This is a genomic window from Serratia sp. EWG9 (assembly GCF_019913725.1).
GTDB lineage: Bacteria > Pseudomonadota > Gammaproteobacteria > Enterobacterales > Enterobacteriaceae > Serratia > Serratia ureilytica.
In genome coordinates, this window is the sequence record NZ_JADNRO010000002.1 from 57,672 (window position 1) to 112,959 (window position 55,288).

At 60.2% G+C, this 55,288-nt stretch carries 56 protein-coding genes, 3 tRNA genes and 2 pseudogenes (1 of these 61 running past the window's edge); 42 read left to right on the forward strand and 19 right to left on the reverse strand.

From position 1 onward, the window contains the following. Nucleotides 1–30: 30 nt before the first annotated feature. The 5 genes from ITX55_RS05685 (at nt 31) to ITX55_RS05705 (ending at nt 5,192) form a co-directional block, all read left to right on the forward strand. Nucleotides 31–519: an FxsA family protein gene (locus tag ITX55_RS05685; protein WP_004929660.1), complete on the forward strand. Its 489-nt coding sequence runs from the start codon at nt 31–33 to the stop codon at nt 517–519. A gap of 189 nt (nt 520–708) precedes the next feature. After that, nucleotides 709–1,002 (forward strand): co-chaperone GroES, encoded by a 294-nt coding sequence (locus ITX55_RS05690; protein ID WP_004929661.1) that lies wholly within the window; start codon nt 709–711, stop codon nt 1,000–1,002. Nucleotides 1,003–1,046: 44 nt separating this feature from the next. After that, complete coding sequence (gene groL / locus ITX55_RS05695) at nt 1,047–2,693, forward strand: chaperonin GroEL (RefSeq protein ID WP_004929662.1); 1,647 nt, start codon at nt 1,047–1,049, stop codon at nt 2,691–2,693. Between the two features lie 225 nt (nt 2,694–2,918). Then, nucleotides 2,919–4,544 carry a methyl-accepting chemotaxis protein gene (locus ITX55_RS05700; RefSeq protein ID WP_060660045.1) on the forward strand — a complete coding sequence of 542 codons (1,626 nt, stop codon included), beginning with the start codon at nt 2,919–2,921 and terminating at the stop codon, nt 4,542–4,544. 303 nt (nt 4,545–4,847) lie between these two features. Further along, nucleotides 4,848–5,192: a DUF4156 domain-containing protein gene (locus tag ITX55_RS05705; protein ID WP_025305007.1), complete on the forward strand. Its 345-nt coding sequence runs from the start codon at nt 4,848–4,850 to the stop codon at nt 5,190–5,192. Nucleotides 5,193–5,280: 88 nt separating this feature from the next. Here the strand turns inward: ITX55_RS05705 and epmB are convergent, their stop codons facing one another. Then, complete coding sequence (epmB, locus tag ITX55_RS05710; RefSeq protein ID WP_164095951.1) at nt 5,281–6,309, reverse strand: EF-P beta-lysylation protein EpmB; 1,029 nt, start codon at nt 6,307–6,309, stop codon at nt 5,281–5,283. 42 nt (nt 6,310–6,351) lie between these two features. Here epmB and efp point away from each other — a divergent pair, with 42 nt between their 5' ends. The 4 genes from efp (at nt 6,352) to sugE (ending at nt 7,882) form a co-directional block, all read left to right on the forward strand. After that, nucleotides 6,352–6,918: an elongation factor P gene (gene efp / locus ITX55_RS05715; protein ID WP_004929666.1), complete on the forward strand. Its 567-nt coding sequence runs from the start codon at nt 6,352–6,354 to the stop codon at nt 6,916–6,918. Nucleotides 6,919–6,988: 70 nt separating this feature from the next. After that, on the forward strand, nt 6,989–7,120 hold the full coding sequence (locus tag ITX55_RS05720) for an entericidin A/B family lipoprotein (RefSeq protein WP_004929667.1): 132 nt from the start codon (nt 6,989–6,991) through the stop codon (nt 7,118–7,120). Nucleotides 7,121–7,240: 120 nt separating this feature from the next. Beyond that, complete coding sequence (locus tag ITX55_RS05725) at nt 7,241–7,372, forward strand: entericidin A/B family lipoprotein (protein WP_004929668.1); 132 nt, start codon at nt 7,241–7,243, stop codon at nt 7,370–7,372. 192 nt (nt 7,373–7,564) lie between these two features. Beyond that, nucleotides 7,565–7,882, forward strand: coding sequence for a quaternary ammonium compound efflux SMR transporter SugE (sugE, locus tag ITX55_RS05730; RefSeq protein ID WP_033641610.1), 318 nt, complete (start codon nt 7,565–7,567; stop codon nt 7,880–7,882). Here sugE and blc read toward each other — a convergent pair. The 5 genes from blc to frdA form a co-directional block, all read right to left on the reverse strand. Next, the gene (gene blc / locus ITX55_RS05735) at nt 7,876–8,409 is read right to left on the reverse strand and encodes an outer membrane lipoprotein Blc (RefSeq protein ID WP_197756077.1); all 534 of its coding nucleotides are present in this window, start codon (nt 8,407–8,409) and stop codon (nt 7,876–7,878) included. The genes sugE and blc overlap by 7 nt on opposite strands. A gap of 84 nt (nt 8,410–8,493) precedes the next feature. Then, nucleotides 8,494–8,853, reverse strand: coding sequence for a fumarate reductase subunit FrdD (gene frdD / locus ITX55_RS05740; protein WP_004929672.1), 360 nt, complete (start codon nt 8,851–8,853; stop codon nt 8,494–8,496). A gap of 12 nt (nt 8,854–8,865) precedes the next feature. Next, entirely contained in the window at nt 8,866–9,258 is a 393-nt protein-coding gene (frdC, locus tag ITX55_RS05745) for a fumarate reductase subunit FrdC (protein ID WP_025305010.1), read from the reverse strand. Between the two features lie 14 nt (nt 9,259–9,272). Beyond that, on the reverse strand, nt 9,273–10,007 hold the full coding sequence (locus tag ITX55_RS05750; RefSeq protein WP_004929676.1) for a succinate dehydrogenase/fumarate reductase iron-sulfur subunit: 735 nt from the start codon (nt 10,005–10,007) through the stop codon (nt 9,273–9,275). Further along, entirely contained in the window at nt 10,000–11,796 is a 1,797-nt protein-coding gene (frdA, locus tag ITX55_RS05755) for a fumarate reductase (quinol) flavoprotein subunit (RefSeq protein WP_042783510.1), read from the reverse strand. The genes ITX55_RS05750 and frdA overlap by 8 nt, the downstream gene beginning before the upstream one ends. A 385-nt stretch (nt 11,797–12,181) precedes the next feature. On the opposite strand from frdA, the gene epmA reads away from it, so the two are divergent. Beyond that, the gene (gene epmA / locus ITX55_RS05760) at nt 12,182–13,159 is read left to right on the forward strand and encodes an elongation factor P--(R)-beta-lysine ligase (protein WP_004929681.1); all 978 of its coding nucleotides are present in this window, start codon (nt 12,182–12,184) and stop codon (nt 13,157–13,159) included. A 67-nt stretch (nt 13,160–13,226) separates the two neighbouring features. On the opposite strand, the pseudogene mscM reads toward epmA, so the two are convergent. The 3 genes and pseudogenes from mscM to rsgA all read right to left on the reverse strand — a co-directional run bounded on the left by mscM (nt 13,227) and on the right by rsgA (nt 18,606). Then, nucleotides 13,227–16,573, reverse strand: a pseudogene (mscM, locus tag ITX55_RS05765) (miniconductance mechanosensitive channel MscM). A 13-nt stretch (nt 16,574–16,586) separates the two neighbouring features. Then, complete coding sequence (gene asd, locus ITX55_RS05770) at nt 16,587–17,480, reverse strand: archaetidylserine decarboxylase (protein WP_223084885.1); 894 nt, start codon at nt 17,478–17,480, stop codon at nt 16,587–16,589. 76 nt (nt 17,481–17,556) lie between these two features. Next, entirely contained in the window at nt 17,557–18,606 is a 1,050-nt protein-coding gene (gene rsgA / locus ITX55_RS05775; protein ID WP_033641617.1) for a small ribosomal subunit biogenesis GTPase RsgA, read from the reverse strand. Between the two features lie 245 nt (nt 18,607–18,851). On the opposite strand from rsgA, the gene orn reads away from it, so the two are divergent. From orn to ITX55_RS05795, 4 genes are all read left to right on the forward strand, one after another. Beyond that, complete coding sequence (gene orn, locus ITX55_RS05780; protein ID WP_033641618.1) at nt 18,852–19,397, forward strand: oligoribonuclease; 546 nt, start codon at nt 18,852–18,854, stop codon at nt 19,395–19,397. A gap of 192 nt (nt 19,398–19,589) precedes the next feature. Then, nucleotides 19,590–19,665: transfer RNA gene (locus ITX55_RS05785), tRNA-Gly, on the forward strand. A 66-nt stretch (nt 19,666–19,731) separates the two neighbouring features. Then, a tRNA-Gly gene (locus ITX55_RS05790) sits at nt 19,732–19,807 on the forward strand. A gap of 54 nt (nt 19,808–19,861) precedes the next feature. Further along, nucleotides 19,862–19,937 (forward strand) — tRNA-Gly (locus tag ITX55_RS05795). Nucleotides 19,938–20,248: 311 nt separating this feature from the next. On the opposite strand, the gene queG is transcribed toward ITX55_RS05795, so the two are convergent. Then, complete coding sequence (queG, locus tag ITX55_RS05800) at nt 20,249–21,388, reverse strand: tRNA epoxyqueuosine(34) reductase QueG (protein ID WP_033651499.1); 1,140 nt, start codon at nt 21,386–21,388, stop codon at nt 20,249–20,251. Between queG and nnr the strand changes: the two genes are divergently transcribed. The 16 genes from nnr to ITX55_RS05880 all read left to right on the forward strand — a co-directional run bounded on the left by nnr (nt 21,387) and on the right by ITX55_RS05880 (nt 40,011). After that, nucleotides 21,387–22,901: a bifunctional ADP-dependent NAD(P)H-hydrate dehydratase/NAD(P)H-hydrate epimerase gene (nnr, locus tag ITX55_RS05805; protein ID WP_223084887.1), complete on the forward strand. Its 1,515-nt coding sequence runs from the start codon at nt 21,387–21,389 to the stop codon at nt 22,899–22,901. The genes queG and nnr overlap by 2 nt on opposite strands. A 10-nt stretch (nt 22,902–22,911) precedes the next feature. After that, nucleotides 22,912–23,382, forward strand: coding sequence for a tRNA (adenosine(37)-N6)-threonylcarbamoyltransferase complex ATPase subunit type 1 TsaE (tsaE, locus tag ITX55_RS05810; protein WP_025305017.1), 471 nt, complete (start codon nt 22,912–22,914; stop codon nt 23,380–23,382). Nucleotides 23,383–23,389: 7 nt separating this feature from the next. Then, on the forward strand, nt 23,390–25,186 hold the full coding sequence (amiB, locus tag ITX55_RS05815) for an N-acetylmuramoyl-L-alanine amidase AmiB (RefSeq protein ID WP_108680081.1): 1,797 nt from the start codon (nt 23,390–23,392) through the stop codon (nt 25,184–25,186). A gap of 22 nt (nt 25,187–25,208) precedes the next feature. Beyond that, nucleotides 25,209–27,092 carry a DNA mismatch repair endonuclease MutL gene (gene mutL, locus ITX55_RS05820; protein ID WP_108680082.1) on the forward strand — a complete coding sequence of 628 codons (1,884 nt, stop codon included), beginning with the start codon at nt 25,209–25,211 and terminating at the stop codon, nt 27,090–27,092. Continuing rightward, complete coding sequence (gene miaA / locus ITX55_RS05825) at nt 27,085–28,026, forward strand: tRNA (adenosine(37)-N6)-dimethylallyltransferase MiaA (RefSeq protein ID WP_108680083.1); 942 nt, start codon at nt 27,085–27,087, stop codon at nt 28,024–28,026. The genes mutL and miaA overlap by 8 nt, the downstream gene beginning before the upstream one ends. 114 nt (nt 28,027–28,140) lie before the next feature. Next, nucleotides 28,141–28,449 (forward strand): RNA chaperone Hfq, encoded by a 309-nt coding sequence (gene hfq / locus ITX55_RS05830; protein ID WP_223084890.1) that lies wholly within the window; start codon nt 28,141–28,143, stop codon nt 28,447–28,449. Nucleotides 28,450–28,547: 98 nt separating this feature from the next. Beyond that, the gene (gene hflX / locus ITX55_RS05835; protein WP_033641625.1) at nt 28,548–29,828 is read left to right on the forward strand and encodes a ribosome rescue GTPase HflX; all 1,281 of its coding nucleotides are present in this window, start codon (nt 28,548–28,550) and stop codon (nt 29,826–29,828) included. A 68-nt stretch (nt 29,829–29,896) separates the two neighbouring features. After that, nucleotides 29,897–31,147: an FtsH protease activity modulator HflK gene (gene hflK, locus ITX55_RS05840; protein ID WP_033641626.1), complete on the forward strand. Its 1,251-nt coding sequence runs from the start codon at nt 29,897–29,899 to the stop codon at nt 31,145–31,147. A gap of 3 nt (nt 31,148–31,150) precedes the next feature. Further along, the gene (hflC, locus tag ITX55_RS05845) at nt 31,151–32,155 is read left to right on the forward strand and encodes a protease modulator HflC (protein ID WP_004933669.1); all 1,005 of its coding nucleotides are present in this window, start codon (nt 31,151–31,153) and stop codon (nt 32,153–32,155) included. Between the two features lie 62 nt (nt 32,156–32,217). Continuing rightward, nucleotides 32,218–32,418 (forward strand): DUF2065 domain-containing protein, encoded by a 201-nt coding sequence (locus ITX55_RS05850; protein WP_004933666.1) that lies wholly within the window; start codon nt 32,218–32,220, stop codon nt 32,416–32,418. A gap of 98 nt (nt 32,419–32,516) precedes the next feature. Beyond that, nucleotides 32,517–33,815 carry an adenylosuccinate synthase gene (locus ITX55_RS05855; RefSeq protein ID WP_025159583.1) on the forward strand — a complete coding sequence of 433 codons (1,299 nt, stop codon included), beginning with the start codon at nt 32,517–32,519 and terminating at the stop codon, nt 33,813–33,815. A 233-nt stretch (nt 33,816–34,048) separates the two neighbouring features. Next, entirely contained in the window at nt 34,049–34,474 is a 426-nt protein-coding gene (nsrR, locus tag ITX55_RS05860; RefSeq protein ID WP_015376391.1) for a nitric oxide-sensing transcriptional repressor NsrR, read from the forward strand. Between the two features lie 59 nt (nt 34,475–34,533). Then, nucleotides 34,534–37,008, forward strand: coding sequence for a ribonuclease R (rnr, locus tag ITX55_RS05865; protein ID WP_187048546.1), 2,475 nt, complete (start codon nt 34,534–34,536; stop codon nt 37,006–37,008). Between the two features lie 61 nt (nt 37,009–37,069). After that, nucleotides 37,070–37,801 carry a 23S rRNA (guanosine(2251)-2'-O)-methyltransferase RlmB gene (rlmB, locus tag ITX55_RS05870; RefSeq protein WP_004933653.1) on the forward strand — a complete coding sequence of 244 codons (732 nt, stop codon included), beginning with the start codon at nt 37,070–37,072 and terminating at the stop codon, nt 37,799–37,801. 116 nt (nt 37,802–37,917) lie between these two features. Further along, nucleotides 37,918–39,546, forward strand: a complete 1,629-nt coding sequence (locus ITX55_RS05875; protein ID WP_047025082.1) for an isovaleryl-CoA dehydrogenase — start codon at nt 37,918–37,920, stop codon at nt 39,544–39,546. Between the two features lie 66 nt (nt 39,547–39,612). Next, the gene (locus tag ITX55_RS05880; protein WP_015376394.1) at nt 39,613–40,011 is read left to right on the forward strand and encodes a DUF350 domain-containing protein; all 399 of its coding nucleotides are present in this window, start codon (nt 39,613–39,615) and stop codon (nt 40,009–40,011) included. On the opposite strand, the gene ITX55_RS05885 is transcribed toward ITX55_RS05880, so the two are convergent. Further along, the gene (locus ITX55_RS05885) at nt 40,008–40,283 is read right to left on the reverse strand and encodes a DUF1471 domain-containing protein (protein ID WP_223084891.1); all 276 of its coding nucleotides are present in this window, start codon (nt 40,281–40,283) and stop codon (nt 40,008–40,010) included. The genes ITX55_RS05880 and ITX55_RS05885 overlap by 4 nt on opposite strands. 123 nt (nt 40,284–40,406) lie before the next feature. Next, entirely contained in the window at nt 40,407–40,715 is a 309-nt protein-coding gene (gene bsmA / locus ITX55_RS05890; protein ID WP_223084893.1) for a biofilm peroxide resistance protein BsmA, read from the reverse strand. Nucleotides 40,716–40,842: 127 nt separating this feature from the next. On the opposite strand from bsmA, the gene yjfP reads away from it, so the two are divergent. Continuing rightward, nucleotides 40,843–41,595, forward strand: a complete 753-nt coding sequence (yjfP, locus tag ITX55_RS05895; protein ID WP_223084895.1) for an esterase — start codon at nt 40,843–40,845, stop codon at nt 41,593–41,595. Between the two features lie 124 nt (nt 41,596–41,719). Beyond that, nucleotides 41,720–42,094 (forward strand): hypothetical protein, encoded by a 375-nt coding sequence (locus tag ITX55_RS05900; protein ID WP_072626596.1) that lies wholly within the window; start codon nt 41,720–41,722, stop codon nt 42,092–42,094. A gap of 99 nt (nt 42,095–42,193) precedes the next feature. Here the strand turns inward: ITX55_RS05900 and ITX55_RS05905 are convergent, their stop codons facing one another. Beyond that, the gene (locus ITX55_RS05905; protein WP_033638913.1) at nt 42,194–42,460 is read right to left on the reverse strand and encodes a DUF1471 domain-containing protein; all 267 of its coding nucleotides are present in this window, start codon (nt 42,458–42,460) and stop codon (nt 42,194–42,196) included. Between the two features lie 10 nt (nt 42,461–42,470). Beyond that, nucleotides 42,471–42,677: a hypothetical protein gene (locus ITX55_RS05910; protein WP_143557062.1), complete on the reverse strand. Its 207-nt coding sequence runs from the start codon at nt 42,675–42,677 to the stop codon at nt 42,471–42,473. A gap of 236 nt (nt 42,678–42,913) precedes the next feature. Between ITX55_RS05910 and rpsF the strand changes: the two genes are divergently transcribed. From rpsF to ITX55_RS05935, 5 genes are all read left to right on the forward strand, one after another. Continuing rightward, on the forward strand, nt 42,914–43,312 hold the full coding sequence (gene rpsF, locus ITX55_RS05915) for a 30S ribosomal protein S6 (RefSeq protein WP_004933634.1): 399 nt from the start codon (nt 42,914–42,916) through the stop codon (nt 43,310–43,312). Nucleotides 43,313–43,320: 8 nt separating this feature from the next. Then, complete coding sequence (gene priB, locus ITX55_RS05920) at nt 43,321–43,638, forward strand: primosomal replication protein N (protein WP_049233092.1); 318 nt, start codon at nt 43,321–43,323, stop codon at nt 43,636–43,638. 3 nt (nt 43,639–43,641) lie between these two features. After that, nucleotides 43,642–43,869 carry a 30S ribosomal protein S18 gene (gene rpsR, locus ITX55_RS05925; protein WP_000135199.1) on the forward strand — a complete coding sequence of 76 codons (228 nt, stop codon included), beginning with the start codon at nt 43,642–43,644 and terminating at the stop codon, nt 43,867–43,869. Between the two features lie 39 nt (nt 43,870–43,908). Next, entirely contained in the window at nt 43,909–44,361 is a 453-nt protein-coding gene (gene rplI, locus ITX55_RS05930; RefSeq protein ID WP_004933629.1) for a 50S ribosomal protein L9, read from the forward strand. A gap of 112 nt (nt 44,362–44,473) precedes the next feature. Then, nucleotides 44,474–44,827 carry a DUF488 domain-containing protein gene (locus tag ITX55_RS05935; protein ID WP_033641634.1) on the forward strand — a complete coding sequence of 118 codons (354 nt, stop codon included), beginning with the start codon at nt 44,474–44,476 and terminating at the stop codon, nt 44,825–44,827. A 3-nt stretch (nt 44,828–44,830) separates the two neighbouring features. Here ITX55_RS05935 and ITX55_RS05940 read toward each other — a convergent pair whose 3' ends face one another. Further along, complete coding sequence (locus ITX55_RS05940) at nt 44,831–45,505, reverse strand: OapA family protein (RefSeq protein ID WP_108680086.1); 675 nt, start codon at nt 45,503–45,505, stop codon at nt 44,831–44,833. A gap of 267 nt (nt 45,506–45,772) precedes the next feature. Here ITX55_RS05940 and fklB point away from each other — a divergent pair, with 267 nt between their 5' ends. Further along, nucleotides 45,773–46,393, forward strand: a complete 621-nt coding sequence (gene fklB / locus ITX55_RS05945; RefSeq protein ID WP_004933618.1) for an FKBP-type peptidyl-prolyl cis-trans isomerase — start codon at nt 45,773–45,775, stop codon at nt 46,391–46,393. Nucleotides 46,394–46,493: 100 nt separating this feature from the next. On the opposite strand, the gene ITX55_RS05950 is transcribed toward fklB, so the two are convergent. Then, nucleotides 46,494–48,446, reverse strand: coding sequence for a bifunctional 2',3'-cyclic-nucleotide 2'-phosphodiesterase/3'-nucleotidase (locus ITX55_RS05950; protein ID WP_033651488.1), 1,953 nt, complete (start codon nt 48,444–48,446; stop codon nt 46,494–46,496). A 251-nt stretch (nt 48,447–48,697) separates the two neighbouring features. Here ITX55_RS05950 and cysQ point away from each other — a divergent pair, with 251 nt between their 5' ends. Next, nucleotides 48,698–49,438, forward strand: a complete 741-nt coding sequence (gene cysQ, locus ITX55_RS05955; RefSeq protein WP_033644177.1) for a 3'(2'),5'-bisphosphate nucleotidase CysQ — start codon at nt 48,698–48,700, stop codon at nt 49,436–49,438. 1 nt (nt 49,439) lies between these two features. Here cysQ and ITX55_RS05960 read toward each other — a convergent pair whose 3' ends face one another. Continuing rightward, nucleotides 49,440–49,997 (reverse strand): YtfJ family protein, encoded by a 558-nt coding sequence (locus ITX55_RS05960; RefSeq protein ID WP_025159587.1) that lies wholly within the window; start codon nt 49,995–49,997, stop codon nt 49,440–49,442. 330 nt (nt 49,998–50,327) lie between these two features. Between ITX55_RS05960 and ITX55_RS05965 the strand changes: the two genes are divergently transcribed. Beyond that, nucleotides 50,328–50,534: a DUF1107 domain-containing protein gene (locus tag ITX55_RS05965; protein ID WP_033641639.1), complete on the forward strand. Its 207-nt coding sequence runs from the start codon at nt 50,328–50,330 to the stop codon at nt 50,532–50,534. Between the two features lie 69 nt (nt 50,535–50,603). Here the strand turns inward: ITX55_RS05965 and ITX55_RS05970 are convergent, their stop codons facing one another. Both ITX55_RS05970 and msrA read right to left on the reverse strand, forming a co-directional pair. Beyond that, nucleotides 50,604–51,935: a hemolysin family protein gene (locus tag ITX55_RS05970; RefSeq protein ID WP_042783527.1), complete on the reverse strand. Its 1,332-nt coding sequence runs from the start codon at nt 51,933–51,935 to the stop codon at nt 50,604–50,606. 180 nt (nt 51,936–52,115) lie between these two features. Then, nucleotides 52,116–52,756 (reverse strand): annotated as a pseudogene (gene msrA, locus ITX55_RS05975) (peptide-methionine (S)-S-oxide reductase MsrA). A gap of 301 nt (nt 52,757–53,057) precedes the next feature. Between msrA and ITX55_RS05980 the strand changes: the two are divergent. Continuing rightward, complete coding sequence (locus ITX55_RS05980; RefSeq protein ID WP_187048896.1) at nt 53,058–54,776, forward strand: autotransporter assembly complex family protein; 1,719 nt, start codon at nt 53,058–53,060, stop codon at nt 54,774–54,776. Beyond that, nucleotides 54,773–55,288, forward strand: partial view of a translocation/assembly module TamB domain-containing protein gene (locus ITX55_RS05985; protein WP_033641644.1) — the 5' portion only. It continues 3,303 nt past the right edge of the window; the window shows 516 of its 3,819 coding nt (coding positions 1–516); the start codon lies at nt 54,773–54,775; its stop codon lies beyond the right edge, outside the window. Before ITX55_RS05980 ends, ITX55_RS05985 begins: the two co-directional genes overlap by 4 nt.

Sequence of the window (55,288 nt, forward strand, 5' to 3'; positions counted from 1 at the left end):
CCGTGCCTTACCTACCGATAGGAGAACCAGGTGCGCTGGTTACCGCTACTGCTGATATTTCTGCTGGCTTACATAGAAATATCCATCTTTATCAAAGTCGCCGCCGTGCTCGGCGTGGCTGTCACCCTGCTGCTGGTGGTGTTCAGCTCCTGCGTCGGCATTTCGCTGGTGCGCAATCAGGGCATGAAAACCTTCGTGCAGATGCAGCAAAAACTGGCGGCCGGCGAAAGCCCGGCGGCGGAAATGGTGAAAAGCGTTTCGCTGGTGCTGGCGGGCTTCCTGCTGCTGATACCGGGCTTCTTCACCGATTTCCTCGGCCTGTTGCTGCTGCTGCCGCCGGTGCAAAAATCGCTGACGCTGAAACTGATGCCGCACCTGTCGGTGTATCGCCCCGGCGGTTGGACGGGCGGCGACGCCGCCAACGGCAATACCTTCGACGGCGAATTCCAGCGCAAGGACGATGAACGCCCGGTGCTGGAACACCGCCCGGACGAGGATCGCAAACCTCACGATCGTTAAGCAAACGCGGCTCTGGCCGCGTTTTTCATCTCTGCGGCACTCGTCGGACCAAAAATGCGAAATTTTTTTTGTTCGCCCCCTTGAAGGGGGCTGGAACGCCCCCATCTCAAATGCCACGAGGCCGGTAATAACAACCATCCGGTGTACAACCCTAAATCTGATAGAGACCTTCTTACAGGAGAGCGTTCAATGAGTATTCGTCCATTGCATGACCGCGTTATCGTCAAGCGCAAAGAAGTTGAATCAAAATCTGCTGGCGGCATCGTCCTGACTGGCTCTGCTGCGGGTAAATCCACTCGCGGTGAAGTGGTTGCAGTGGGTAAAGGGCGTGTGCTGGAAAACGGCAACATCCAACCGCTGGATGTGAAAGTTGGCGATATCGTGATTTTCAACGACGGCTACGGCGTGAAAGCAGAGAAGATCGACAATGAAGAAGTGTTGATCATGTCCGAAAGCGACATTCTGGCAATTGTTGAAGCGTAATTGCGCTTTATCTTCTGAACTGAACGAGTTGAAGGGAAATACCAATGGCAGCTAAAGACGTAAAATTCGGCAATGACGCTCGCGTGAAAATGCTCCGCGGCGTGAATGTTCTCGCTGATGCAGTAAAAGTGACCCTGGGCCCGAAAGGCCGCAACGTAGTGCTGGATAAATCTTTCGGCGCACCGACCATCACCAAAGATGGCGTTTCCGTTGCGCGTGAAATCGAACTGGAAGACAAGTTCGAGAACATGGGCGCACAGATGGTGAAAGAAGTGGCCTCCAAAGCGAACGACGCGGCGGGCGACGGCACCACCACTGCAACCGTACTGGCTCAATCCATCATCACCGAAGGCCTGAAAGCGGTTGCTGCAGGCATGAACCCGATGGATCTGAAGCGCGGCATCGACAAAGCGGTTGTCGCTGCGGTTGAAGAACTGAAAAAACTGTCCGTACCTTGCTCCGATTCCAAAGCTATCGCTCAGGTAGGCACCATCTCCGCCAACTCCGACGAAACCGTGGGTAAACTGATCGCGGAAGCGATGGAGAAAGTGGGCAAAGAAGGCGTCATCACCGTTGAAGAAGGCACCGGCCTGCAAGACGAGCTGGACGTGGTTGAAGGTATGCAGTTCGACCGCGGTTACCTGTCCCCATACTTCATCAACAAGCCGGAAACCGGTTCTGTTGAGCTGGAAAGCCCGTTCATCCTGCTGGCTGACAAAAAGATCTCCAACATCCGCGAAATGCTGCCGGTGCTGGAAGCCGTTGCCAAAGCAGGCAAACCGCTGCTGATCATCGCTGAAGACGTTGAAGGTGAAGCGCTGGCGACCCTGGTGGTCAACACCATGCGCGGCATCGTGAAAGTGGCCGCCGTTAAGGCGCCTGGCTTCGGCGACCGTCGTAAAGCCATGCTGCAGGACATCGCTACCCTGACTGCCGGTACCGTTATCTCTGAAGAGATCGGTCTGGAGCTGGAAAAAGCCACCCTGGAAGACCTGGGTCAGGCGAAACGCGTTGTCATCAACAAAGACACCACCATCATCATCGATGGCGTGGGCGACGAAGCGACCATCCAGGGCCGCGTTGCTCAAATTCGTCAGCAGATCGAAGAAGCGACCTCTGACTACGATCGTGAAAAACTGCAGGAGCGCGTAGCGAAACTGGCCGGCGGCGTTGCCGTTATCAAGGTTGGCGCAGCCACTGAAGTTGAAATGAAAGAGAAGAAAGCCCGCGTTGAAGACGCCCTGCACGCGACCCGCGCCGCAGTGGAAGAAGGCGTGGTTGCCGGCGGCGGCGTAGCGCTGATCCGCGTTGCAGGCAAAATCGCCGCGCTGAAAGGCGACAACGAAGACCAGAACGTGGGTATCAAAGTTGCGCTGCGCGCAATGGAAGCCCCTCTGCGTCAGATCGTGGTCAACGCCGGTGAAGAAGCTTCCGTTATCGCCAACCAGGTGAAAGCGGGCGAAGGCAGCTACGGCTACAACGCTTACTCTGAAGAATACGGCGACATGATCGCGATGGGTATCCTGGATCCAACCAAAGTGACCCGTTCTGCTCTGCAGTACGCGGCTTCCGTGGCTGGCCTGATGATCACCACCGAATGCATGGTCACCGACCTGCCGAAGGCTGACGCACCGGATCTGGGCGCAGCAGGCGGCATGGGTGGCATGGGCGGTATGGGCGGCATGATGTAATCATCCCCCACACGCTTGTGTGCTGAGAACCCCGGTCAAATGACCGGGGTTTTTTTTAGCTTAAAAATCAATAAAAAGAATGTTTATTTAGCTTGTTATTAGTTAACTGAATGAATTATTGCATTATTTTGCTTTTACCCTAAACCGTTGTCGTTTCGTACCGATATAGCCCTTACCGAGCGGGGAATTTCCCCTCGCCGGTGTGACTGTCAACGGAGACGACTTATGCTGAAAAATATGAAAATAGCCACCTGGCTGATGTTGATGCTGTTGCTGCTGGGCTTGATGCCCATGGGAACCGGCGCCATCGCCTTCTATTTCATGCAGCAAAACGGCCACAGCATCGACAGGATGAGCACCTTCTCCGACGAGGAAGCGGCGCTGAACCGCAGTTGGCGTGCTTTGCTGCAAACGCAGACGCTGATCGACAACATGGCGTTCGAGCGCTGGGCGCAGACCAGCAGAGCCGATATTCAACAGGGTATCGATGAGGCGCGCGGTGAGCTGCGCAGCGCCGACGTCGCTTTCAATCTGTTTTGGGAGACGCCGGGCCTGACGGTATCGCGCCCGGATCTGGGCGAGGCGATGAAAAAGGTCTATCTGGCGCAGCAGGCGGTGCTGAAGCAAGAACTGACGCTGTTGGCCGACACGCCGCAGGCGGCGCTGATCGAGCGGCTGCACGCCATGGCGGCAGAGAAGCGCCAGGTGCGCCAGCGGCTGGATAACCAGTTTGCCGACTACATGCGGGCCACGGTGGCCGCCCACCGTCTGGCAGTGGAAGAGGCGGAGCAGACCCAAAAAGTCTTCGCCCGTCTGCTGAGCGGCACTCTGGCGGCGATCCTGCTGCTGCTGGTCGCCGTGCAGCGTGATTTCCGCCGGCGCTTGATTCTGCCGCTGCGCCAGATCGCCGAACATTTGCAAAAGGTTGGGCGCGGCGATCTACGCAGCGAGATCGCGGTACGCAACAACAATGAGATCGGCATGCTGTTCGCCAGCCTGCGGACGATGCAGCAGGAGCTGAGTGCCACCGTGCAGCAGGTGCGTGACGGTGTGGAGTCGATCAACCACGGTACGCACGAGATCGCCGTCGGCAACGCCGATCTCTCCAGCCGCACTGAAGAACAAGCCAGCGCGCTGACGGAAACCGCCGCCAGCATGGAGCAGATCACCGCCACGGTGCGGCAAAACGCCGATAACGCCACTCAGGCCGCCGGCATGGTCAATCAGACCGCCGCCATTGCCCGCAACGGCGAAACGCTGATGGCCAGCGCGGTCGACAAGATGCGGGCGATCAACGACAGCGCGCGTCAGGTGGGGGATATCACCAGCGTGATCGACGGCATCGCCTTCCAGACCAACATTCTGGCGCTGAACGCCGCCGTCGAGGCCGCGCGTGCCGGGGAGCAGGGGCGGGGTTTTGCGGTGGTAGCCGGCGAAGTGCGCAATCTGGCGCAGCGCTGCGCGACTTCGGCCAAGGAGATCAGCGGTCTGGTCGACGGCGTAACCGGCGATATCGCCGCCGGCGTGCGGCTGGTTGAACAGGCGGGCGAGACGATGAATGCCATCGTCGGCTCGGTGAACCAGGTGACGTCGCTGATGGATAACATCTCCTATGCGTCGGAAGAGCAAAGCAAAGGCGTCGAGCAGGTCGGGGTAGCGGTGACCCAGATGGATCAGGTGACCCAGCAGAATGCCGCGCTGGTGGAGGAGGTGGCGACCACCGCCGTCGGCGTGGAGGAACAGGCGGCCCTGCTGGCGCAGGCGGTGGCGGTATTCAAACTGGCGGAGGGGGAACCGCGTCAGGGCGAAGAGCTGGCGCAGGCATCGGCGGCCGTTGCCGGTTGGGTATAACGCCGCCGCACTGTATTTGATGATATTTTTGCCGCCCGGGGCGATTTAGCTGGTAAACTGGTAAGTCATCAGCTGTCGCTCAAGACGTTGGCCCGCTCGCGTGGCAACGGATGCTTAAGAGATGGCATCGCTTTCTGATATACCCTATGAATTTCAAGTTGTAGCTAGGCGGCCAGCTCGTGAGTCCCCAGGCGCTTACTTGAGTAAGTAACTGGGGTGAGCGAGTGCAGTCAACAACGCTACAGCTTGAAAGGCGACGGGTAGAAGATTTTGCGTAATTCTCAACATCGAATGGGGAACAAGATGCGGATTAAAGCCTTACTGGGTCTTTCGGCAGCGATGCTGCTGGCGGGTTGCAGCACCACTCATGAACTGACCGCTGCGGGTCAGCAGATCAAGTTCACCGACAGCAAGCCGGCGGCGGAATGCCAGCTGCTGGGGGAAGTGACCGGCACCCAGAGCAACTGGCTGTCCGGCAACGGCGGTGAAGGCAGCTCCATGCGCGGTGCGGCCAACGATCTGCGCAACAAGGCAGCGGCGATGGGCGGCAACGTCATTTACGGCGCCAACAGCCCAAGCCAGAACCTGCTCTCCAGCTTCGCGCCGCTGGACAGCAAAATGGTCGGCCAGGTTTACAAGTGCCCGTAAGGCGCTGAGGCCTAACGCCGCGAAGAGATAAAAAAAGAGGAATGCCACGGCATTCCTCTTTTCGTTTCGTCGAGCCCTGTGGCGCGCGTCACTCCTGCATCAGGCGCAGGTCGATCGGCGTTTTGCTCGGTTCGCCGCCTACTTCACGCGTCAGGCGCGGCACCAGATAACCTGACACCTTGCTCAGCAGCGCCTGCATGATGACGCGCGCTTCATCGTCGCTGACCATGAAATGCGCCGCGCCCTGCACTTTGTCCAGCACGTGGATGTAATAGGGCAGGATGCCGGCGTCGAACAGCGCGTTGCTGAGCGCCGCCAGCGTATCGGCATCGTCGTTGACGTCGCGCAGTAGCACGCTCTGGTTGAGCAGCGTGACGCCGGCGAGGCGCAGCTGGGCCATGGCGCTCTGTAGCTCGCGGTCGATTTCGTTGGCGTGGTTGATGTGGGTGACCATCAGCACCTGCAGGCGCGAGGCCGACAGCAGGCGGCACAGCGCCGGCGTAATGCGCGCCGGGATCACCACCGGCAGACGGGTGTGAATGCGCAGGCGTTTCAGGTGCGGGATGGCCTCCAGCTCGCCGATCAGCCACTCCAGCTCGCTGTCTTTGGCCATCAGCGGATCGCCGCCGGAAAAAATGATCTCGTCCAGTTCCGGGTGCTGGCGGATATAATCCAGCGCCTGCCGCCAGTTGTTCTTGTTGCCCTGATTATCCTGATAGGGGAAGTGACGGCGGAAACAGTAACGGCAGTTGACCGCACAGCCGCCTTTGACCAGCAGCAGCGCGCGATTGCGGTATTTGTGCAGCAGGCCCGGCACCACGCTGCGCTGTTCATCCAGCGGATCGGTGGTGAACCCTGGGGCGTTGATGAACTCCTCTCTGGCGGTCAGCACCTGGCGCAGCAGCGGGTCGTTGGCATCGCCGGGGCGCATGCGCGCAGCGAAGGCGCGCGGCACGCGCAGGGCAAACAGCCGACGGGCATCGCGCCCCTGCGGCAGTTCCGGGTGCGTATTCAGTGACAAAAGCTGCAGTAATTCATCGGGATCGGTAATAACATCGGCGAGTTGATGCAACCAATCTTCTCTATGTGCCGTACTTTGGGTTATAATGTGTGCCATTTTTTTGGCTAAGCTACCAGTTCAAATATTCAGAGGGCCATCATGGCGACTTATTCTAGCAACGATTTCCGTCCGGGTCTTAAAATCATGTTCGAGGGCGAACCTTACGCCGTCGAAGCCAGTGAGTTCGTTAAGCCGGGCAAAGGCCAGGCGTTCGCGCGCGTGAAAATGCGCCGTCTGCTGACCGGCACCCGCGTGGAAAAAACCTTCAAGTCTACCGATTCTTGCGAAGGCGCAGACGTGATGGACACCAACATGAACTACCTGTACAGCGACGGTGAGTTCTACCACTTCATGCACCCTGAGTCTTTCGAACAGCATCAGGTTGACGGCAAAACCGTCGGCGACGCGGCCAAATGGCTGCAGGATAACGCAGAGTGCATCATCACCCTGTGGGATGGCCGTCCAATCGCCGTTCAGCCGCCGAACTTCATCGAAGCGGAAATCACCGATACCGATCCTGGCCTGAAAGGCGATACCGCAGGGACTGGCGGCAAGCCGGCTACCCTGAGCACCGGCGCCGTGGTAAAAGTGCCGTTGTTCGTCCAGATCGGCGAAGTGATCAAGGTTGACACTCGCTCTGGCGAATACGTCTCTCGCGTCAAGTAAGTTTCAAAACAGAGGAACCCCCGCGGTTCCTCTGTTTTATCCCATCCCCGTTCGTTGGCAGAAAATCCGCATGTTCAAGAAAACGCTGTTGGCCGTGCTCTCCCTGTTGTTCCTTTTCTCCCTCAGCAGTTGCAATACGTTTCGCGGTTTCGGCGAAGACGTTCAGCATCTCGGCGGCGCCATCTCCCGCACGGCCAGCTGATCCCGCCTTTAACCCGATGTATTTGCGCCACAAAGCCGGTCACGATCCCACACCCTCCGTCAATTTTGACTACGCTTAGAAAGCCGTACTTTTTCATCAACGACAAATAAGGACTTTCTTATGCTGAAGAAAAGTATTATCGCGATCTTCTCTTTGATGATTTTGAGCTCGCTGACCGCCTGTAATACCACCCGCGGTGTGGGTGAAGACATTCAGGCCGGCGGCAAGGCTATTCAGCGCAGCGCGGAATAATCCGCATTCCACCCGGCGGCGTTCCGGCTGCGGAGAGCCGCCACATTTCTATCCCTTGCCTGAGCGTTAACGCTGCTGCTATCCTGCCGCAGTGCGGGTGAGGTTACCCGTCATGCATCACCTCGCTAAACGGGACGACCCGTTTACGCGTCATTTTATCGGGGACGACCCCAGTGGTAGGGAGGCCGTCTCATGGCCTGGATTATTCTGCTTATCGCCGGTTTGCTCGAAGTGGTTTGGGCTATCGGTCTGAAATACACCCACGGTTTTACCCGGCTGACGCCGAGCATCATCACCATCGCCGCGATGGTGGTCAGCATGTTGCTGTTGGCCAACGCCATGAAAACGCTGCCCGCCGGCACCGCCTACGCGGTGTGGACCGGCATCGGCGCGGTGGGCGCGGCCATCATGGGCATGGTGCTGTTGGGCGAATCGACCAATATCGCGCGCATCATCAGCCTGTGCCTGATCGTGGTCGGCATACTCGGGCTGAAGTTCAGCAGTCAGTGATCGGCGGACTGCTGCACCCAAATCAGCTTGTCGGTGGCGAAACCGTAGCCTTTGGCTGTCTGCAATAAACGGTCGCGCGCGGCGGCGTCAAGCGTCGGCGTGCGCGACAGGATCCACAGATAGTCGCGGTTCGGGCCGCAAACCAGCGCGTAGCCATACGCCGGATCCAGGGCAATCACGTTGTAGCCGCCATAGAAAGGGCCGAAGAACGACACTTTCAGCGCCGCGATCTGCGGTGAACCGATAAAGTAGGCTTTGCCTTCGCTTTCTTGCCATTGCTGTTTTTGCGGATTGAAGCCGCGATTGATGACGTTCAGTCCGCCGTCGGCGCGCGGGCTGTAATGGGCGGTCACCTGCTGCAAACCGCGTTCAAAACGATGATCCAGACGTGCGATCTCATACCAGGTGCCGAGATAGCGCTGGCTGTCGAAATTGTTCACGACCTTGATGTCTTTAGGCGGGGAGACGCTGCAGGCGACGGAGAGCAGGGCGGAAAGCATGACGCAAAGCTTTGACCATAAACGCATCGGTGACTCCTGTTTACCGGGGGCGAGTAGACAGTGTAGCCGATGAGAAAAGGGCGGCCAACGGGCGTTGGCCACCCGAGCGGTTTACAGAGTGACGACGCCGATGACGGTGACGACGCTGAGGATTGCCGCCAGACCGTAGAACACCCACTTGCCGGCCGGCACGTGGATCTTCAGATCGTGCATCGCATGGTGGATGCGGTGCAGGCCGCACCACAGCGGCAGAATGATCATCAGCAGCAGGAACAGGCGGCCGATCAGGCTCTGGCAGAACGCCAGCACGCGCTCGTAACCCAGCGCTTCACCGGGGAACAGCCCCAGCGGCAGCAGGATGCCGACCAGCAGCACGATAGCCGGCGCGACGATCGCGCCCCACATGCCGCCGGCGCCGAACAATCCCCAGAAAACCGGCTCGTCGGAGCGTTTAGGTGCTTGATTTATCATGTTTCCTCCGGATTAGAACAGGGCCACGGCCAGGATGACCACGCTGACGACGATCGTGACGGCCCACAGCCCTTTCACGATGGGGCCCGGTCCCATTTTCTCGCTGTTGACCACGATATTGGCGGCCTTCGGCGCCAGATCGAACCAGGTTTTGGTGTGCAGCGCCGCCGCCAGCAATGCGACGACGTTGATTAACAGCACCAGCGGATTCTGCAAGAAACCGACGAAGCCGGCCCAGCTCTCGGCGCCGCCCTTCAGCGCGAACACGCCGTAGAGCAGCACGATGCTGAACCAGACGGCCAGCACCGAGGTGCCTTCGCGCAGCATGTAGAAACGGTAGAAGCCGAGCTTTTGCCACCAGGTGGGCGTCATGGTGCGCACATAGGGCTTACGTTGAGTTGTCATGGCAATTTTCTCCCTTATTGCGGCTTCAACATGGCGATCATGAAGTCTTTGGCGCTCTCCACCTTGCCCTGCTGGATGGCGGCGGCGGGATCGACGTGTTTCGGACAGACTTCGGAGCAATAGCCGACGAAGGTGCAGCTCCAGACGCCGTTTTGGCCGTTGAGCTGCGGCATGCGCTGTTTCTTGCCGTGGTCGCGGTTGTCCAGGTTATAGCGGTGCGCCAGCGTGATCGCCGCCGGGCCGATAAACTCGGGGTTGAGGCCGAACTGGGGGCACGCCGCGTAGCACAGGCCGCAGTTGATGCAGCCGGAGAACTGGTGGTATTTGGCCATCTGCGCCGGAGTCTGCACGTTCGGGCCATCCTCCGGTTTGCGATCGTTGCCGATGATGTACGGCTTGATCGCCTCCAGGCTTTCGATGAAGTGGGTCATGTCGACCACCAGATCGCGCTCGATCGGGAAGTTGCCCAGCGCTTCGACCTTCATGCCGCCGACGTAGTCGCGCAGGAAGGTTTTGCACGCCAGCTTCGGCACGCGGTTGACCATCATGCCGCAGGAGCCGCAGATCGCCATGCGGCAAGACCAGCGGTAGGAGAGGTCCGGCGCCAGGTTATCCTTGATATAGCCCAGCGCGTCGAGCAGCGAGGTCTGTTCGTCGTAAGGCACGGCGTAAGTGACGAAATGCGGCTCGGCGTCGCTTTCCGGGTTATAGCGCATGACGTCGATCTTCAGGGTTTGCATCTCAGCCATTTGCCTGCTCCTTATTCTTTTTCTCCTGCGCTTCGGCTTCTGCGCCGTAGACGCGTTTGGCCGGCGGCAGCTTGGTGATTTTCACGTCGCTGTATTCGAGACGCGGCGCGCCCTGCGGATTGTGGAACGCCAGCGTATGCTTGAGGAAGTTGACGTCGTCACGCTCGGTGCAGCCTTCGTCCAGGCGCTGGTGGGCGCCGCGCGACTCTTTGCGGTTAAATGCGGAGTGCGCCATGCATTCAGCGACGTCCAGGCCATAGCCCAGCTCGATGGTGTACAGCAGATCGGTATTGAACACGCTGGTGTTGTCGGTGATTTTGACGCGCTTGAAACGTTCTTTCAGCTCGGCCAGCTTATCGATGGTTTTTTGCATCAGCTCCGGCGTGCGGTAGATGCCGCAGCCTTCTTCCATCGACAGCCCCATTTCGTCGCGGATCTTCGCCCAGTTTTCGTTGCCTTCCTGCTTCATCAGGTTGCTCAGGCGGGTTTCGACGTCGCGGGTTTGCGCATCCAGCGCGCTGCCGTTGGCCGGCGCGGTTTCCAGCGCGCGGCGCGCGGCGTGTTCACCGGCGACGCGGCCGAATACCACCAGTTCCGCCAGCGAGTTGGAGCCGAGACGGTTGGCGCCGTGCAGGCCGACGGAGGAGCATTCGCCGACTGCGAACAGCCCTTTGATGCGGGTTTCGCAGTTCTGGTCGGTTTCAATGCCGCCCATGGTGTAGTGCGCGGTAGGGCGCACCGGGATCGGATCTTTCACCGGATCGACGCCGACGTAGGCTTTGGCCAGTTCACAGATGAACGGCAGCCGCTCCAGCAGCTTTTTCTCGCCCAGGTGGCGCAGATCGAGGTAGACCACGTCGCCGCGCGGGGTGGCGATGGTGCGGCCGGCGCGCCATTCGTGCCAGAAGGCCTGGGACACTTTATCGCGCGGGCCCAGCTCCATGTATTTGTTCTTCGGCTCGCCCAGCGGGGTTTCCGGGCCCATGCCGTAGTCTTGCAGGTAACGGTAGCCGTCTTTGTTCACCAGAATGCCGCCTTCGCCGCGGCAGCCCTCGGTCATCAGGATGCCGGAACCGGGCAGGCCGGTCGGGTGGTACTGCACGAACTCCATGTCGCGCAGCGGTACGCCGTGGTGGAACGCCATGCCCATGCCGTCGCCGGTGACGATGCCGCCGTTGGTGTTGTAGCGGTAAACGCGCCCGGCGCCGCCGGTGGCCATCACCACCGCGTTGGCGCGGATCTGCACGCGGGTGCCTTCCATCATGTTGAGCGCCACCAGGCCGCGCGCCTGGCCGTCATCCACCAGGATATCCAGTACGAAGTGCTCGTCGAAGCGTTGAATTTGCGGGTATTTCAGCGAGGTCTGGAACAGGGTGTGCAGCATGTGGAAGCCGGTCTTGTCGGCGGCGAACCAGGTGCGTTCGATCTTCATGCCGCCGAAGCGTCGCACGTTGACCGAACCGTCCGGTTTGCGGCTCCACGGGCAGCCCCACTGCTCAAGCTGGGTCATCTCGCGCGGGCACTGATGCACGAAGTGATCGACCACGTCCTGCTCGCACAGCCAGTCGCCGCCGGCGACGGTGTCGTGGAAGTGATAGTCGAAGGTATCGTGATCCTGGGTGACGGCGGCGGAGCCCCCCTCGGCGGCGACCGTGTGGCTGCGCATCGGGTAGACCTTAGAGATCAGCGCGATTTTCAGTTGGGGATTGGCTTCCGCTGCGGCTATTGCTGCACGTAAACCAGCGCCCCCGGCCCCAATAATGGCAAGATCGGCGTTAAAGGTTTGCACTGCATTCCTCCAATGTTCTTGTTAAGAACGGCAAGTTAAATATCTATGCTTAAAATTTAGCGAACTCTTCGGGTGCTAACTAATTGAACCGATTAATGTTGCTTAAAGGTTAAGGATAGATATCTCCCACCAATAATGGGGAATTAACTATACCTAAAGTTAAGTAGTCGAAATTTGATGTGATCGATTGTTTTGTCGATTAACGCTTGCCCGGCAGGCTTGTCTGTTTTTTTGCGCGTTCGGCCGGCTTTACCCTTTTTAACGCGCTTTTGCCGCCCTTTTATCGGAAATTGGCGTTATCGCCGGTTGCGCATTGTGAAGAATTTGTTTGGCTGCAAGGATGCGAGTAGACTGCATCCCCTGTTTGATTTCGGAGTTAATAACCATGAGCGAAACGGCAAGCTGGCAGCCTAGTGCACCCATCGCCAATTTGTTGAAACGCGCAGCGATTCTGGCTGAGATCCGGCGTTTCTTCGCCGATCGTGGCGTGCTGGAAGTTGAGACGCCCACCATGAGCCAGGCGACGGTCACCGACGTTCACCTGTTCCCGTTCGAGACGCGTTTCGTCGGGCCGGGAGCGGCAGAGGGCCTGACGCTATACATGATGACCAGCCCGGAATATCACATGAAGCGCCTGTTGGCGGCGGGCAGCGGCCCGATCTACCAAATGGGGCGCAGCTTCCGCAATGAAGAAGCCGGGCGGCATCACAACCCGGAATTCACCATGCTGGAGTGGTACCGTCCGCACTACGACATGTACCGCCTGATGAATGAAGTGGACGATCTGCTGCAACAGGTGCTGGACTGCGAGAGCGCGGAGACCCTGTCCTATCAGCAGGCGTTCCTGCGCCATCTGGACATCGATCCGCTGTCGGCGGAGAAGGCGCAGCTGCGCGAAGCGGCGGCCAAACTCGATCTGAGCAACATCGCCGATACCGAAGAAGATCGCGATACGCTGCTGCAGCTGCTGTTCACCGTGGGCGTGGAACCGCATATCGGCCGTGAAAAACCGGCGTTCGTGTACCACTTCCCGGCCAGCCAGGCGGCGTTGGCGGAGATTAGCACCGAAGACCACCGCGTGGCGGAGCGTTTCGAGGTGTACTTCAAGGGTATCGAGCTGGCGAACGGTTTTCGCGAGCTTACCGACGGCCGTGAACAACAGCAGCGCTTCGAGCAGGACAACCGCAAACGCGCGGAGCGCGGCCTGCCGCAGCAACCGATCGACTACAACCTGTTGGCGGCGTTGCAGCACGGCATGCCGGAGTGTTCCGGCGTGGCGCTGGGCGTGGATCGTCTGGTGATGCTGGCGCTGGGCGCCGAGAGCCTGAGCGACGTATTAGCCTTCCCGGTCGGGATCGCCTGACGTTTCAGGCGGTAAGAAAAGCAAAAGGGTCGGCATTTGCCGGCCCTTTTTTTATCGCGAGAAACGCTTACAGCCCCCCGGCGTCGCGCTTGGTGTTCGGCGCCGGCGTGGACGGCGGCGTGCGGCCGTTGTTGGTCAGCCGCGACAGCGTCTCGGTACGCACCTGGAACGGCGGGTACGGCAGCGTGATGCCGTGCTCGCGGTAGCCCGCCAGGATCAGCTGGTGGATCTCATGGCGCAGCGGCATACGGTGGCCCATCTCGGCGGCGTAAATACGCATCTCGAAGATCTGAATGCCTTGCTGCAGATCGACCAGATAGACCTCCGGCGCCGGGTTATCCAGCACCAGCGCGCAGCGCTCGGCGGCGTTCATCAGGATCTTGGTCACTTCTTCGCTGTTGGCTTCGCCCGGCGCCGGTACGGTCAGCACCACACGGGTCAGGGTATCCGACAGCGACCAGTTGACGAACTGCTCGGTGATAAACGCTTTGTTCGGCACGATGATCTCTTTGCGGTCCCAGTCCGAGATGGTGGTGGCGCGGGTATTGATCTTGGTGACGGTGCCGGTCAGATTGCGGATCGTCACGGTGTCGCCGATGCGGATCGGTTTCTCGAACAGGATGATCAAGCCGGAGATGAAGTTGGAGAAGATCTCCTGCATGCCGAAGCCCAACCCCAGACTGAGCGCGGTAACCACCCACTGCAGTTTCGACCATTCGATGCCGATCCAGGCGAAGCTGAGCACCGCGCCGAACAGCAGCAGCAGGTACTTGGTGATGGTGGTGATGGCGTAGCCGGTGCCCGGGGACAGATCCAGGTGCTGCAGCACCGCCAGCTCCAGCAGCGCCGGCAGGTTGCGCACCAGCTGCATGGTGATGATCAACACCAAAATGGCGATCAGAACCGCGCCGAGGGTGATCGGATGGGCGGTTTCCACGCCGTTCACCGTCGAGGTTACGTCCCACAGCGAGATATTTTCCAGGAAGGCGAACGCGGAGTGGATCTCCGACCACAGCACGATCACCGACACCAGCGCGATCAGCGTTAGGATCGAACGCACCAGCCGTAGCGACTGGGCGCTGATGGTGTCCAGATCGAAGTCCGAATCGTCCGGATCGATGGCGCCTTCGGTGCTGTTCGGGGTATGTGAAGTTTCGTCTTCGCCGCGGGCGCGCTGGGCCAGAATGTCGGCGCGGCGCTGCTTGGCGCGATCGAAGGCGATGCGCCGCCGCTGGATCAACATCCAACGGCGGATGATGTGGTAGACGACCAGCAGCAGGAACCAGATCGCCACCGAAGTTTCCAGACGCGCCAACAGCGCCTGCGCGGTGGTGAGGTAACCGACGGTCGAGGCCAGCGCCGCCAGCAGCGGCGCCGACAGCAGCAGCCCCCAGAAGGCGCTGTTGAGCATGTTGTCGCCGGAGCCGTTTTTATCCAGATACAGCGGAATGCCGGCGCGTTTCAGGCTGTGGGTGACCAGCGCCAGCGCCAGACACAGCAGGATGAAGCACAGCCGCCCCAGGGTGTTGGCGAACTCGCGTTCTTTCAGGCTATCGAAGGTGATCAGCGCCATGATCAGCGGCACGATCAGCCAGATCGACATCTTGTAGTAGCGCATGGCGCGCGAAACCTGCTTCGCCGGCCAGCGGAAGTGCACGATGAACAGCCCCTGCGGGTGGGCGAAGGCGGCGCAGATCATGCAGATCCACAGGATCGGCAGCGTGGCGGTTACCCCTTTGCCGATCGCTTCCGCCACCGGGTAGTTCCAGGCGCTTTGCAGGCCGTAACCGAGCGCGGCCCACAGCACCGGCAGCGGCATCGCCACCAGAATCGACCAGAACACGGTGCGCACGTCAGGAAGAATTCGTCCTGCGTCACCTTGCCGACGCGGCTGCTCGCGCGCTCGAGGAAGGCGTGGTAGTGCTTGCGCGAGCTGATGCTGAAAATCACCAGCAGCAGGGCGCCGAAGATCGGGATCAGCGTTTCGCGGCTGGTCACCATCATCATGAAGGCGCCGCCGAGTTGAGACAGCGTGTCCAGCGACAGGACGCGCGTCAGATCGTGCGCCACGTTGAGCGGGTAGGAGAAGTTGATCGGATTGACGTCCGGCACCCAGAACAAATAGCGGTGGGTGGCGTCGCGAATTTCGTTCAACGCTTCGATCAACTGGGTGTTGGCCACCTTCAGCTTGGTCAGCTCAAGGATTTGGGTGTCGCACCCGGATAATAACGAGTTGAGCAGCTCGCGCTGGGTGCGCAGCTGGGCATCGACGATGCGTTGCTCCTGGTTGGTCAGCGCGCTGCCGTCGTCGCGTTTGAATTCGCGCTGCGACAGTTTTTCCAGCTGGTTTTCAAACTGCAGGCGCTGCACGCGCAGCTGGGCCATGTCGCCGTCCAGCTGTTGCGGCTTGGGCATTTCCGGCAGTGTCGCCACCTGGGCGCGCAGGGTTTCCCCCAGCGCCGACGACGAACCGAGCCACTGGGCCTGCTCGATGATGGTGCTCAGCGCCTGGCGCACCTGCAGCGTCTGCGCCGCCGCCTGCCGCTGCTGCGATGAAATCAGATCCATGCGCTGCGCCTGGCTGTTCAGCGCGGCGGACAGTTCGCGGTTGATCTGCAGCTGCTGGCTGATGCTTTTTGGCAAATCGCCGTTCTGCTCGGCCAACTGCTCGGTTTTTTCCAGCGCCAGCTCTGCTTCGCGTTGGCGTTGGGCGTTGAGGTTATTGCGCAGCGCCTGCAGCTGAACGTCTATTTTCTCGTGGCGCTTTTTATAGACCTCGGCGCGCATGCGCGCCAGCTCCTGACGGTTGTTGGCCGACAGCTGCGCCAGCTCCAGCTCGTCCACTTTGGCTTTGCGCGCCGCGGCTTCGGCCTGCAGCAGGGCCAGTGCGGCCTGCGCATACGGCGTGGTCGGGTTGGCGGGCTGCGCCTGCAGGCGGCGCTGCACTTCCGTCAGCGCACGGCGGGCGTCGGTCTGCTGCTGCGGCAGCTGGCCGAGCGAATCGCTGATCTCCCGCGTGCGATCCTGTTCTTGCTGCAGCAGGCGCGCCTGTTCCAGCAGCAGGCTGCTGGTTTGCAGGATCTGCTGTTCCAGCTCGGCGGCCGGCAGATCGTCGCCGTTAGGCAAGATCTTGTTGCTTTCCAGCACCAGCTGACGGCGCAGCTCCTGCGTCATCTTCGGAAAATCGTCGATCACCCTCTGATACTGCTCGGAGCGAGTCTGCGACTCTTTGCGCTCCGTCAGCCAGTTGAGGGCGCTTTGCAGCGCCTCAGTGGTTTCCGCCTGATTCGGCGCGTTTTTGCTGCTTTCCGCCTGCTTCAGCTCCTGTTTGAGCTGGGTCTCGGTCGGCACGGGGGCGGCCAGCGCCGGTTGCCACAGCAGGCAACCGAGCAAAAGCGTGATGAAAAGGCGCACGGCGTCGATTCCTTTAGAGCGGGGTCTGTGGCGTTTCAGCGGCGGCCGGGATTTCGGCGAAGGCTTCACCCATGCGGGTGACGGTGCCGTTATGCAGCTGCGGCGCAAACTGCACGCTGCCTGCGGTAAACAGGTTGATCACCGTGGAGCCGAGTTTGAAACGGCCCATCTCGGCGCCTTTTTCCAGCGCGATGGCGCCTTCTTCGCCGGCGGCCGGGTAGGTCCAGCGTTTGATGATGCCTTCGCGCGGCGGCGTGACGGTGCCGGCCCAGACGGTTTCGATGCTGCCGACGATGGTGGCGCCGACCAGGATTTGCACCATCGGCCCGATGTCGGTGTCGAATACGCAGATCACGCGCTCGTTGCGCGCGAACAGATTAGGCACGTTGGCGGCGGTGAGCGGGTTGACCGAGAACAAATCGCCCGGCACATAGATCATTTCGCGCAGCACGCCGGCGCACGGCATGTGTACGCGGTGATAGTCGCACGGCGCCAGATAGGTGGTGGCGAACAGGCCGTTGCGGAACGGCTCGGCCAACAGATAGTTGCCGGCCAGCAGCGCTTCGAGGCTGTAGTGGTGGCCTTTGGCCTGGAAGATTTGATCGTCGCGGATCGGGCCGAGCTGGCTGATGGCGCCATCGGCAGGCAGCGCCAGCCAGTTGGCGTCGGCGATGATGGGGCGCGCGCCGTCGCGCAGCGGGCGCACGAAGAAGTCGTTGAAGGTGGCGTAAGACACCAGGTCCGGATTTTGCGCTTCCTGCATGTCCACGCGGTAGTAGCGGGCGAAGGTTTTGACCACCAGTTGGGTCAGCCAGCCGGCCCGTTTGTCGGCGCCCCAGCCCGCCAGGCGGGTCAGCGCCAGCTTCGGCAGCCAATATTGCAGTTTAATCTTGATGCTATCCAGCACGTTAACCTCGTGAATCAGGGTAAAGGGCGCGCATTGTAACGAGGGCTCCGCCGTCGTCAATGCTCGCTCGTCAGTGTCAGTCTGCGGCGTCCGTGAAGTTCTTGCGAACCTTCACCTGCGCCATGCTTTCCAGAATACGGTGATAGTTGTCGAACCGCTCTTGCGCGATATCGCCTTTCTCCATCGCCGCGCGAATGGCGCAGCCGGGATCGGTATCGTGGCGGCAGTCGCGGAATTTGCAACCGCCTAAATAATCACGGAATTCGACAAAGCCGCGGGTGATTTGTTCCGGCTCCAGGTGCCACAGGCCAAACTCGCGCACCCCCGGGGAGTCGATCACGTCGCCGCCGTGCTGGAAATGGTACAGCCGCGCGGCGGTGGTGGTATGTTGCCCGAGGCCCGAGACGTCGGAAACCTGATTTACCAGAATTTGCTCTTCAGACGGCGGCAGCAGCGCGTTCAGCAAGCTGGACTTGCCGACCCCGGACTGACCGGCGAAGATGCTGATGCGCCCGGCCAGCGCCTGTTCGAACTCCGCCATGCCTTCCCGCGTTTGGCTGGAGACTTCCAGCACCCGGTAGCCAATCTTGCGATAGATATCCATCATGCCGTCGACCAGCTTGCGCGCTTCGGCGTCCAGCAGGTCAATTTTGTTGAGCACGATCAGCGGCTCGACTTCGAGCGTTTCGCAGGCCACCAGATAACGGTCGATGATGTTCAGTGACAGCTCGGGCAGGATCGCCGACACGATGACGATCTGATTGATATTGGCGGCGATCGGCTTCACGCCGTCATAGAAGTCCGGGCGCGTCAGCACCGAGGTGCGTTCGTGCACCGCTTCCACAATGCCTTTTACCCCTTCATGGGCGCCCAGGCCGGGGCGCCACACCACGCGATCGCCGGTCACCAGCGAACGCAATGTGCGGCGGATGTTGCAGCGGTGCTGAGTGCCATCCGGCGCCTCAACGTCGGCGTGCATGCCGAAACGACTGATGACGACGCCTTCCTGCGGCTCGCCCAGCTGGGAATCATCCGGTTCCGGTTTGTTATCGGCGCGCTTCAGACGGCGCTGATGGTTCGCCTGCACGCGGCGTTGCTGACCTTTGGACAGTTTGTTCTTACTCACTGCGCCTCACTTGAATCGGTTTTATACCTTTACGTATACGCACAGCCGCGGCGGGGGACTTGCCCCGGGCGCAGCCTTGAACCCGTCAGGGTATATGTCGCCCATGGCGACCAAAAAGACTATGATACACGCTATTTTATATTAAATAACCGTTGTTAGCCGCCGGCTGCGGCGTGTCGCCATCGGCGGCGGCCGTCGTCTCGTCCGCACAGCGTTTTTCTCTCGGCTTTTAGGCAGGAAACATCATGACAGCAAACGAAAATAACCTGATTTGGATCGATTTGGAGATGACCGGGCTGGATCCCGAGCGTGACCGCATTATCGAGATCGCCACGCTGGTCACCGACGCCAATCTGAACATCCTGGCGGAAGGGCCGGTGATCGCCGTGCACCAATCCGACGAGCAGCTGGCCTTGATGGACGAGTGGAACGTGCGCACCCATACCGGCAGCGGGCTGGTGGAGCGGGTGAAAGCCAGCCGGCAGGACGATCGCGCCGCCGAGCTGGAAACCATCGCCTTCCTGCAGCAATGGGTGCCGGCCGGCAAATCACCGATCTGCGGCAACAGCGTGGGCCAGGATCGCCGTTTCCTGTTCCGCTACATGCCGGAGCTGGAGGCCTACTTCCATTACCGCTACCTGGACGTCAGCACGCTGAAAGAACTGGCGCGCCGTTGGAAGCCGGAAATTCTCGGCGGCTTTAAGAAGCAGGGCACCCATCAGGCGCTGGATGACATCCGCGAATCGGTGGCCGAACTGGCTTATTACCGCGAGCATTTCATTCAGCTTTAAGGCGATGGCGGCCTCTGCGGGGAAAAAATGCCGTTTTTAGCCGCTTAATTCGCCAATCTGGCGCTTTAATCGGCAATCAAACAAAAATCGCGTTTTTTTGCTTTCAGGGGCTTGCGACAAAAAGGATTTCTCGTATAATGCGCACCCCGTACCGATGAAGAATTTCGTAACGTTCCACCATCGATACGCCGGGCGGGAATAGCTCAGTTGGTAGAGCACGACCTTGCCAAGGTCGGGGTCGCGAGTTCGAGTCTCGTTTCCCGCTCCAAATTCAACAATGTCGCGATGCGGCATGATGAATAAATAAAGCAGTATCAAGCAGTACCTATGCGACGCGGGAATAGCTCAGTTGGTAGAGCGCAACCTTGCCAAGGTTGAGGTCGCGAGTTCGAGCCTCGTTTCCCGCTCCAAAAATTCAAAGGTCACGCCAGTGTTTGGTGACCGGATGCCAAAAGCATCTCAATGCGGGAATAGCTCAGTTGGTAGAGCACGACCTTGCCAAGGTCGGGGTCGCGAGTTCGAGTCTCGTTTCCCGCTCCAATTTTCTCTTCGTTTCAAACTCAAATCCAACGCCTTCTCCGGCGCGGGTTTTTGTCCCGTTTTACACACCTGCTAAAAACGTTGTGAACAGAGTTATCCACAGTCTCTGTACATAAACCCGCCAGCCTGAAAAATCAACGTCATACAAATTAAATATTTATATATTTGATTTATAAGCTTATTTATTTATCCCAAAACGTTATGCCGATCACTTGCTCTTTTTGTTGCAGTTGAAAGACAACGTGTTTTTATTTTTATGCACAAATCCACAGAGTGAGATTTCGGGCGATACGCCCGCGCGGCGCACCCCGTCAGGCATCCCTTGGCAAACCTTTTTCCACAGCCCGTATCAACCGTTTTTTCTGCGCCGTTTGCACCTCGATGCCCTGCGCTTCACGGCGAGCGAGCTGTTGCGCCAGCGCCCAGTGGATATGTTCGTCCAGCATGGCGTCCTGGTCCAAACGCGTGCGCAGCGCGAGCACGATGCTGTCCTCATAAGGCGCATTGCCCAGCGCCACGGCGATATTGCGCAGCCAGCGCAGGTGACCGATGCGGCGTATCGCCGAGCCTTCGGTGATGCGCAGGAATTTTTCTTCCGTCCAACTGAACAGATCGATCAGCTGCGGCGCATGCAGCGCGGCACGCGGGCTGAAATCGTCTTCGTCGGTGAGTTGCGAAAATCGGTTCCACGGGCAGATCAGCTGGCAGTCGTCGCAGCCGTAGATACGGTTGCCGAGCAGCGGCCGGAATTCCTCCGGGATCGCGCCTTCCAGTTCGATGGTCAGATAGGAAATGCAGCGCCGGGCATCGACGGTGTAGGGCGCGACGATGGCCCCGGTCGGGCAAGTGGTGATGCAGGCGACGCAGCGGCCGCACTGCTCTTCCTGCGGCTGATCCACCGGCAGCGGCAGGTCGATCAGCAGTTCGCCGAGGAAAAACCAGGATCCGGCTTCGCGGTTAAGAATTAGTGAGTGTTTACCAACCCAGCCGATGCCCGCCTTGGCGGCCAGCGCGCGCTCCATGACCGGCGCCGAGTCGACAAAGGGGCGGAAATTCAGTTCGCCGCAGTAGGCCTGGATCTGATCGCCCAACTTTTTCAGGCGCTGACGCAACAGCTTGTGATAATCGCGCCCCAGCGCATAGCGGCTGACGTAGCCCAATTGCGGGTTCTGCAGGGTGCTGGCGAACGCCGCCTTGGCCGGCAGGTAGTTCATGCGCACGCTGATCACCCGCAGCGTGCCCGGCAACAGCTCGTGAGGGCGCGCGCGCAGCATGCCGTGGCGCGCCATCCACTCCATCTCGCCGTGGTACTGTTTGTCGAGCCAGGCCTGCAGCTTCGGCTCTTCCAGGCTGAGATCGGTATCGCAGATGCCAACCTGCTGGAATCCTAGCGATTGCCCCCATTGCTTGATATGTTGGGCGAGTTGATGGAGATCGAGGGGGTGCGTCATGACGGGCCATAGTGAAAAAGCATACGCTGACAGTTTACCACACTCTGTCTGGCCTGCGGATTGGATCCGTCGTTCGGAACCTGCGGCGGCGGCCTCGCTCGGTCTTTCTCTTTACGATTTAATGCTGCGCGCCGGTCAGGCGGCCTACGTACTGGCGCGCGACACTTATCCCTCCTGCAACCACTGGCTGGTGCTCTGTGGCCACGGCAACAACGGCGGCGACGGCTATGTGGTGGCGCGTTTGGCGAAGGCGGCGGGCGTGCAGGTGACGGTGATCGCCTGCGAAGGCGCACGCCCTTTGCCGCCGGAGGCCGCAGCGGCCCGCGAGGCCTGGCTGGCCGCCGGCGGCGATATTCTGCCGGCGAACAGCCGCTGGCCGGCGTCCGTCTCTCTTATTATCGACGGTCTGTTAGGCACCGGCCTGGGCAGCGCGCCGCGCGTGCCTTACGATGCACTGATCGAGGCCGCCAACCGCCATTCGGCGCCGGTGGTGGCGCTCGATATCCCGTCCGGGCTGCTGGCGGAAAGCGGCGCGGCGCCGGGCGCGGTCGTGCGTGCCGCGCATACCGTCACGTTCATCGGCCTCAAGCCGGGTTTGCTGACCGGGCAGGCGCGCGACTGGGTCGGGCAACTTCATCAGAATACGCTAGGCTTATCGGATTGGTTGGCGAAGCAACCGGAACAGATTCAGCGGCTTACCGCCGAGGCGTTGCCGCGCTGGCTGCATCCGCGGCGCCCCTGCGCCCATAAGGGCGAGCATGGTCGTCTGCTGCTGGTGGGCGGCGACCGCGGATTCGGCGGCGCCATTCGCATGGCGGCGGAAGCGGCGCTGCGCAGCGGGGCTGGATTGGTGCGAGTGCTTACTCACATTGAGCACGTCGCGCCGCTGCTGGCGGCCAGGCCGGAGTTGATGGCGCAGGCGCCGGACGAGACGGCCTTGCGGCAGGCGATGCAATGGGCGGACGTGCTGGTGATTGGCCCGGGGCTGGGCCAGGCTGAGTGGGGCAAAAACGCCTTGAACGTGCTGCAAACCAGCGATAAACCGGCCTTGTGGGACGCCGATGCGCTGAACTTGCTGGCATTAAATCCCGAGAAACGGCAGAATCGCGTGATGACTCCGCATCCCGGAGAGGCGGCGCGGCTGTTGAGCTGCAGCACTGCCGACATCGAGAGTGATCGCTTACTTGCCGTGCGTAACCTGACGGCGCGCTACGGCGGCGTGGCGGTGCTGAAAGGCGCCGGCACCCTGATCGCCGATGAGCAGGGCCAGATGGCGATCGCCGACGTCGGCAATGCCGGCATGGCCTCCGGCGGCATGGGCGATGTGCTGTCGGGCATCATCGGCGGTTTGCTGGCGCAAAAGCTCTCGCTGTATGATGCCGCCTGTGCGGGCTGCGTCGTACACGGCGCGGCCGGCGATCGCGTAGCAGAAAGACAAGGAACAAGAGGCATGTTGGCGACCGATTTACTGCCGGACATCCTTCATTTCGTTAACCCTGAGTGGGCAAAATAGACTTTATCGAATGAAAGAACTCGTTTTACCTCTGCCGGACGAGGCAGCGACTGTCGCTTTGGGCACCACTTTGGCCAAGGCCTGCGATCGCGCCAGCGTCATCTATCTCTACGGCGACCTGGGCGCCGGTAAAACCACCTTCAGCCGTGGCTTCCTGCAGGCGTTGGGGCATCAGGGCAATGTCAAAAGCCCGACCTACACGCTGGTGGAGCCCTATGCCTTGCAGCCCTTGGCGGTATATCACTTCGATCTGTATCGCCTGGCTGATCCGGAAGAGCTTGAATTTATGGGCATTCGCGATTACTTCGCGCAAGACGCCATCTGCCTGGTCGAATGGCCGCAGCAGGGCACCGGCGTGCTGCCGGAGCCGGATCTGGCGCTGCACCTCAGCTATCAGGGCGAGGGGCGAGAGGCGAAGATCGAGGCGATTTCTGCTTACGGCAGCCAGCTGTTAGACCGTATTCATGGATCACAGGGATGATGCTGCAATGACGCATGCGTTGAAAAAATTTGCGGTCATCATACTGATCGCCGTGCTGGGGCCGCTCGGCGCGTTGAGCGCGCTGGCGGCGTCCTCGCTGTCCGATATCAAAGTGTCCAACGCCCAGCGCGAAGCGACGGTGTCGGTGAGCTTCAATGGCCCGCCGGACTACGCGTTTTTCCCGCTGCACGGCCCGGAGCGCGTGGTGCTGGACGTCAACCAGAAAGGCAAGGTCGGCGGGCTGCCGCTCAATTTCAGCGGCCAAAACCTGGTGAAAAGCATTCGCTCCAGCGCGCCGAAAGACGCTCAGAGCGTGCGCCTGGTGTTTGATCTGACTCAGCGCGCTAAAACCCGCGTCTCCACCCGCCAGAACGGCGGCGTGCACACCGTGGTATTCACCCTTACGGCCGAAGGCGGCGTCAATACCGTGGCGCGTAAAGCGCCGGTCCAAACGCCTGCGCCGGTCGCCGTCAGCCAACCGCCGCGTCAGGCGCCGGTCGCAGTGCGTGAAGCGCCGGAGCCGCCGCTGCGCAAAGCGCCGACGGGATTGAATCCCTTTACCAATAAACAGAGCGTGGTCGCGGGCACCGCCACTGAGGTGACGCCGCGCAGCAGCCGCGTTTCCGCCGGTTCCGGCGATCGGGTGGTGGTGGCGATCGACGCCGGCCACGGCGGCCAGGATCCGGGCGCCATCGGCCCGAGCGGGTTGAAGGAGAAGAATGTCACTATCGCCATCGCGCGCCGCCTGCAGGCGATGCTGGACGCCGATCCGCAGTTCAAACCGGTGCTGACGCGTAACGGCGACTATTTTATTTCGGTGATGGGGCGTTCCGACGTTGCGCGTAAACAGGGCGCCAACGTACTGGTCTCCATCCACGCCGACGCCGCGCCAAACCGCAGCGCCAGCGGGGCTTCCGTCTGGGTGCTGTCCAATCGCCGCGCCAACAGCGAAATGGCCGGTTGGCTCGAACAGCATGAGAAGCAGTCCGAGCTGCTCGGCGGCGCCGGCGACTTGCTGGCCAACAGCCAGGCCGACCCTTATCTGAGCCAGGCGGTGCTGGATCTGCAGTTCGGCCACTCGCAGCGCGTTGGCTACGATGTGGCGGTGAAGGTGCTGCAGCAGCTGCAGAGCGTCGGATCGTTGCATAAACGCCGGCCGGAACACGCCAGCCTGGGCGTGCTGCGTTCGCCGGATATTCCATCGCTGCTGGTGGAAACAGGATTTATCAGTAATAGCACGGAGGAGCGGCTGCTGGGCAGTAGCGCGTATCAGGAGAAGATTGCCAAGGCCATTCATAACGGCCTGCGCAGCTACTTCCTGGCGCATCCGCTGCAAGCCGACCCAAAGGTGGAAAACCGACCGCTGGACGTCGCAGCGGCGGTTAACACCTCAACACCAGACGTGCGCCAGCCTGAGCCTATCGTCAGCTCGGCCGGCGCGGGCCGCAGCGTAAGCGGCAAGACCCAGATCCACGTGGTGAAACGGGCGGAGACGCTGTCCGGCATCGCAGACAGCTACGGCACGACCATGGCGGCGCTGCGGGATCTGAACAAACTGAAGAAAGACGGCGTGTGGGTCGGGCAACGCCTGAAGGTGCCGGCGGGGAAAACCGCCGCCGTCACCGCCGTCGCCAAAGCGAAAACGCCGGCGAAGAAGCCGTCTAAACATAAAGTGGCCCGCGGGGACACGCTGTCCTCCATCGCTTCTCGCTACGGGGTCAGCGTCGGCGATTTGAAACGGGTCAATAATCTGAAGTCGGACGTCGCGCCGCTGGATCGGACGCTGACCATTCCGCAGGCCTAGCGCCACCGCTACAGGAGTCAGCATGCCTATCCAGGTGTTACCGCCACAGCTCGCCAACCAGATCGCCGCCGGAGAGGTGGTCGAACGCCCCGCGTCGGTCGTCAAAGAGCTGGTGGAAAACAGCCTGGACGCCGGTGCGACGCGCATCGATATCGATATCGAACGCGGCGGCGCCAAGTTGATCCGCATTCGCGACAACGGCTGCGGCATCGGCAAGGACGATCTGGCGCTGGCGCTGGCGCGGCACGCCACCAGTAAAATCAGCACGCTCGACGACCTGGAGGCGATCGTCAGCCTCGGTTTTCGCGGCGAAGCGCTGGCCAGCATCAGCTCGGTTTCCCGTTTGACCCTGACGTCGCGCACCGCAGATCAGAGCGAAGCGTGGCAAGCCTATGCCGAAGGGCGCGAACAGGCGGTGACGGTCAAACCCGCTGCGCACCCTGTCGGCAGCACGCTGGAAGTGCTGGATCTGTTTTACAACACCCCGGCGCGCCGCAAGTTCATGCGCACCGAGAAAACCGAATTCGGCCATATCGATGAAGTGGTGCGGCGCATCGCGCTGGCGCGCTTCGATGTGGCGATCAACCTCAGCCATAACGGCAAACTGATCCGCCAATATCGGGCGGCGAAGGAAGAAAGCCAGCACGAGCGCCGTTTGGGCAGCATCTGCGGCCCGGCGTTTTTGCAGCATGCGCTGAACATCGACTGGCAGCATGGCGATCTGAGCATCCGCGGTTGGGTGGCGGATCCGGACGGGGCGCGCCAGCTGGGTGAGATGCAGTATTGCTACGTCAACAGCCGCATGATGCGCGATCGCTTGATCAACCACGCCATTCGTCAGGCCTATCAGGATCAGCTGAAAGACGATCAGCAGCCCGCTTACGTGTTGTATCTGGAGGTGGATCCGCACCAGGTGGACGTCAACGTTCATCCCGCCAAGCACGAGGTGCGTTTCCATCAGGCGCGGCTGGTGCACGATTTTATCTACCAGGCGGTGACCACGGTGCTGCAACAGGCCGGGCAGACGCCGTCGCTGCCGCTGGCGGAAGCGCCTGACGAGGCGCCTGCGCCGGTCTGGCAGCAGGAAAACCGCGTCGCCGCCGGCGGCAACCATTTTTCACAGCCGGCGCCGTGTCGCGAAACGCCGCCACCGGCCGGCGCTGCCCGCGAGCGCGCGCCGCAGCCCGGTTGGCAAACGGCGGGCGGTTACCAGAAACGCGAAGGCGAGCTGTACGGCAAACTGATGCGGCCTGCCGCCGAGCCGCAGGCCGAGGCCGCGCCGGAAGCCCCGAGTCGGCCGCCGCTGTTCCCACCGGTGAAAGCCGCCGTGGAAACGCCGTTGGCGAGCGGGCAACACAGCTTTGGCCGGGTGCTGATGATCCATCCGCCGTGCTACGCGCTGATTGAACAGCGCCAGCAGCCGGCGTTGCTCAACCTGACGGTGGCCGAGCGCTGGCTGCGCCAGGCGCAGCTCAATCCGCCGACGGAAGGGCTGCGGCCGCAGCCGCTGCTGATCCCAGTCAAGCTGACGTTGGACAAGAACGAAGCGGCGGCCATCGCGCGGCATCAGGCGCTGCTGACGATGATGGGGCTGGATTTGCAGACGGATCACGGCCGTGTGACGCTGCGCGCAGTGCCTTTACCATTACGCCAACAAAATTTACAAAAACTGATACCCGAACTGTTAGGCTATCTGGCCGAGCATGAGGAGATGTCGCCCGCGGTGTTGGCCACCTGGCTCGCTCGCCGTCTCGGCAGCGAACATGAACAGTGGAACACCTCGCAAGCGATACAATTGCTGACCGACGTTGAACGACTTTGCCCGCAGCTGGTCAAATCGCCACCGAGCGGACTTTTACAACCCGTTGATTTACAGGCCGCACTGGCGGCGCTCAAGCATGACTGAAACTGAAATGACATCACGTCCCCCGGCTATTTTCATCATGGGGCCGACCGCCTCGGGCAAGACCGCGCTGGCGATCGCGCTGCGCGAGCGCCTGCCGGTGGAACTGATCAGCGTCGATTCCGCGCTGATTTATCGCGGCATGGATATCGGCACCGCCAAGCCGAGCGCCGAAGAATTGGCGCAGGCGCCGCATCGGCTGATCGATATTCGCGATCCCGCCGAAGCTTACTCGGCTGCGGAGTTCCGCGCCGATGCGCTGAAAGAGATGGCCGACATCACCGCCGCCGGCCGCATTCCGCTGTTGGTGGGCGGCACCATGTTGTATTTCAAGGCGTTGCTGGAAGGATTGTCGCCGTTGCCGTCCGCCGATCCCGCGGTGCGCGAGCGCATCGAACGGCAAGCGGCGGAGCAGGGCTGGGAGGCGCTGCACCGTCAGTTACAGGCGATCGATCCGGTCGCGGCAGTGAGAATTCATCCGAATGATCCGCAGAGACTGTCCAGAGCACTGGAAGTTTTTTTTATTTCGGGTAAAACTTTAACGGAACTGACTAAAATTTCGGGTGAATCGTTACCGTATCAAGTTCACCAATTTGCGATAGCGCCGACCAGCCGTGAGTTGATCCATCAACGCATCGAGCTGCGGTACCATCACATGTTGGCGGCGGGTTTTGAGACGGAAGCGCGTGCACTTTTCGCACGGGGTGATTTGCATACGGACTTGCCCTCCATTCGCTGTGTCGGTTACCGCCAGATGTGGTCATACTTGTCTGGTGAAATTAGTTACGATGAGATGGTTTATCGTGGTATTTGCGCAACACGTCAGTTGGCTAAACGCCAGATGACCTGGTTACGGGGTTGGGAGTCGGTCCATTGGTTGGACAGTGAAAAGCCGGGAGAGGCTTTGGACTCGGTGACACAGGTTGTTAGTGCATAGGTTGGGTGATTGTGTACAATTGCTGAGTATTCAGCGCGCAAATTTTTTACGTCGTTTATTTTAGAGCCGACAGGTTCTTAGTTACAAACAACAAGCAAATAAGGAAAAGATAGAATGGCTAAGGGGCAATCTTTGCAAGATCCGTTCCTGAACGCATTGCGTCGTGAACGTGTTCCGGTTTCTATTTATTTGGTGAATGGTATTAAGCTGCAAGGCCAGATTGAGTCTTTTGACCAGTGTGTCATCCTGTTGAAGAACACGGTTAGCCAGATGGTGTACAAGCACGCTATCTCTACCGTTGTCCCGTCACGCCCGGTCTCGCATCACAGCAACAATCCGAGCGGCGGTTCAAGCAACTATCACCATGGTAACAATCCGTCTGCGCAGCAACAGCCGCAGCAGGAAAGCGATGACGCTGAATAAAGCGCGTTGCAAGTCAACCATGACGGGGAGCATAAGCAGCCGCGGGCTGTTTATGTCCCCCAAACTCACGGTGAGTGTCCGTTTGAGAGGTTGCACGCTTGTTTGACCGTTATGAAGCCGGTGAGCAGGCCGTACTGGTTCATATCTATTTCTCGCAAGACAAAGATACGGAAGATCTCAGCGAGTTCGAATCGCTGGTCTCCTCAGCCGGTGTAGAAGCTTTGCAAGTGGTGACTGGTAGCCGCAAAGCCCCGCATCCGAAGTACTTTGTCGGTGAAGGAAAGGCCGAAGAAATTGCAGATGCGGTGAAAGCCAGCGGCGCGTCTGTTGTCCTGTTTGATCATTCCCTTTCCCCGGCGCAGGAAAGAAACCTCGAGCGCCTGTGCGAATGCCGGGTGATCGATCGCACCGGGCTGATTTTAGACATTTTCGCCCAGCGTGCCCGCACCCATGAAGGTAAGCTGCAGGTGGAGCTGGCGCAGCTGCGTCACATCGCCACGCGTCTGGTACGCGGCTGGACGCACCTGGAGCGGCAAAAAGGGGGGATAGGCCTGCGCGGGCCGGGGGAAACCCAGCTTGAGACCGACCGTCGCCTGTTACGCGATCGCATCAGCTTGATTCTGCGCCGCCTGGAGCGGGTAGAGAAGCAGCGTGAACAAGGCCGACGCGCGCGGACCCGCGCCGATGTGCCGACCGTATCGCTGGTGGGCTATACCAACGCCGGCAAATCCACCCTGTTTAACCGAATAACGTCTGCCGAGGTGTATGCGGCGGACCAGCTATTTGCCACCCTGGATCCTACGTTGCGGCGCATTGACGTGCCGGACGTGGGGGATACCGTGTTGGCGGATACCGTAGGCTTTATCCGGCACCTGCCGCACGATCTGGTGGCCGCCTTCAAGGCGACGCTGCAGGAGACGCGCCAGGCCTCTTTGCTGCTGCACGTCATCGACGCGGCGGATCCGCGTGTCGACGAGAACATCGACGCGGTGAACACCGTGCTGGCGGAGATAGACTCGGATGAAATCCCTACACTGTTAGTGATGAACAAAATAGATATGCTGGACGATTTTGTGCCGCGTATCGACCGCAACGATGAAAACCTGCCGATCCGGGTGTGGCTGTCCGCCGCCAGCGGAGAGGGTATTCCGTTGCTGTATCAGGCGTTGACGGAGCGCTTATCGGGGGAGATCGCGCATTACGAATTGCGCTTACCGCCACGGGCAGGCCGTCTTCGCAGCCGTTTTTACCAGCTTCAGGCGATTGAAAAAGAGTGGAACGAAGAGGACGGCAGCATTGGCGTGGTGGTGCGAATGCCGATCGTCGAATGGCGTCGTCTCTGCAAGCAAGAACAGGACCTGATTGACTTTATCGTATGATCATATCCTGTTACATTTATGCTTCGCGAAAGCCTGAAGTACCCAATCACAGAATATGGAGCTAAAACATGGCGTGGAATCAGCCCGGTAATAACGGACAGGACCGCGACCCGTGGGGGAGCAGCAATAACAATGGCGGCAACTCTGGCGGTAACAACAAAGGCGGTCGTGATCAAGGGCCACCTGATTTGGATGATATCTTCCGCAAACTGAGCAAGAAATTGAGCGGTTTTGGCGGGGGCAAAGGCTCCAACAGCAATAGCGGCGGCACCGGGGCCTCCGGCCCGGGCTTCAGCGGCCGCATTATCGGTATCGCGGCGGTTGCCGTGGTGGTGATCTGGGCCGCCAGCGGCTTCTACACCATCAAGGAAGCCGAGCGCGGCGTTGTGACGCGTTTCGGTAAGTTCAGCCACCTGGTGCAGCCGGGCCTGAACTGGAAGCCGACCTTCATCGACGACGTGCGTCCGGTGAACGTGGAATCCGTGCGTGAGCTGGCGGCGTCCGGCGTGATGCTGACCTCCGATGAAAACGTGGTGCGCGTGGAAATGAACGTACAGTACCGCGTGACCAATCCGGAAGCGTACCTGTTCAGCGTCGTCAATGCCGACGACAGCCTGAGCCAGGCGACCGACAGCGCCCTGCGCGGCGTGATCGGCAAATACTCGATGGATCGCATCCTGACCGAAGGCCGTACCGTGGTGCGTAACGATACGCAGCGCATGCTGGAAGAGACTATTCGTCCTTACAACATGGGCATCACGCTGCTGGACGTCAACTTCCAGGCGGCGCGTCCGCCGGAAGAGGTGAAGGCGTCGTTCGACGATGCGATCGCCGCGCGTGAGAACGAGCAGCAATACATCCGTGAAGCGGAAGCTTACGCCAACGAAGTTCAGCCGCGTGCGAACGGCCAGGCGCAGCGTCTGCTGGAAGACTCCAAGGCTTATAAAGACCGCACCGTCCTGGAAGCTCAGGGTGAGGTGGCGCGCTTTGCCAAGCTGTTGCCGGAATACAAGTCCGCACCGCAGATCACCCGCGAGCGTCTGTATATCGAAACCATGGAAAAAGTGCTGGGCCATACCCGTAAGGTGTTGGTGAGCGACAAAGGCAACAACCTGATGGTGCTGCCGCTGGATCAGATGCTGCGCGGCCAAGGCGCGGCGACGGAGAGCGGCAACAAGGATACCAGCCTGATTCGCCTCAATCCGAATCCAGCGCCGGCTGCCAACAGCAGCACTCCGCGCACCAGCAGCGGATCGGTTATGGATCAGCGCCGGGCGAATGCGCAGCGTGACGACACCACTCGCGTAGGGAGAGAGTAATCAATGCGTAAGTCTTTTGTAGTTATTGTCCTCGCGGTGCTGGTGGTGCTGTACGCTTCGCTGTTCGTGGTGCAGGAAGGCCAGCGTGGCATCGTGCTGCGCTTCGGCAAGGTGCTGCGCGACGGCGAAAACAAGCCGCTGGTGTATGCGCCGGGTCTGCACCTCAAGATCCCGTTCATTGAGACCGTGAAGAACCTGGATGCGCGTATCCAGACCATGGACAACCAGGCCGATCGCTTCGTGACCAGCGAGAAGAAAGACCTGATCGTTGACTCCTATCTGAAGTGGCGCATCAGCGACTTCAGCCGCTACTATCTGGCGACCGGCGGCGGCGACGTCTCCCAGGCCGAAGTGCTGCTGAAGCGTAAGTTCAGCGACCGTCTGCGTTCCGAAATCGGCCGCCTGGACGTGAAAGACATCGTGACCGACTCGCGCGGCAAGCTGATGTCTGACGTGCGTGACGCGCTGAACACCGGCACCGTGGGTGACGGCGAAGAAGTGGCGACCACCGAAGCCGATGACGCTATCGCCTCTGCGGCGGCGCGCGTTGAGCGGGAAACCACCGGCAAACAGCCGCAGGTGAACCCGAACAGCATGGCGGCGTTGGGCATCGAAGTGATCGACGTGCGTATCAAGCAGATCAACCTGCCGGCCGAAGTCTCCGACGCCATCTACCAGCGTATGCGCGCCGAGCGTGAAGCGGTAGCCCGTCGCCTGCGCTCGCAGGGCCAGGAAGAAGCCGAGAAACTGCGCGCCAGCGCGGACTACGAAGTGACCCGTACCCTGGCGGAAGCCGAGCGTCAGGCGCGTATCACCCGTGGTGAAGGCGATGCTGAAGCAGCCAAGCTGTTCGCCAACGCGTTCAGCCAGGATCCGGACTTCTATGCCTTTATCCGCAGCCTGCGTGCCTATGAAGCCAGCTTCAAGGACAACCAGGACGTGCTGGTACTGAGCCCTGACAGCGATTTCTTCCGCTACATGAAGTCGCCTGATACCCTGCGCAAATAAGCGCGGCAGGCAATCTGATCGAGGGCCCGTTTTCGCGGGCCCTTTCTCGTTTTGGGGGATGCATGAACTCAACGATTTGGCTGGCGCTCGGGCTGGTCCTCGTGTTGGAAGGATTGGGGCCGATGCTGTTTCCGCAGGCCTGGCGCAAAATGATTGTGGCGATGTCGCAGTTGCCGGACGCGACGCTGCGGCGATTTGGCGGTGGAATAGTGGTTGCGGGCTGCGTGATCTACTACATGTTGAGCGGCCGCACGGGTCTTTAAAGTCTAGCCCAAAATTTATGCAATCGTATGCTAAAAGTGCTGAAAATCGAAAATTACGGTGGTAGAATCCATTTTTAAGCAATCGGTGATTTTGAAAAATGGGTAAGAACGTCGTCGTACTGGGCACCCAATGGGGTGACGAAGGTAAAGGCAAGGTTGTAGACCTGCTGACTGAACGGGCTCAATATGTTGTGCGCTACCAAGGTGGCCATAACGCTGGCCACACTCTGGTAATCAACGGTGAAAAAACCGTTCTTCATTTAATTCCTTCAGGCATTCTGCGTGAAAACGTCACCAGCATCATCGGCAACGGTGTTGTTCTGGCGCCGGACGCGTTGATGAAAGAAATGGGTGAACTCGAAGCGCGTGGCATCCCGGTACGCGAACGTTTGTTACTCTCTGAAGCTTGCCCGTTGATCCTGCCTTACCACGTTGCGTTGGATAACGCGCGTGAGAAAGCGCGCGGCGCGAAAGCGATCGGCACCACCGGTCGCGGCATCGGCCCGGCTTACGAAGATAAAGTGGCTCGTCGCGGTCTGCGCGTCGGCGATCTGTTCAACAAAGAAACCTTCGCCGTTAAGCTGAAAGAGATCGTCGATTACCACAACTTCCAACTGGTCAACTACTACAAAGTTGAAGCCGTCGATTATCAGGCGACGCTGGACTACGTGCTGTCTATCGCCGATATCCTGACCGCGATGGTGGTTGACGTTTCCGAACTGCTGGACGGCGCGCGCAAGCGTGGCGATCTGATCATGTTCGAAGGCGCTCAGGGCACCCTGCTGGATATCGACCACGGTACTTACCCGTATGTGACCTCTTCCAACACCACCGCCGGCGGCGTGGCTACCGGTTCCGGTATCGGCCCGCGTTATGTGGACTACGTGCTGGGCATCGTGAAAGCCTACTCCACTCGCGTGGGTGCAGGCCCGTTCCCAACCGAGCTGTTCGATGAAACCGGCGAGTACCTGTGCAAGCAGGGTAACGAGTTCGGCGCCACCACCGGCCGTCGTCGTCGTACCGGCTGGCTGGACGCGGTAGCGGTGCGTCGCGCGGTGCAGATCAACTCCCTGTCTGGCTTCTGCCTGACCAAACTGGACGTCCTGGACGGCCTGAAAGAAGTGAAGATCTGCGTGGGTTACCGCATGCCGGACGGCCGTGAAGTGGACACCACTCCGCTGGCGGCTGAAGGCTGGGAAGGCATTGAGCCTATCTACGAAACCATGCCGGGCTGGAGCGAAACCACCTTTGGCGTGAAAGAGCACAGCAAGCTGCCTCAGGCTGCGCTGAACTACATCAAGCGCATCGAAGAAGTGACCGGCGTACCGGTAGACATCATCTCTACCGGCCCGGATCGCAGCGAAACCATGATCCTGCGCGACCCGTTCGACGCATAATCAGGCTTTGCGGCATTAAACAAACCGGGCGCGTCCCGGTTTGTTTTTATCCTGACTCCCTCCGATTGCGGTTTCACGTCAAAAAATCCTTTCATAAACCCGCCTTAGGGCGCGGGATTCGCTAAATAATTAGCGACGAACTCTCCGGCTGGTTTATTATCCAATGAGTAATCTTTTGAATAGCGCCGAAAAGCGGCGTATCAGACGGGTAAAGTCATACCCAGAGGTAAGATGTGCAGTTAACAAGTTTTACTGATTATGGTCTGCGGGCGTTGATCTACATGGCCTCGTTGCCGCAGGACAAGATGACCAGTATCTCGGAAGTGACCGAGGTGTATGGCGTGTCTCGCAACCATATGGTGAAGATCATCAATCAGTTGAGCCGGGTCGGTTTTGTCACGGCGGTGCGCGGCAAGCATGGCGGCATCCGTTTGGGCAAACCGGCCGAGAGCATTCGCCTCGGCGATGTCGTGCGGGCGCTGGAGCCGCTTGCGCTGGTTAACTGCAGCAGCGAGTTTTGCCACATCACCCCTGCCTGCCGATTGAAGCAGGTGCTCCAACAGGGCGTACAGAATTTCCTTGAAGAGCTGGATAAGCATACGTTGGCCGACATGGTCGAAGACAATCCGCCGCTCTACAAGCTATTGCTTGTCGAATAAAACGACGTTGAGAAGACAAGGCTCAACGTCATCCTGCTGATGACAACGGAGGAACCGCAATGTCACAAGATCCATTCCTGGAACGAGAAGCAGAAAAATACGAATCTCCCATTCCCAGCCGTGAATATATCCTGGCCCATTTGGCGAAACGAGAAACGCCGGCCAGCCGCGAAGAACTGGGCAACGAATTGGGCCTCAGCGGCGAAGAACAGCTGGAAGCGCTGCGCCGCCGCCTGCGCGCCATGGAGCGCGATGGCCAGTTAGTGTTTACCCGCCGCCAGTGCTACGCGCTGCCGGAACGTTTGGACCTGCTGCGCGGCACGGTGATCGGCCACCGCGACGGCTACGGCTTCCTGCGCGTTGAAGGCAGCAAAGACGATCTGTACCTGTCCGCCGAACAGATGAAAATGGCGATCCACGGTGACGTGGTGCTGGCGCAGGCGCTGGGCGCGGATCGCAAAGGGCGTCGCGAAGCGCGCATCGTGCGCGTGCTGGTGCCGAAAACCAGCCAGATCGTCGGCCGCTTCTTCATGGATGCCGGTACCGGCTTCGTGGTGCCGGACGACAGCCGTCTGAGCTTCGATATTCTGATCCCGGCAGACAGCGTCAGCGGTGCGCGCATGGGCTACATGGTGGTGGTGGAGCTGACTCAACGCCCAACCCGCCGCACCAAAGCGGTCGGCAAGATCGTCGAGATCCTCGGCGACAAAATGGGCACCAGCATGGCGGTGGATATCGCGCTGCGCACCCATGAGATCCCGCATACCTGGCCGCCGCAGGTGGAAAAGCAGGTGGCCGATCTCAGCGAACAGGTGCCGGAAGCGGCCAAGAAGGGCCGCGTCGATCTGCGCAAGCTGCCGTTGGTCACCATCGACGGTGAAGACGCGCGCGACTTCGATGATGCCGTGTACTGCGAGAAAAAACGCGGCGGCGGCTGGCGCCTGTGGGTCGCGATCGCCGACGTCAGCTACTATGTGCGTCCACGCACCGCGCTGGACGACGAAGCGCGCAGCCGCGGCAACTCGGTATATTTCCCGTCGCAGGTGATCCCGATGCTGCCGGAAGTGCTGTCCAACGGGCTGTGCTCCCTGAACCCGCAGGTCGATCGCCTGTGCATGGTGTGCGAGATGACCATCTCCGCCCAGGGGCGCCTGTCCACGGCCAAGTTCTACGAGGCGGTGATGAGCTCCCACGCCCGCCTGACCTACAACAAGGTGTGGCACATTCTGCAGGGCGATCAGGAGCTGCGCGAGCATTACCACCCGCTGGTCAAGCACCTGGAAGAGCTGCACGCCATGTACAAGGTGCTGGATAAGGCGCGCGCCGAGCGCGGCGGCATCGCGTTTGAAACCGAAGAAGCCAAATTCATCTTCAACGCCGAACGCCGCATCGAGCGCGTGGAGCCGACGGTGCGCAACGACGCCCACAAGCTGATCGAAGAGTGCATGATCATGGCCAACGTGGCGGCCGCGCGCTTCGTCGAGAAACGTAACGAGCCGGCGCTGTACCGCGTGCACGATCGTCCGAGCGATGACCACATCTCCGCGCTGCGCAGCGTGCTGAGCGAGCTGGGGCTGACGCTGGGCGGCGGCAACAAGCCGCAGCCGAAGGACTATGCGGTGCTGATGGATGAAGTGTCCGAGCGCCCTGACCACGAAATGCTGCAAACTATGTTGCTGCGCTCGATGAAGCAGGCGATTTACGATCCGGAAAACCGCGGCCACTTCGGCCTGGCGCTGGCCTCTTATGGCCACTTCACCTCGCCGATCCGCCGTTATCCGGATCTGGCGTTGCACCGCGCGATCAAATACCAGCTGGCCAAAGAGCATGGCGAGCCGAAAGAGCGCTGGACGCCGACCGGCGGCTGGCACAGCGAATTCGAAGAGATGCTGCAGCTGGGCGAACACTGTTCGATGACCGAACGCCGCGCGGACGAAGCGACGCGCAACGTCGCCGACTGGCTGAAGTGCGACTTCATGCAGGATCACGTCGGTGAAGTGTTCAGCGGCATCATCTCCAGCGTGACCGGCTTCGGCTTCTTCGTGCGCCTGAACGATCTGTTCATCGACGGGCTGGTGCACGTATCAACGCTGGATAATGATTACTATCGCTACGATAATATCGGCCAGCGCCTGATCGGCGAGTCTTCCGGCACGGTCTATCGCCTGGGGGATACGGTGGAGATCCGCGTGGATGCGGTGCATATGGACGAGCGCAAGATCGACTTCGCGCTGGTGTCCAGCACCCGCAAAGCGCGCGGTGAAGGCAAAACCGAGCGCGATCGCGCCAAGAAGGGCGGCCAACGCACGCTGCGCGACAGCGGCAATGCGGGGCGCGGCAAGCGCCGCGGCGGCAAACCGCCGGCCAACTTCGAGCCGGACAGCGCCTTCCGTAAGCAGGATGACGTCAAGCCCGCGGACAACGTGAAGAAGGCGAAAAAGAAAGCCAAGAAAGCGTCCGACAAAACGCGGAAAATCGCGGCGGCGACCAAAGCCAAACGCGCAGCCAAGAAGAAAGGTGCCGAGCAGGCTTAACCTGCCGCACATCGTTACCATCGGCCGGTTATCGCCGGCCGCACGACTTTAAAAGAGCATCATGAGCGAAATTATTTACGGCATCCACGCCGTCAAAGCCCTGTTAGAGCGCGATCCGCAACGCTTCCTGGAAGTGTTTATCCTGAAAGGCCGCGAAGATCGCCGCCTGCAGCCGCTGATCGCCGAGCTGGAAGCGACCGGCATCGTGATCCAGGTGGCGAACCGCCAATGGCTGGATGACAAGGTTGAAGGCGCGGTGCACCAGGGGATCATCGCCCGGGTGCGCGAAGGGCGTCAGTATCAGGAGAACGATCTGCCGGGCCTGTTGGAGAGCGTGGAAACGCCATTCCTGCTGGTGCTGGACGGCGTGACCGACCCGCATAACCTCGGCGCCTGCCTGCGCAGCGCCGATGCGGCCGGCGTGCACGCGGTGATCGTGCCCCGCGATCGTTCCGCCCAGTTGAACGCCACCGCCAAGAAAGTGGCCTGCGGCGCCGCCGAAAACGTGCCGTTGATCCGCGTGACCAACCTGGCGCGCACGCTGCGTCTGCTGCAAGAGATGAATGTCTGGGTCGTCGGCACCGCCGGCGAAGCCGACCATACGCTGTATCAGAGCAAAATGACCGGCCCGATGGCGCTGGTGATGGGCGCGGAAGGCGAAGGCATGCGCCGCCTGACCCGCGAACACTGCGATGAGCTGATCAGCATCCCGATGGCCGGTACCGTCTCTTCACTGAACGTGTCGGTCGCCACCGGCATCTGCCTGTTCGAAGCGGTGCGCCAGCGCGGCTGATTCTTCTGACGGGGGCGCCGTGCTCCCGTTAATTCCCCCTCTTGTGATCCCGCCTGCGGCAGAAATCTCTGCGCCGACCATACTTACTCCTGACGCTTTTTTCAGGGAGCACTCTCATGGTCTGGACTACGCACACCGTTTTTAACCAACCCAAGCCGCTGGGCAACAGCAACCTGTTTCTCTCCGATACGCCGCTGCGCGAAGCGTTGCAGCGCGAGCAAGGCGGTTGGGACGCCGAGGTATTGGCTTCGCTGGGCCAGCAGCTCGGCACGCAGGAGTCTCTGGAGCTGGGGCGGCTGGCCAACGCCAACCCGCCGGAGCTGCTGCGCTACGACGCCACCGGCCAGCGGCTGGACGACGTTCGCTTTCACCCGGCCTGGCATATCCTGATGCAGGGGCTGATCGCCAACCGGGTGCACAACCTGCCCTGGCAGGAGGATGCGCGCATCGGTTCCTTCGTGGCGCGCGCCGCGCGCTTTATGCTGCATGCGCAGGTCGAGGCCGGCACGCTCTGCCCGGTGACCATGACCTTTGGCGCCACGCCGCTGCTGCTGCAGGCGTTACCGGCCGAGTTTCGCGCCTGGCTGACGCCGCTGCTGTCGGATCGTTATGACGCTCATCTGCTGCCGGGCGGGCAAAAGCGCGGCCTGCTGATCGGCATGGGCATGACGGAGAAACAGGGCGGCTCCGACGTGTTGAGCAATACCACCACCGCCACGCCGCTTGGCGCGCGCGGGCCGGGCGAAGCCTACCGGCTGGTGGGGCACAAGTGGTTCTTCTCGGTGCCGCAAAGCGATGCGCACCTGGTGCTGGCGCAGGCCGAAGGCGGGCTGTCCTGTTTCTTCCTGCCGCGCATTTTGCCGGACGGCAGCCGCAACGCCATTCGCCTTGAGCGGTTGAAAGACAAGCTGGGCAACCGCTCCAACGCCAGCAGCGAGGTGGAGTTTCAGGACGCCACTGCCTGGCTGCTGGGCGATGAGGGCGACGGGGTGCGGCATATCCTGAAGATGGGCGGCCTGACTCGTTTCGACTGTTCGCTGGGCAGCCACGGCCTGATGCGCCGCGGGCTGTCGGTGGCGCTGTATCATGCGCTGCAGCGGCAGGCGTTCGGCAAATTGTTGATAGAACAACCGCTGATGCGCCAGGTCTTGGCGCGCATGGCGCTGCGGCTGGAAGGGCATACCGCGTTGCTGTTCCGGCTGGCTCGCGCCTGGGAGAGCCGCAGCAATGAAGGCGAACTGATCTACAGCCGGCTGCTGACCCCGGCGGCTAAATACAGCATTTGCCGTCAGGGCATGCCGTTCATCGCCGAGGCGATGGAGGTGCTGGGCGGCATCGGTTACTGCGAGGAGAGTGAGCTGCCGCGCCTGTACCGTGAAATGCCGGTGAACAGCATCTGGGAGGGCTCCGGCAACATCATGTGTCTGGACGTGTTGCGCAGTCTGCATAAACTGCCGGGCGCGCTCGAGATGTTGCAGTTCGAGCTGCAGCCGGTGCGCGGCCAGAATCGGTTGTTCGATCACGCCTGGCGGCAGTGGCAGCAGCGTGCCCGGCAACCGAGCGAGGAGATGGGGCGGCTGCTGACTCAACAGCTGTTCGACCTGTGCTGCGCCGCGCAGCTGCTGCAGCACGCCAGCCCGCTGATCGCCGACGCCTGGTGTCATCTGACGCTGGATCACCGCGGCGAGAGCCTGCTGTCGGCCGAGGCGTGCGAACTGCTGCTGAACCGCGCCATCGGCGGTTAGGGAAAAGGGTGGCGCCCGGCGGCGAAAACCTTTTTAATTCAGCCTCACTCTGACAGGAAAATGCACATGGATATTCTCAGCGCGTTGGCGGCGTTCGCCTCTTACTTCTTCAGCGGCTTCGCCATGATTTTGGTGTTTCTGTTCGTCTATACCCGCATCACCCCGCACGACGAATGGGCGCTGATCAAGGCCGATAATCAATCCGCCGCCTTCGCTTTTATCGGCGCTTGCCTGGGATATGTGATCCCGCTGGCCAGCGCGGCGATCAACTCGATCAGCCTGCTGGATTACCTGCTGTGGGGCGTGGTGGCGCTGGTGGTGCAACTGCTGCTGTTCGCCGCCGTGAAGATCTACATGCCGCGCATCAGCGACAAGATAGAAGCGAATCACCTGGCCGCCGGGATTTTCCTGGGGGGCGTCTCCGTCAGCGGCGGAGTATTGAATGCGGCTTGCATGAGCTACTAAAGGTATAAGATGGCCGAGGCGCGCCAGCCAAGCGGGTGCGCCTGCTCTTCCATCCGCAGGATGCGGTAATAGCTGGCGCCGTGTTGGTCGGCGGTGCGGGCGATGGCCTGTTCCGCCTCCTGCGGTGAGCCGGGCAAATCGTTGAAGGTGATCTCGGCGATTTCACTGAGCGGCGTCACGCGATCGGCGGGCGCCAGCTCGGCGGACTGTGCGCCGGTGCTGAGCAATCCCATGGAAAGCAGGAGGGAGGTGAGTGCGGTGGAGCGTTTCATGGCGTTCCCCTTCGTCAGATCCTGAATCGACACCCGCAACATGCGGCATGCTGTCCCTCAGTGTGCAACACCCTTCTTCAGCCAGTGCAAAGCCAGTGTAAAGCTGCTTAAAAAATCCCCGCCTTAGCGATACAGGATCGCCTGGGAATACCATTGGCCCGGCACGACGGTTTCGCTGTTCATGATGATCACGTAATAACGGGCGCCGGCGGCGGTGGCCTTGCGTTGGATCTCCGCTTCCACGTCCATCGGGCTGCCGCGCACCACGGCGGTGACGGTGCCCATTTTCACCAGCTCGGCGGTCTGCGCGCGAACGATCTCCTGCGCCTGAGCGGTGGGGGGCGGCGGCGGTTTCGGCGTGGCGGTCATGATGCCGCAGGCGGAAAGCTGTGCGGCCAGCGTCAGGGTAATGAGTGTGCGGGCAATCGTCATGGTGACCTCGTAAGCGCCGGTGCGATGGCTTCAGTGTAACGCAATATAAGCTGTAACAGATTGAGCTAACGCTGCTTCGCGCAAGTTTGTCATGATGAATGCCAACAGGTGAGTTGAGGATGAACGGATGATCGAAATTCATGACGAGCAGGCTGGCGATATCGCGGTGATCCATGCGGTGCCGGCGGGGCAGTATCATCGGCCGCTGCCGACGGTGTTCTTCTGCCATGGCTATACCTCGTCGAAAGAGGTGTACGCTTATTTCGCCTATGCGCTGGCGCGCGCCGGTTTTCGGGCGGTGTTGCCGGATGCCGATCGGCACGGCGAGCGATTCGACGACGATGAGGCGCGGCGCCTGGCGTCATTCTGGGAGATCCTGCGCAGCAATATCGATGAACTGCCGCAGATCAACGCGCATTTTGAGCGGCTTGGCCTGATCGCCGACGGCCGCATCGGCGTCGCCGGCGCCTCAATGGGCGGCATGACCGCGCTTGGCGCCTTCGCGCGCTTTCCGTGGATCCGTGCGGCCGCCAGCCTGATGGGTTCCGGCTATTACCGTGCGCTGGCGCAAACGCTGTATCCGCCGTTGGGCGAGACGGGCGAGGCGCTCTCGCCGACGGCGTTTGCGGCGCGCACCGCCGTGCTGGCGGAGTATGAGCTGGAAGGACGTTTGGCGCAGATTGCCGGGCGGCCGCTGCTGCTGTGGCACGGCGAGACGGACGACGTGGTGCCGGCGGCGGACAGCCTGCGTTTGGCGGCTGAACTGCGGCAGCAAGGTGCGGACGGCCGTTTGACATCGCTCGTCGAGCCGGGCGTGAAGCATCGCATCACGCCGCTGGCGCTGTCCGCCACCACCGATTTCTTTCGCCGCGAATTGTAATGCGCCTCCGGGCGCGATGCGTGGAATTGCGGTGCTCTCTGTAGGCTGTTTCGGTCATTGTTTGACGCATGGCGGAGGAGAATGTCAGCGTGAATTCTTTCAGGGGCGGCAAGGAGCGGAGAGCATGATAAAGGGTATCAGCAATACGGCCGAGACAGCGCGCGGGCTGGCGGGAACGATGAAAGCGCGCGCCGATCTTAACTCAATGGCCTTCAGTGAGATGCTGGGGGCAGCCGACGGCAAGGCGCGGCAAAACAAGGCAAATCCGCTGTCGCGCATCACCGCGCATACGGTGCAAAACATGACGGCGCTGTTCGCCTCCGCGCCGAAAGCGGTGTCCACGCAAACCGCGAAGGCCGGCTCGCTCTCCTTCGAGCAGCGGGCGACGCTGGAGGAAAGCGCCGAACTGCTGCAGGCACGGACAAACTATCTGCGGATGGCGCTGCAATTGCACAATCAGGGCAAGGCGTTCAGCGCGCCGACGTTGCTCAAACTGTGATGGGTGAGGAAGTGGAGCGCCCGACAGGCGGCGCTCCGGTGCGGACTGAACGGGCTTTCTGATGAAGCCCTGGGGATTTCCCTGGCGTGGCGCGTCTTTTTAACGGTACAGCTCGGCGCTGACGTGCATCGTGCTGTTGTCGCCCGGTTCGTGCAGGGCGATGATGCGATAAGAGCTTGCACCGCGTTGATCGGCGATTTTACTGACCTGGCTGCTGGCGTCATCCGGCGAGACCACGTTCTGGTTCAGGGTGACGAAGCCAACGCTCTGGCGTTGATCGGCCTGGTGCGAGGAGATCTCCGTCGCGGCCATCACGTTGGCGGAGAACAGGGCGGCAAGCGCCGTCGCGAGAATGATGCGTTTCATAGTGCCTCTCTTACTTTTTGCCGTTACGGCCTGACAGCGAGTGTCGCTGCGGCAAAAAGTCATTTATCTGCATTGAATAACCTGGAATCTTTTTCGTCGCGCTGTCTGCGGCGGATAAGGTTAATTTTAGTCGGTTGCGGCGGATTAAAAAGCGGGGCGTTTTGATGACCTCTTTCAAAAAAAATGAAATAGATTTGTGACTCAGCGCTGATTTCATTGAAAGATTTTTGAAACTGATGGATTGGCGTACATAGGTTTCCCCGCCAGCAAATCGTGCTATTTCCCATACCCCCTCTCAATAACGCGAATAAAACCCACGCAGTCCTTGAGTTTCCCGCCCTGCGTCAGTATGATTACGCGTCATTTTTCAGCCGCACACTAAACACGTTCCTTGCTTCCATGGGCCGCGGTTGACCCTGACAGGAGGCTGAATAATCCGTAAGGAGCAATTCGATGCGTCATTACGAAATCGTTTTTATGGTCCATCCTGACCAAAGCGAACAGGTTCCGGGCATGATCGAGCGTTACAGTGCTACCATCACTAACGCGCAAGGTCAGATTCACCGTCTGGAAGACTGGGGCCGCCGTCAGCTGGCTTATCCGATCAACAAACTGCACAAAGCTCACTACGTTCTGCTGAACGTTGAAGCGCCGCAGGAAGCGATCGATGAGCTGGAAACTAACTTCCGCTTCAACGACGCCGTTATCCGCAGCATGGTTATGCGCGTTAAGCACGCGGTAACTGAAGCATCTCCGATGGTTAAAGCGAAAGACGAACGTCGTGGCGATCGCCGCGAAGACTTCGCTAACGAAACCGCAGATGATGCAGATGCTGGGGATTCTGAAGAGTAATTGCCGCCGTGACGGCTAATCGTCTGGTTTTGTCGGGCACTGTGTGCAAGGCGCCGGTTCGAAAAGTGAGTCCTTCCGGGATACCGCACTGCCAATTTGTGCTAGAGCACCGTTCGCAGCAGATGGAAGCCGGATTCAGCAGACAAGCATGGTGCCGAATGCCCGTGGTTGTCAGCGGACAACAGTCACAAGCACTAACTCAAAGATTAACGGTCGGCAGTCAGATTACCGTGCAAGGCTTTGTAAGCTGCCATCAAGGGCGCAACGGGCTGAGTAAATTGGTTCTGCATGCCGAGCAGATTGAATTGATAGATTCTGGAGACTAGCCAATGGCACGTTATTTCCGTCGTCGCAAGTTCTGCCGTTTCACCGCGGAAGGCGTTCAAGAGATTGACTATAAAGACATCGCTACGCTGAAAAACTACATCACCGAAAGTGGTAAAATTGTACCGAGCCGTATCACCGGTACTCGTGCAAAATATCAGCGCCAGCTGGCCCGTGCTATCAAGCGCGCGCGCTACCTGTCTTTGTTGCCGTACACTGATCGTCATCAGTAATCGGCCACTGTCCATTAACGACTTTGAGAGGATAAGGTAATGCAAGTTATTCTGCTTGATAAAGTAGCAAACCTGGGCAGCCTGGGTGATCAAGTTAACGTTAAAGCGGGCTACGCTCGTAACTTCCTGGTACCACAGGGCAAAGCTGTTCCTGCTACCAAGAAAAACGTTGAGTTCTTCGAAGCACGCCGTGCTGAACTGGAAGCCAAACTGGCTGACGTTCTGGCTGCTGCTGAAGCTCGCGCAACCAAGATCAACGAACTGGGTTCAGTGACCATCGCTTCCAAATCTGGCGACGAAGGTAAACTGTTCGGCTCTATCGGCACCCGCGACATCGCTGACGCAGTGACTGCGGCAGGCGTTGAAGTTGCCAAGAGCGAAGTTCGTCTGCCGAACGGCGTTCTGCGTACCACTGGTGAGCACGAAGTGCACTTCCAGGTACACAGCGACGTGTTCGCACAGCTGAATGTAGTTGTGGTTGCAGAAGCGTAATTTACGCTGCTGTTAACCCGGTTAAAACGCCAGCCTCGCGCTGGCGTTTTGCTTTTCTGCGCCCGGCAAAACGCGCTACGCTAGAAGACGGGATGAAAAGGGAGAGCGTGTGATGGCAACGATTACGCTACAGCGGGTTTACGACTTCAGCGCGCCGGCGCCGGCGCATTGCTATCTGATAGACAGGCTATGGCCGCGCGGCATCAGCAAGGAGAGGCTGGCGGGCGTGCAGTGGTTGAAACAGGTGGCGCCGGATGACGAGCTGCGCAAGTGGTTCCATCAGCATACCGACCAGTGGGAAGCCTTCGAGGCGCGTTACCGCCAACAGCTGGCGGCCAACGACGCCTGGCAGCCGCTGGTGGCGCTGTTGCGGCAGGGGGAGGCGCTGACGCTGCTGTATGGCAGCAAAGATACCGCGCACAACCAGGGCGTGGTGCTGCGCGAGTTTCTGCTGGCGCAGCTTTAGCGATTAACGTTCCCGGCGGTAGCTGCCGTCGGCCTGGCGGCGGAACAGCGCCTGGCTGTTGTCCACGGTGGTGACCGATAGCGCGTTAATCATGCCGTTGGCGTCGCGTTCGATGCGCACTTCCTGACCGGCTTTCATGTTGCTCAGCGGCTTGTCGCCGCCTTCCACCTGCGCCATGGCGAACACCTCATTCACCGGCAGATTGTTGTCGCGAAACAGCTGGGCCAGCGTCTGGCCGGGCTGGATCTGATAACGCTGCCAGTTGCCCGCCGGCGTCGGTTCGTTGGCCGGCGTGGCGGCGCCACCGCCGTTTTGCAGCTCAGCCTGCAGCGGCACGCTGGTTTCCTGCTGAGAGACCGGGAACGGCTGTCTTTCGGGCGAGTAGGGCCACAGCAACGCCAGCAGCAGAATGATGCCGAAGATCAGCACCCAGCGGCGGTGAAAGTAGGGCAGTGGTTCCATCCAATGGAAACCGTCCGGCAGATGCCAGACTTTGGCCAGCAGCGCTTTGACCCGCTGCATCTTGTCGTTGGCCGACGGCGGTTCCGATGGCGACTCCGCGTCTTCCTGCGTGGGTGCGGCGCCGGGTTTCAGGCGCTGGCTGATGTTCAGCCAGGTGCGCAGCAGCGGCTGGTAGATGCGGGTGGTTTTCCTTTTCCTGGGCGCGATTCTGCCCATGGTGACCTCTCTTCGACGGCGTAATAATAAGCGCGGCGCGGCAAGCGCGTCGCCTGCCCGATATCCTGCTTTCAGTATAGTCCGCTAACTGATTGAAGTGAAAGGCGGCTGAGCGGCAGGGCCGGGGTTTGCGGCTGCGGGCGTTAACAGAAGGTTATTGTTTCTTTTTCTACGACAAAAGTCATCATTCTCCACACAAGATTTTACCCGGCATTGACGCGCTGTTATGCTGCGCTTTCGACTTTTTACAGACTTAAGGAAAACCCCATGACAACCCCTTCTTTTGACAGCGTTGAAGCGCAAGCAAGTTACGGGATTGGTTTACAGGTCGGCCAGCAGCTGCAAGAGTCCGGGCTGGAAGGTTTGCAACCGGAAGCTTTGCTGGCGGGTCTGCGCGACGCGCTGGAAGGGAATGCCCCGGCGGTTCCGGTAGACGTGGTGCACCGTGCGCTGCGTGAAATCCACGAGCGTGCGGATGCGGTGCGCCGCGAGCGCCAGCAGGCGATGGCCGTTGAAGGCCAGAAATTCCTGGACGACAACGCCAAGCGCGACGACGTGACGCTGACCGAGTCAGGCCTGCAGTTCTCCGTACTGGAGCAGGGCAACGGCCCAATCCCGTCCCGTCAGGATCGCGTGCGTGTGCACTACACCGGCCGTCTGATCAACGGCGACGTGTTCGACAGCTCGGTTGAACGCGGCCAGCCGGCAGAATTCCCGGTCAGCGGCGTGATCCCAGGCTGGATCGAAGCGCTGACCCTGATGCCGGTCGGTTCCAAATGGCAGCTGTATATCCCGCACAACCTGGCCTACGGCGAGCGTGGCGCAGGCGCGTCCATCCCGCCGTTCAGCGCGCTGGTGTTCGACGTCGAGCTGCTGGAAATCCTGTAATCCCACCGAGGATTACTCTGGGCGCCTTCGTGGCGCCCTTATTTTATGCGCCGCGCAAACGGGCGATGAATGGCCGGGCGAGCCGGCCAGTGACAGTGAGTTACTTACCGCTTAAATCGATGCGATAAACCGCGAAGCCGATGCTGTCGCTGCCTGCGGCGCTCATCGGGTATTGGGCGTGCTCTTTGATAAACTTCGTCGCTTTGTCCGAAGGCGAGGTCTCGAAGCGGATATCCAGCGGCTGCTTGCTGCTGAAGTTAGCCAAACGCCAATTGTTGTCCGCCTGCGGGCGCACCGCGCCATGCCGCTGGGTTTCGGCGGTGATGTAGGCCGCCAGCACCGAGCGGTTTTCATCCGGCGAAGCGAAGGCGATATGTTTGTCGCCGGTGCCGGCAAACTTGCCGCCGTAGGCGCGGTAGTTGTTGGTGGCAACCAGGAAGGTGGCGTTCGGATCGATCGGCTTGCCGTTGAAGGTCAGCTGCTTGATGCGCTCCGCCTTAGCGTTGATCAGCTGGCATTCGCCGTCGTAGCGCGCCGGTTGGCTGACGTCGATCTGGTAGTTGACGCCGTCGATCACGTCGAAGTTATAGGTGCGGAAGCCGTCCCAGTTGATCAAGCCTTGTGGCTTGGCGCTGTTGACGTCGATCTGGTTGAACTGGCCGGCGGAGCACTCCAGCCACTCTTTCACCTCTTTGCCGCTGGCCTTCACCACCACCAGCGTATTGGGATAGAGATAGAGATCGGCGGCGTTGCGGAAGGTGAGCTGGCCTTTTTCCACTTCGACGAAGCTGGCGGGGTCGTTCTTGCGGCCGCCGACCTTGAACGGGGCCGCCGCGGACAGCACCGGCAGATCGGCCAGGTCCGGGTCGCCCTGGATGTAATGTTCGACGTAGGCCTTCTGCGCATTGTTGACGATCTGCACCGTCGGATCGTCCTGCACCAGCGCCAGGTAGCTGTACATGTTGCCGTCGGATTTACCGATCGGCTGGCTGACGAACTCGCGCGTGCCTTTGTGATCGTCCGCCAACACCTTCACCAGCGCGGCATCTTCCGCCGCCAGCGATTTCTTGTTCTCTTTGTCGTAGATCGGCCGCGCTTCCGCTTTGGCGGCGGTCACTTTCCAGCTACCGCCATCGTTGTTGAGCTGCAGATCGACCACGCCGAGATGGTCGCCCCATTGGCCCGGCATCACCGCCGGTACGCCATTCAGCAGGCCTTTGTCGATATCCGCGCCTTTGATGTTGGCGAAGTCCTTGCTCGGGAACACCGCGTGGGCGTGGCCGAACATGATGGCGTCGATGCCGGGCACCTGGCTGAGGTAATAGACCGAGTTTTCCGCCATCGCCTTGTAAGGCTCGCTGGACAACCCGGAATGCGGGATCGCCACCACCAGATCGGCGCCCTGTTTACGCATCTGCGGCACGTAGCGCTTGGCGGTGGCGGTGATGTCGTCCACCGTCACTTTGCCCTGCAGGTTGGCTTTGTCCCACACCAGGATCTGCGGCGGCACGAAGCCGATGTAGCCGATGCGCAGCGTATGCGCCTTGCCATCGCGATCCTTCACCGGGGTATCGACGATGATGTATGGCGTGAACAGTGGTTTTTGCGTTTTGGCGTCGATGACGTTGGCGTTGATGTACGGGAATTTGGCGCCGGCGATGGCGTTCTTCAGGTAGTCCAGCCCGTAGTTGAACTCATGGTTGCCGATGTTGCCGACCACATAGTCCAGCGTGTTCATCGCCTTATAGACCGGGTGCACGTCGCCCGGTTTCAGCCCCTTGGCCGCCATATAATCGCCGAGCGGGCTGCCCTGAATGATGTCGCCGTTATCCACCAACACCGCGTTGGCGGCCTGCTGGCGCGCCTGTTGGATCAGGCTGGCGGTGCGCACCAGGCCGAACTTGTCGGTCGGCGTGTCCTTGTAGTAATCGAAGTCCATCATGTTGCTGTGCAGATCGGTGGTTTCCAGCACGCGCAGATCGACGGTGGCCGCCTGCGCCGAGGCGCATACCAGCAGCGCAAGCGCGGACAGCGTCAGTGGATGCTTCATCATTTGGGGTTCTCTCCATTCCATTATTCGAGTGTTGTCGCAGAGGGAAATGTAATTAACACTGCTTGCCACAGTAAACTGTGAAGTGTGGCAGAAAACGGCGGCGGGTAACGCGGGGAAGTTCACAGTTGTGCCCAACAAGATCTGAGGAATTCCCGCGGCTTAGCCGGTTGAGATGGATATTCGGCGTAAAAAAAACTAGTCTGCTAGCAGAGACAGAGGAATTCCACGGAGATGCAGAGTTGAGGTGCATGATGTTAGAGCGAATTTGCCAACTGTCCCGCGAGGCGGGGGCGGCGATCATGGCGGTGTACGACGGTGAACAACCGCTTGATGTCGCACAGAAAAAAGATGACTCACCGGTGACGGCGGCCGATCTGGCGGCGCATCACATCATCAAGCGCGGCCTGGCGGCCCTGACGCCGGAGGTGCCGCTGCTGTCGGAAGAGGATCCGCCGGCGTGGGAAGAGCGCCGCAACTGGACGCGCTACTGGCTGGTCGATCCGCTGGACGGCACCAAAGAGTTCTTGCATCGCAATGGCGAGTTCACGGTCAATATCGCCCTGATTGAAGACGGGCAGGCGGTGATGGGCGTGGTGTACGCCCCGGCGATCGACGTGTTGTATCTGGCGGAGCGCGGCAAGGCCTGGAAAGAAGAGAAGGGCGTGCGGCAGGCGATCGGCGTCAGCAACGCGCATCCGCCGCTGGTGGTGGTGAGCCGCTCGCATATCGACGACGAATTGAAAGACTATCTGCAGCAGTTGGGCGAGCACCAGACCGTGTCCGTCGGTTCCTCACTGAAGTTCTGCCTGGTGGCGGAAGGCAAGGCGCAGCTCTATCCGCGCTTCGGGCCAACCAATATTTGGGATACCGCTGCAGGACACGCGGTGGCGGTGGCCGCCGGGGCGCAAATTCACGATTGGCAGGGCAAGCCGTTGCTCTATACCCCGCGTGAATCTTTCCTCAACCCCGGCTTCCGGGTTTCGCTGTTCTGAGTCAGTTCGCCAACAGCTGGTGCAGCTTGGACATCACCTGCTGCACCTCTTCCGGCGTCAGCGCGCCGTCTTTGGCGAACTGAATGCGCCCTTGCTTATCCAGCACCACGATGGCGGAACCTTTCGGCTGCAGATCCCAGGCTTTGCGCACGTTGCCGTCGCTGTCGACGATAAACTGCGACCACGGGAACTCTTTCTTGCTGTCTTCGATGCTGCTGCGCACGAACATGGCGGTGCCCATCAGGGCATCGTCGGTGTTGACGATTGTCGTCGTTTGGTAACGATCGTGTGGTAGCTTCGCCTTCTTAATCGCTTCAATCAGTGGGTCGTTCATGTCTTTGGCGGAGCTGCGGCCGGCAATGTGCTGTATCACCCGCACTTTTCCACTGAGCTGCGCGCTGTTCCAATTCTGGTAGCTAAAATTACCGTCAGCGTAATTGAGCTCTCCTTTATCGCTGACGCCAACCGGCGCCACGCGCTGCTGGAGCTGGAAGTTGTGCGCGGAAGCGAAAAGCGGGGCGAGCAGCAGGGATACCATCAGCATGCGACTTGTTTTCATGCTTTCTCCTTGTAAATGGGGGAATTTGTGCGACAGCACTTCGACAGCCTAAAGCATAGGATGTGATAAGAGGTCTGTCCTGTTAACCGGATCGCAGTTTTTCCCTTGGTTCGCTAATCATCAGATTTTGAAGGGATATCCTGAAAACGTTATAAATCATCATATACAATTCTGTCAAAAAGTGTAAATCCAGTGCAGATCACCGGGCGGAAGTGAACGATCTGGTCTTTACTGGGTCTACTACATGCAATCAAGTTGCGTTCTGAATTTCGAGGCTGCCACCTTTGGCGGCTCGCTGAGCGCATGGATCAACGGGAGGAGCGTAAAAGAATGAGAATCTTCCAGCGTTATAACCCTTTGAAAGTGGCGAAGTACGTTAAGACCCTGTTTCGCGGAAGGCTGTATATCAAGGACGTGGGCGCATTTGAATTCGACGAGGGGAAAATCCTGCCGCCGAAGATTCGCGACAAGCGCCATTTCAGCGTGATGTCCGAAGTGAACCGCCAGGTGCTGCTGCTGCAGGCCGAGGTCGGCTGAACACGGCGCTGACAGCGGTAAAAAAATGCGGCCCCGATGGGGCCGCTGATGTTTTTGTCCTTCGCGCCGTCAGGCCGCAGGCGTGTCGTCCGGCGCTTTCGGCAGCACCGCCGCCGGTTTGTCGCTCAGTCGGGTGACCAGCAGCTGATCTATCTTGTAGCTGTCGATATCCACCACTTCGAACTTGTAGCCGGCGTATTTGACGAAGTCGGTGCGTTTCGGGATCTTGCGCAGCATGTACATCATAAAGCCGCCAATGGTTTCGTAGTTGCCCGCCTGCGGGAACTCGTCGATATCCAGCACGCGCATCACGTCGTCGATCGGCGTGCCGCCTTCAATCAGCCATGAGCTTTCGTCGCGCGCCACGATCTGCTCTTCCTGGCCCTGGCCGACCAGATCGCCCATCAGCGTGGTCATCACGTCGTTAAGGGTGATGATGCCCACCACCAACGCATATTCATTGAGGATCACCGCGAAGTCTTCGCCGGCGGTTTTGAAGCTTTCCAGCGCTTCGGACAGCGTCAACGTGTCCGGCACGATCAGCGCCGAGCGGATCTGCACGCCGCTGCTCAGCACCAGGCTCTGGTTGCCCAGCACGCGGTTCAGCAGGTCTTTGGAATCGACGTAACCCACCACCTGATCGATATGGCCGTCGCACACCAGGAACTTGGAGTGCGGATGGGTCGAGACCTTCTCCTTGATGCTCTCTTCGCTTTCGCGCAGATCGAAGTACACCACGCTTTCGCGCGAGGTCATCGAAGACGGCACGGTGCGCGATTCCAGTTCGAACACGTTTTCAATCAGCTCGTGCTCCTGCTTGCGCAGCACGCCCGCCAGGGCGCCGGCTTCCACCACCGCGTAGATGTCATCGGAGGTGATGTCGTCTTTACGCACCATCGGCAGCTTGAACATGCGGAAGATCAGGTTGGCCATGCCGTTGAAGAACCACACCAGCGGGCGGAAGATCATGATGGAGAAACGCATCGGGTTGATGATCCGGACGGCGACCGTCTCTGGTGCAATCATACCGATGCGCTTCGGGGTCAAATCGGCGAACAGGATAAACAGGCTGGTCACCAGCACGAAGGAGCAGATGAAACTGACCTGTTCCGCCAGTTCGGGCGACAGGAAGCGATCAAACACCACCTTGAACGTGGGGGAAAAAGCCGCGTCGCCGACGATACCGCCGAGGATGGCCACGGCGTTCAGGCCGATCTGCACCACGGTGAAGAAGATGCCTGGGGTTTCTTGCAGTTTAAGCACTCTGGCGGCGTTGATGTTGCCTTCGTCCGCCATCAGCTTCAGTTTAATCTTGCGCGAGGCGGCCAGAGAGATTTCCGACAGTGAGAAAAACGCACTCACCGCGATCAGAAAAAGAATCAGTAAAATACTGTTTAACATAATCTATCCATACGTGCCGACGGGATGCCGGCGCTCTTGAGGAAGGGTAGTACATAGTAAAAAAAGCAGCGATAACAACCAGAAGGGAAGCTATCGGGCCGCAGAAGCGGCCCGTACAGTATAGCAGTTGCCCCACAGGGGCCGCCAGCGGTTAAAAAAGTGCCGCCGGCCGGCATCGGATCAGCCCTGCGGCGGCAGGCAAACGCCGATGCCGCCCAGCCCGCAGTAACCTTCCGGATTTTTGAACAGGTACTGCTGGTGATCGTCTTCCGCATAATAGAACGGCAGCGCCGGCGCGATCTCGGTGGTGATGACGCGCTTGTCGCCCGCCGCCGCCATCGCCTGCTGGAAGCGTTGCAGGCTGCTTTCCGCCTCGGCCTGCTGCTCTGGGCTCAGCGTGTAAATCGCCGAGCGGTACTGCGTGCCGACGTCGCCGCCCTGGCGCATGCCCTGCGCCGGATCGTGATTTTCCCAGAACACCTGCAGCAGCTGCTTGTAGCTGACGACCTGCGGATCGAACACCACGCGCACCACTTCGGCGTGGCCGGTCTGGCCGCTGCACACTTCGCGGTAGGTCGGGTTTGGCGTGTAGCCGCCGCTGTAGCCGGCGGCGGTGCTGTAGACGCCCGGCTGTTGCCAGAACAGACGCTCAACGCCCCAGAAACAGCCCATGGCGAAGATCGCCACTTCCATGCCGGCCGCACCTGAGTCATCGAGTGTTCGGTGACGACGTTGAGCGTTGCGACAGGCATTGGCGTGGTGCGGCCAGGCAGCGCGCTTGCCTTATCGACGGTTTGTGATTTATCAAAAAATGGCACCACGGTTGACTCCTGTTGTCACAGTAAGAATTGACCCTACATGGCGGCGGTTCGGTTGTATCTCACCGCGTCTTTGCCCACAATAAGCGGCAAGTGGGATTTTGTATAAGCTTAACGCAGTATTTTGAGCGCCAAAAGTGAAGAATTCGCCTGTTGCGCGGCGGCAAAGCGCGGCGGGCGGCGTCCGGAAGAAGGTTGAAGAGGGCTGCCGTCATGATAGCGCGGAGTCTGCCCTGGCCCCGGAGCGAACACCATAACAGGAAAGTAAAATCAATAAGGAGAACACGTGCCAAAGTACCCGGTCATGTGCTTGATATCTGTGTTGCTTGCGGCACCTGCAGCCTATGCGGCCAACGTGCGGCTGCAGGTGGAGGGGTTAAGCGGAGAGTTGGAAAAAAACGTCCGGGTGCGGCTGTCGTCGATCACGCCTGAAGAGGTCGGCACCGACGGTCGCTTCCGCGCACGGGTGGATGAGGCGGTGCGCCAGGGGCTGCGCGCGCTCGGCTATTACCAGCCGACCATCGAGTTTACGCTGGACGATCGGCCGGGGATGTCGCGTCCGGTGCTGCATGCCAAGGTCAATCCGGGCGAACCGGTGCGCATCGCCGGCGCCAACATCGTGCTGGAAGGTGGCGCGAAGACCGATGAGGACTACCTGGCGCTGGTAAAGAAGGATCGGCCGACCATCGGCGAGATCCTCAACCACGGCAAGTATGACAGTTTCAAAGGCTCGCTGACCGGCCTGGCGCTGCGCAAAGGCTACTTCGACGCCGACATGACCAAAAGCCAACTCGGCGTGGCCGAAGATCTGCACAAGGCGTTTTGGGATATCGATTTCAACAGCGGCGAACGTTACCGTTTCGGCAAGGTGAAATTCACCGGTTCGCAAATCCGCGAAGACTATCTGCAAAATCTGGTGCCCTTTCATCAGGGGGATTACTACAGTTCGGAGGATTTGGCCGAGCTGAACCGCCGTTTGTCCGCCACCAACTGGTTCAACTCGGTGGTGGTGTCCCCTGATTTCAACGATGCCAAAGAGAACAAGATTTTGCCGTTGGAGGCGCTGGTAACGCCGCGTACGCGCAATACCATCGAAACCGGTATCGGTTACTCCACCGACGTCGGCCCGCGGGTGAAAGGCACCTGGAAAAAGCCCTGGCTCAACGATCGCGGCCACAGCCTGGAAACCAGCGCCAGCGTGTCGGCGCCGGAGCAGCAGCTGGATCTGACCTATAAGATCCCGCTGCTGAAGAATCCGCTGGAGCAGTATTACCTGCTGCAGGGCGGGCTCAAGAACGTCGATCTTAACGACACCAAATCCGTGACCTCCAAAGTGGTGGCTTCGCGCAACTGGGATCTCTCCAGCGGCTGGCAGCGGGCGATCAACCTGACCTGGCGCTGGGATAACTTTACCCAGGGCAACGTCAGCAACACCACCATGCTGCTGTACCCCGGCGTCAGCTTCAACCGCACCCGCTCGCGCGGCGGCCTGATGCCGACCTGGGGCGACAGCCAGCGCTACTCCATCGACGTATCCGACACCACCTGGGGCTCGGGCGTGGACTTCGCGCTGATGCAGGCGCAGAACGTCTGGATCCGCACGCTCGCCGACAAGCATCGTTTCGTGGCGCGCGGGCAGGTGGGATGGATAGAAACCAACGACTTCGACAAGGTGCCGCCGGATTTGCGCTTCTTCGCCGGCGGTGACCGCAGCATTCGCGGCTACAAGTACAAAGACATTTCGCCGCGCGGCGACGACGGCAAGCTGACCGGCGCCTCCAAGATGCTGACCGGCTCGCTGGAGTATCAATACAACGTGACCGGCAAATGGTGGGGGGCGATGTTCGTCGATTCCGGTGAAGCGGTGAACGATATCAAGCAGAGCAACTTCAAGACCGGCGCCGGCGTAGGCGTGCGCTGGCAGTCGCCGGTGGGGCCGGTGAAGCTGGATATCGCCGCGCCCGTGGGGGACAAGGACACTCACGGGATGCAGTTCTACATCGGTTTGGGGCCTGAACTATGAGCCTGGTTAAAAAGATTTGTCTCGGATTTCTGGTCGTCCTGCTGCTGCTGATCGGCGGGCTGGCCTTTCTGGTGGGGACCACCACCGGTTTGCATATGGTCATCAACGGCGCGGCGCGCTGGGTGCCGGGGCTGGAGATCGCCGGCGTCAGCGGCGGCTGGCGCGATCTGACGCTGAAGGGCGTGAAGTATCAGATGCCGGGCGTGACGGTCAACGCCGGGCAATTCCATCTGTCCCTCGATCTCTCCTGCTTTAAACGCAGCTCGCTGTGCGTCAACGCCTTGACTGCTCAGGACGTGGACGTGGCGGTGAACACCAAAGAGATGGCGCCCTCCGCGCCGGTGGAGGAGAGCAGTGAGCCGACCACCAATCTCAGTACGCCTTATCCGATCACCCTGCGCCTGCTGGCGCTGAACAACGTCAAGGTCACCGTCGACGATACCGCCATCTCTCTGGCCGAGTTCCGCACCGGCGCGCAGTGGCAAGAGCGCGCGCTGACGCTGATGCCGACC

Excerpts from the sequence above, each read along its gene's own strand:
- ITX55_RS05690 (WP_004929661.1), top strand. The coding sequence starts at position 709 with ATGAGTATTCGTCCATTGCATGACCGCGTTATCGTCAAGCGCAAAGAA.
- groL (WP_004929662.1), top strand. The coding sequence starts at position 1,047 with ATGGCAGCTAAAGACGTAAAATTCGGCAATGACGCTCGCGTGAAAATG.
- ITX55_RS05700 (WP_060660045.1), top strand. The coding sequence starts at position 2,919 with ATGCTGAAAAATATGAAAATAGCCACCTGGCTGATGTTGATGCTGTTG.
- ITX55_RS05705 (WP_025305007.1), top strand. The coding sequence starts at position 4,848 with ATGCGGATTAAAGCCTTACTGGGTCTTTCGGCAGCGATGCTGCTGGCG.
- epmB (WP_164095951.1), bottom strand. The coding sequence starts at position 6,309 with ATGGCACACATTATAACCCAAAGTACGGCACATAGAGAAGATTGGTTG.
- efp (WP_004929666.1), top strand. The coding sequence starts at position 6,352 with ATGGCGACTTATTCTAGCAACGATTTCCGTCCGGGTCTTAAAATCATG.
- ITX55_RS05720 (WP_004929667.1), top strand. The coding sequence starts at position 6,989 with ATGTTCAAGAAAACGCTGTTGGCCGTGCTCTCCCTGTTGTTCCTTTTC.
- ITX55_RS05725 (WP_004929668.1), top strand. The coding sequence starts at position 7,241 with ATGCTGAAGAAAAGTATTATCGCGATCTTCTCTTTGATGATTTTGAGC.
- sugE (WP_033641610.1), top strand. The coding sequence starts at position 7,565 with ATGGCCTGGATTATTCTGCTTATCGCCGGTTTGCTCGAAGTGGTTTGG.
- blc (WP_197756077.1), bottom strand. The coding sequence starts at position 8,409 with ATGCGTTTATGGTCAAAGCTTTGCGTCATGCTTTCCGCCCTGCTCTCC.
- frdD (WP_004929672.1), bottom strand. The coding sequence starts at position 8,853 with ATGATAAATCAAGCACCTAAACGCTCCGACGAGCCGGTTTTCTGGGGA.
- frdC (WP_025305010.1), bottom strand. The coding sequence starts at position 9,258 with ATGACAACTCAACGTAAGCCCTATGTGCGCACCATGACGCCCACCTGG.
- ITX55_RS05750 (WP_004929676.1), bottom strand. The coding sequence starts at position 10,007 with ATGGCTGAGATGCAAACCCTGAAGATCGACGTCATGCGCTATAACCCG.
- epmA (WP_004929681.1), top strand. The coding sequence starts at position 12,182 with ATGAGCGAAACGGCAAGCTGGCAGCCTAGTGCACCCATCGCCAATTTG.
- orn (WP_033641618.1), top strand. The coding sequence starts at position 18,852 with ATGACAGCAAACGAAAATAACCTGATTTGGATCGATTTGGAGATGACC.
- nnr (WP_223084887.1), top strand. The coding sequence starts at position 21,387 with ATGACGGGCCATAGTGAAAAAGCATACGCTGACAGTTTACCACACTCT.
- queG (WP_033651499.1), bottom strand. The coding sequence starts at position 21,388 with ATGACGCACCCCCTCGATCTCCATCAACTCGCCCAACATATCAAGCAA.
- tsaE (WP_025305017.1), top strand. The coding sequence starts at position 22,912 with ATGAAAGAACTCGTTTTACCTCTGCCGGACGAGGCAGCGACTGTCGCT.
- amiB (WP_108680081.1), top strand. The coding sequence starts at position 23,390 with ATGACGCATGCGTTGAAAAAATTTGCGGTCATCATACTGATCGCCGTG.
- mutL (WP_108680082.1), top strand. The coding sequence starts at position 25,209 with ATGCCTATCCAGGTGTTACCGCCACAGCTCGCCAACCAGATCGCCGCC.
- miaA (WP_108680083.1), top strand. The coding sequence starts at position 27,085 with ATGACTGAAACTGAAATGACATCACGTCCCCCGGCTATTTTCATCATG.
- hfq (WP_223084890.1), top strand. The coding sequence starts at position 28,141 with ATGGCTAAGGGGCAATCTTTGCAAGATCCGTTCCTGAACGCATTGCGT.
- hflK (WP_033641626.1), top strand. The coding sequence starts at position 29,897 with ATGGCGTGGAATCAGCCCGGTAATAACGGACAGGACCGCGACCCGTGG.
- hflC (WP_004933669.1), top strand. The coding sequence starts at position 31,151 with ATGCGTAAGTCTTTTGTAGTTATTGTCCTCGCGGTGCTGGTGGTGCTG.
- ITX55_RS05850 (WP_004933666.1), top strand. The coding sequence starts at position 32,218 with ATGAACTCAACGATTTGGCTGGCGCTCGGGCTGGTCCTCGTGTTGGAA.
- ITX55_RS05855 (WP_025159583.1), top strand. The coding sequence starts at position 32,517 with ATGGGTAAGAACGTCGTCGTACTGGGCACCCAATGGGGTGACGAAGGT.
- rnr (WP_187048546.1), top strand. The coding sequence starts at position 34,534 with ATGTCACAAGATCCATTCCTGGAACGAGAAGCAGAAAAATACGAATCT.
- rlmB (WP_004933653.1), top strand. The coding sequence starts at position 37,070 with ATGAGCGAAATTATTTACGGCATCCACGCCGTCAAAGCCCTGTTAGAG.
- ITX55_RS05875 (WP_047025082.1), top strand. The coding sequence starts at position 37,918 with ATGGTCTGGACTACGCACACCGTTTTTAACCAACCCAAGCCGCTGGGC.
- ITX55_RS05880 (WP_015376394.1), top strand. The coding sequence starts at position 39,613 with ATGGATATTCTCAGCGCGTTGGCGGCGTTCGCCTCTTACTTCTTCAGC.
- ITX55_RS05885 (WP_223084891.1), bottom strand. The coding sequence starts at position 40,283 with ATGAAACGCTCCACCGCACTCACCTCCCTCCTGCTTTCCATGGGATTG.
- bsmA (WP_223084893.1), bottom strand. The coding sequence starts at position 40,715 with ATGACGATTGCCCGCACACTCATTACCCTGACGCTGGCCGCACAGCTT.
- yjfP (WP_223084895.1), top strand. The coding sequence starts at position 40,843 with ATGATCGAAATTCATGACGAGCAGGCTGGCGATATCGCGGTGATCCAT.
- ITX55_RS05900 (WP_072626596.1), top strand. The coding sequence starts at position 41,720 with ATGATAAAGGGTATCAGCAATACGGCCGAGACAGCGCGCGGGCTGGCG.
- ITX55_RS05905 (WP_033638913.1), bottom strand. The coding sequence starts at position 42,460 with ATGAAACGCATCATTCTCGCGACGGCGCTTGCCGCCCTGTTCTCCGCC.
- ITX55_RS05910 (WP_143557062.1), bottom strand. The coding sequence starts at position 42,677 with ATGAAATCAGCGCTGAGTCACAAATCTATTTCATTTTTTTTGAAAGAG.
- rpsF (WP_004933634.1), top strand. The coding sequence starts at position 42,914 with ATGCGTCATTACGAAATCGTTTTTATGGTCCATCCTGACCAAAGCGAA.
- rpsR (WP_000135199.1), top strand. The coding sequence starts at position 43,642 with ATGGCACGTTATTTCCGTCGTCGCAAGTTCTGCCGTTTCACCGCGGAA.
- rplI (WP_004933629.1), top strand. The coding sequence starts at position 43,909 with ATGCAAGTTATTCTGCTTGATAAAGTAGCAAACCTGGGCAGCCTGGGT.
- ITX55_RS05935 (WP_033641634.1), top strand. The coding sequence starts at position 44,474 with ATGGCAACGATTACGCTACAGCGGGTTTACGACTTCAGCGCGCCGGCG.
- ITX55_RS05940 (WP_108680086.1), bottom strand. The coding sequence starts at position 45,505 with ATGGGCAGAATCGCGCCCAGGAAAAGGAAAACCACCCGCATCTACCAG.
- fklB (WP_004933618.1), top strand. The coding sequence starts at position 45,773 with ATGACAACCCCTTCTTTTGACAGCGTTGAAGCGCAAGCAAGTTACGGG.
- ITX55_RS05950 (WP_033651488.1), bottom strand. The coding sequence starts at position 48,446 with ATGATGAAGCATCCACTGACGCTGTCCGCGCTTGCGCTGCTGGTATGC.
- cysQ (WP_033644177.1), top strand. The coding sequence starts at position 48,698 with ATGTTAGAGCGAATTTGCCAACTGTCCCGCGAGGCGGGGGCGGCGATC.
- ITX55_RS05960 (WP_025159587.1), bottom strand. The coding sequence starts at position 49,997 with ATGAAAACAAGTCGCATGCTGATGGTATCCCTGCTGCTCGCCCCGCTT.
- ITX55_RS05965 (WP_033641639.1), top strand. The coding sequence starts at position 50,328 with ATGAGAATCTTCCAGCGTTATAACCCTTTGAAAGTGGCGAAGTACGTT.
- ITX55_RS05970 (WP_042783527.1), bottom strand. The coding sequence starts at position 51,935 with ATGTTAAACAGTATTTTACTGATTCTTTTTCTGATCGCGGTGAGTGCG.
- ITX55_RS05980 (WP_187048896.1), top strand. The coding sequence starts at position 53,058 with ATGTGCTTGATATCTGTGTTGCTTGCGGCACCTGCAGCCTATGCGGCC.